Here is a 53,077-nt window from a genome sequence, read left to right as displayed (position 1 = left end):
AAATGGAAGCATCGTCATTCGTAATCAGGATGCTCAGATGGCCCGTCGAATTCCTATCTGGAATGAAGAGCAAATGAGGGCTCTTATTAGGTTGGCCACCAATAGATTAATTCATGACCCAAGTGAGGAGTATAAAACCAAGCGTTTCGCTTATTTATTCTCTCCATTAAGTCAGGTATATAAATACTTGGGAAATAACGAGCTTTCCGTTTATTCGCTGCGCAAAGCCTATTTTGATGATGAATTCTATCGAAATGCAGACGTTTCCATGTCTCTTTCGGATATTTCAGCGCACGCGCATATGACTTCGCATTTATTGGGGCATCCGTACTGCTTCGATGAATCTCTGCTAATAAAGCCGTTGGATGAGCGTAAGATTGCTAGCGCTCAAGCTATTTTGGAGAAGCATCCAAAACAGCTATCTTTGCCTGATCCAATCCACGATTACATTCAAAATTACTACGACCAAAAGTCCAAGAACGAAAACGATAGTTGACGCCCTGATTGGATCGAGGGTCTTGGTCTTTTGTTGCGCTAATTTGGCCTTCTGTTCGGAGGCCTGTGGTGTCCTTCACCAATGGGACGCGCTTCAGCGATGATGCTGTCCAAAACAGCAGCATAGGAAATACACGAAAAATATGCGGAATTGCGATAGTGCATTTTTCGTATAAATATCACGCCCTTTGACAGTCGGGCCTCTTTGAGGTCCGCATGCAGAAATCCCTTTATTCGAGAGACAACGACGAACTACTTCGCCTTCTTGTGAAGATTCGCAATGATCGAGGGATCACCCAGGTGGAGCTTGCGGAGCGTCTTGGCGAAGTGCAGCCTTGGATAAGTCGTGTCGAGCGAGGTGTAAGGCGCTTAGACCTCGTAGAACTGATGCAGTGGTGTGATGCCCTAGGCATACCGCTTCCTGAATTCGTGGCAAGGTACTATGAAGAGGTGCGACCAGGGCCCCGGCCTGGCCCTGAGTGATCCTTGAGGAAGCTCGCAATTTCAGGTGGTATTCTGGAAGGCCTGTTATGAGATTTCTTGAGATCAGGAAATTTAACTCGCATGCAACAGCGTCACGTCGCATTTGACGACCTACAACCTCTTGATTCCGTCCCTCTGCCCGTCGTCAAGCGCCGTGGGCGTCCCCGTGGCAGCAAGGTGCGAACCCTAGTTGGCACCGGTCAATCTTTCACTACAGCGGACTTCGCCTTCTTGCGGGCGCATTTGCTAGGTATGGATCAACGGCGAGCTGCCGTCCGCTATCTGCTGCACTTGGACATCTCCACAGCGCGAGAGGCCTCTGCTTACTTCGAGGCGCTGCTGGCGCGTATGGAGTCACTTACACGTGCTGATGCCAGTATCAAAGAGGATGCCAGGCCTACTGTAGAGGCTGCGGTGCGTCTCATTCTGCAGTGGCGCGCGGACGTACTGCAGTTCAAGGCCTTGGCGTCAACCCCAGCCACGATTGCCTCCTCTACCCCCAAACCAGCGCCAGCAGAACGTCTTCCCACCCTGGATGAGTTCATGCGGGAAGTGAACATGGACGGCTTCAGTGAAGCCGAAGTCCTTGAGGCCTATGAAGACCGCTACGGGGATCAACTTGCACAGGCCAAAGCCACGCCGGCAGTTGAATCCGCCCCCGAAGTTGCTCAGCCGTTGAACGACCCCTACACCTCGAAACGGCTTGGTCAAGTTGCTGATGCAATCGGCCAGCTCTACGGCTTGGTTTCCGTTGCACCGGTCGGGAGCGATACGGTCTCTGCGTGGCTGGCCCCAGCTCTTGCCGAAAAAGTGCGCCCATTTGGAGTGCTGACCCTGGCGGATCTGTGCAATTGGATAAACATCACGGGACGTAGCTGGCCAACTAAGGTCAAGGCCGTTGGCAAAGCCAAAGCGCACCGCCTCATGATGTGGCTGATCGACAATGAAAAGTCCATCGGCGTGGAGCTCAACTCGTTGATCAAGGAGTCTCTGCCTTTAGAGGATGGTGACGTGTCCAGCGTGTCCAGCGTGGCCAGCACAGCAAGCGCAGCGGGAAACGTAGTCGAGTGGCAAGCGTTGGAGTTTGGCATCGTCCCCATCGAGCACCTCGACTGGCCGTTGCGCCTACGTATTGATGGCACGTTCCGAAGCCGAGATAACAACACGATGGGAGCCACTGACGACGCTGATGCCATCAGACGCTGGTTGGCGGAGTATCACGACTCACCGCGCACGCTTGATGCGTATTCTCGTGCCATCGAGTGTTTGGTTCTTTGGGCTGTCGTGGAGAAAGGCAAGGGAATCTCTTCCCTTGTACGTACGGATCTCCTGGAATTCAAAAACTTTCTCCGCAACCCTCCACCGCACTGGGTTCAGACAGCGCGTGTGACCAAGGCCTCGAAGCATTGGCGTCCGTTGCGTGGCCCTCTTTCGCCGGCCTCTGTAGAGCACACGATGCGTGCCGTATCTGCCCTCTTCTCCGCGCTGTTCAAAGCCCGCTATCTGAATGCCAATGCAGCTGAGGGATTGGTCCGTACCAAGCGCACGGAAATTACGATGGATACGACGCGAAGCCTATCGAATCAAGACATCGCCGTGGTGGGTGAGACCCTAGCCAGCATGGATGACACTCCACAAAAGCGTCGCTATCGTGCATTGCTCTTGCTTCTTCAGTCCACGGGTCTGCGTAAGTCCGAGGTTGCTCCTCTGGTGTGGGGAGACATTAAACGAGCACGCATGGACAACAACGAGTGCGATGTCTGGCAGGTCACCTTCGTGGGCAAGGGGAGCAAGGAGCGGGTGGTACCGATAACGCAGAAAACTTATCAAGCCTTGGTCGATCATCGGGAGGATCGCAAAAACCTCGCCAAAACGCGCAAACTGGCCTTGCTGGCCAGTTTGAAGGATGAGGAATGGCCGTTGATTGGAATCATTGACGAAGCACAAGCTCAGGGGCGTGATGCGAGACCCGGCGACTACATCTTCGATGCACCCCGTGTGGCCAACACAACCGGTGCACTTTCCTCCGCACGCATTCACTCGATCATCAAGACGTTCTTCAAGGCCTGTGCCCTGAAGGCCCACGAGCTCAACCGTGATCCAACGAATTTTGAGCGCGCCTCCATGCATTGGATGCGTCACACTTTCGCGCACCAGGTGCTCGCTGCCAGCGGTAACGATCTAGCAGTCGTAAAAGAATTGATGGGGCATTCGAGCATTGCTGTGACCGGCATCTACGTGAAAGCGAACATGACCCAACGCATCAATGCAGTTCAAAAGGTCTCGTACACCTACTAGCCTATGACCGTATTAGTTGCTTACGCTCTACATGATGCGGTGGTGCTGGTTGCTGATGGACGAGTCTCCTATCCCGGCGAAGTCATAACTGAAGACGCAGTCAAATGGGACGTGCTGAACCCTTCGTTAACTCTGGGGTTGTCTGGTGTCGTGGACGCCTCTTCGTACGCGAGACAAGTTCTCAGCTCTTGCAATGCCCAGTCTGCCGATGAATGGCGCGACCAGATCCATGCAACCGTCATCGCTGCAGGCAATTTGCTTCCGCGAGTAGATGACCCTGTCGCGATGGAACGGCTCAAAGTGGGCATAGCAGGTGCTGGCTATGACGATGAGGGATTTTTCGTGGCAGCTACGTTGTTTGGCCCGGCCATGCAGGCTGCGCATTCGCAATTCATACGGGGATGCGTTGGGACAGTCAAATTTGTCGTAGTTGGTGGTGCCGATGGCCTTGACTTGCAAGGTCATCTAACGTCTCAGATACGAAAGTTGAAAATCCCGTCCTCGACTGAACCCACTGCAAAAGTCTTTCATCGGCAGCTGGCTGCTGCTGCGACCACAAGCATCCGTTATGCAGCCAGATCAGACTTCTCTGTTGGCTCTAAGGTGCGATACACGATCAAGCGTCGTGACCTGCCGGACTTTTCGGGCTGGCATGTCTAAACAGCGCGCGCTTTTAAGTTCCACATCTGTACAAAAAAAAGGCCTCTGGGGATACCCAGAGGCCTTTTTTGATGTCAGTGTCAGGCGAACTGCCAGACACCCCGCTCAGTAGACGTGAAACGCCCTGTTGAGTTGAGGACCTGTCGGCACTTCGCTTTCCACGAGGGGTTCTCAGCGATCTTTTCTGGAGCAGCCCTCGCCACTTCATCGTAGATCGATTTCAGGTCAGCTTTGCCACCAAGGCGCTGCAGCACGAGATTGATCACAGCCTTCCAAGTCGCCTTGACCCGTGCGGCTTGTTCCCTGGCCAGATTGCCCAAGAGAATCAGCACTGGCTGCGACTTCTTTTGCCACAGAATCGCATCTCATGAACTATGCGAGGGAGCTTCAAATTCGCGTAAGAACGCGAGTCTGATGTGCAGTTGTGTTGGGCTTTGATGATCACGGCCGCGAGCTCGTCGCTAGGCATGCGTGCGATCATTTCAGCTTGATAAGACACATATCGCCCGTTCTGGCGGTAATCGCCGATGAGCGTGCCGTAGAACATGCCAGGCTTGGTGGCATCGCGCTGGTTGAGCAAGACCGCCTGCATCTTCTCGTGGAACTCAGCATCGCTGCTGCATTGCGAGAGATCGGCTGCCATTTGCGCTTCCGTAGCCCCGCTCCACACATGCCCCGCGTAACGAATCATCGAGCCGTAGGGAGGGTGCGAGAAAACGAGATCACTCTGGTAACCCACTGCATTCAGGATGGAGTCGTTCACGGCATTGAAGCCCTGATGTAGATCCAGGCCTACACCGAGGATGCCCATTTCATTGGCCACTTGCACGGATGTACCAGAGCCGACCATGCAATCAACGAACGTCTGTGGCTTCAACTGCAGGAACAAGTCCCGCATAACGTGGCCACTCATGTTGCCTCGCCATTTAGCGTCACCCCAGGGGCCGCGATCAGGATAGGAGATGATGGAATTCATATGGTTGCCTCATAGAGAATCATGGAGCAACCATCCAGCAGGATGTGCCCCACTGGGTTGATGTGAAAGATGCCGCGAGGGCACAACTGCGAACAGTGTCGCGATGGTATTTCTTGCTGCTTAGCTTGGCAAGTCACCTAGCCAAAGAAAAAGACCCCGATTGCGCATGTGCGCGCTCGGGGTCTCTTTATTGTGGGCTATCGCTCGTCAGGTCCATAGGCCTTCACGAGGTGCCAGTAGCGAGGCCAGTCAGCACCCTCCTTGGCATGAGCCTTGGAGTGTTCGTACATAGCCTGCGCCAGCTCTGCTTGAGTCTTTCCAATCATGTCGCCAACCCCTTTCAGGGTGATGACTGCCGTTGGGCTGACCATTAGGAGGCTAGTGCCTGGCAGCCACTCCCTTGCCGTGGCAATTGCGTTACGCACTTTGCGAATCCATTGCTGAGGCTTCAGGTAACCAGAGGTGCCGTTGTTCTTCCAGGCAGACATGCCACCCTCAAAGTAGTAGCCGTGTTGAATCGCGCCAGCGATGAGCTCGTCGGCAGATCCAAAGGAATGTACATGCCACTTCCTTACTCGCTGATCCTTCCAGTTGTACGTTCTGGAGTCACCATCGAGCGTCAATTGCAGGAACTGATCTTCGGATGCACCGAAAAATTCAGCGGGCACGCGGACCACAGCATGTTCGTAGTAGATCTGACTAGACATTCTTTTTCTCCTTAAAACAGCGAGAGCGTTTCGGTGTAGCGCGGCAGTGCATCGACCAGTGGTGCTGGTGTTGCCTGTTCTAGACCTTCGCGTCCCAGCAGGAGGCGAATCTCTTTGCCACGGCAGTAGCTGTTCAGGAAATAAAAAATCTGCTTAGCAGATGTCAATGGCACTTCGGCTTTCACTTGCTCGCAGCCTTCGACTTCATAGGTCACAGCGCTTGCAAATTCAATGCCTTGGGCGCTCTTGCGCTCCATCTCTTCCTGGAGACTATCAAACATCATCCAGGCCTGCAGCCCATAGCTTGGGAGCTGGGAAATGCAAACACTGGGCAGTGCGTCGTAGTAGTCCAGGTAACGCTCGGCGTTAATGCGCTTGCCGTGATAGAGACGTGCTCCGCTTTCGATCTCGTAAACGGGACCGGCGCGGTACCTCATCATAGAACCGATGGAGAGCCAGTTGATGTTGGAACGGATCAGTTCCCAGGATGCCTCTTCGCCACGCTGGACCTTTGCAAAGGTCAAGTAGGAGCGTTGGAGCTCTTCGATTTGCCGTTCGGCTTCGGGGCCAGCTTCAATGCCTGCAGCGAATGAAGAGAACCCGATCTTCAGATGTTGAATTTCATTCATGTTGATGCCTTATGGAATCAGGCACCAACTCCTAACGGGGTTGATGCCCGTTGGGGTGGGAGTAAAGGTGTGCCAAGCACACGACTGCGCCAAAGCGAAGTGGGAGCAGTTTAACTGGTGCTCAGCAGCGCCACAAGAAAGTCCTAAAAGAAGTTGTAGCAGGCAAGGAAGCCAAGGGCGAACATCATCAATGCCACCTTGAATTGCCCTGTGCTTTGCCGGGGATGAGCCGTCTCACTGGCCGGCGTGGTGGCGCTCACGCGCTTCGCCAAAGCATTGCGGATCTGCAGCGCGTTTTCGGCGCTCAGTCGTCGGACAATGTGCTCTGCCTCTTCATGGTCCTGTAGTGCATGTACTGCGCGAAAGAAGTTGATGGCGTTGCCGTGCATCGCACCCAGCGCCATGCAGCCGTGCAAGTCACCGTTGTTGGCAATGTGACTGAACACCTCTTCGCGCTCCGCTTCCGTGCTGGGCAAGAGCACAGTCACTGTTAAAACATCAAAATCTGATACCAAATCGGTCACTATATTCGTCCTCCTCCATTCAAGATACAGGGTTCGTCCTGCAGTGCAAGTGCGGCGCCGGATTTACCTTTTCACTTCCACCAAAGGAGTTGTCATGACCAATTTGCTGAAACTAACCTCGCTGCCCGCGTTCAAGTGCAAGGACCCGATTCAGCTGAACCTCAGCTATACCCAAGCAATTTTGATCGGCGTTGCCCTGGGCCTCGGCGGGCTTGCTCTGCGAGTCTTAGCGCTCACGGGAGCCTTCTGCGGAGCGTAATGGCCTACAGATCAAAAAAAGGCCTCAGCTACCCTTTGTGGGAAGCTGAGGCCTTTCTCATTGTTGGATCAGTAGTCCGAGGGTAGCTCGATGGATGTATGCGAGCGATGCCCATTCGTGAAAACGTTGAACGTCTGATTCAGCGCGCTGTACTTGCTAAATAGCCGGTCGCCCGATTGAAGGGCTTCCTCGTTCATGTCTTTATCGTACTCGCAGAGGTCACCCCAGTCTCCTGTGCTGTGACGCCGCAAGATGTCATAGATGACGTCTTCATGGTCCAGAAGCACTGCTGCAGCGGCTGCAGACATTGTCACTCGGCCCAGCGGAAATCGCGGCAGAAGGCGACGGGCTGGAGAGCTGGTGGGGGTCGGAGTTCCGGTGGAAAGCATGTCCCCTCCTTCAGCTGGCAGCACGCACGAATGCGTAGCAGTCAGAGATGAAGTCGCCAGATCCTACACGGGGCAGATTGTTGGCGGTAGGGGATGCGCGGAAAGCAGCTGAGGCCGCTTTAGCGATGGGTTTTTTTGCCATGGTTGTTGTCCTATTGGAAGTAGCAAGCCATGGCCCCGTGGGCATCATGGCCCACATGGGTTGAGATAAAGAATTCGCTAGGAATCACAAGCTGGTGACAGCGAGTCCTGGCATCCTAGCGGACCAAACTTAGTTTTGCAAATCCGCCTTGCATGCAGCGAGGAAGCCTTCGTGCTTGTTGAGCACATATGAGCCACGGTGCACACCAATGGCTTGCACGAGTTTTTCCAGCCATTCAATGTCCTTTGCATGGACCTTTTGGCTGGCCAACTGCGCTGGTTCACCATAGGCCACGCCTGACCCACCATAGAGCTTGCTGTACATGAAGATATCGCGCGATGCCAGGAATGTTGATTCCGCATCCGGCACAGCCAAGCGAACCAGGTTGTTGTCCCGCGCAAAGGAACGGGCCTGTTGCCATGCTTCCGGCTTGTCCTCGCCAGTCTGGTTGTACGCGAATGTGGCCAATACCCGGTGCTGAATGACCACCACGCACGATTGCTGCGCATGGTCAACGAGCGACCAGCTATTGACTTGCTCCTTGCTGAGCGCGGCCCACACACGTGTGTTGATGGTCGGAGTTTCGAAAACTTCCATCTGATGCTGTCCTTAAGAAGGCAGGCATCACCACGTGGGTGATGCCCACATGGGTTTAAGTAAGGTTGCCACAAGGGCACATGCGTAATGCGAATGCCATTCTACCTGCTTTGTAGCCACTGTCGATGGGCGCTTTATTAATGTGTATTAATAAGAGTCGATGGCAGAGATTGAGAAAATTGCAACAGTGCAATGATTCCAATAGATAAGTCTTGTGCATAATCGACTGTCGTTTTTTTCGAAGGACTTTTGTGCAGAATTTTGAGTTTTCCTGGAAAATTCTTGGTAGTTTGGCCCTTAATTCGAGTCACGATATGCCATACATTCAAGCGTGCTTAGATCATATCGATAAAGCCGCTTTAAATTCAGCGCAGTTCATTCTGTGCGTCAAAGATGGCAAGTTGCCAATCAATTCGAGCACCCGGGGGCAATTGGAAGGCGCGCGAGCAAGTTTAATTTTCTTACGCGAGGGGCTTTCGAAGCTTTGTGATGAGACGCATGGAAAATCCCGTGTCCACCAAATCTATGAGATGGCCATGAAAAAACACTCTTCTCACTTTGCTACTGAACAGGTAGCGCTGAACTTACTTAGGTCCTTGTACGCGGGCTATGTCTAAGTTGGCGGTGCACACCTGTTGATGCGTAGAGTACACTAGCACTGTATATAAATACAGTGTCATCATGCAGCCGATCCAACTAGCCATGTCCCCCTGCTGGGTGCTGTCCTGCGACGGCACTCTGCGAGCTGGCTTCCCATCCCCCGCTGAGGACCATGCATGTGCGGCCTTGAACCTCACCAAGCGTCTTGTGAGAAACGAGCTCAGTACATACTACTTCCGAGTCGCCGGAGACTCTATGCGCGATGCTGGCATCTATGATGGCAGCTGTGTCCTTGTAGACCGCGCTGAGCAGCCGGTCCATGGGCGCGTAGTGGTAGCGTCTGTGAATCAGTCGGACTTCACTTTGAAGTTCTTGTATCGAAAAAATGGCCAAGTTCGACTAGAAGCGGCCAACCCAGCATATCTTCCCATCATCCCAAAAGAAGGTACAACAATCTCTATTTGGGGTGTGGCTAGCCACACCATACTGGCGCTTCCAGGCTTTTCTATATGAGCAGGCGTTTGTATGTATTGCTTGTTAGATGCAACCGATTTTTACGCTAATTGCCATGCTATTTTTGAGCCGCGCCTGGCTGATATGGCATATGTGGTATTGAGTTCAAATGATGGATGCGTAATTTCTCGAAGTGCCAAGGCAAGATCCATTGGTGTGAAAATGGGTGTGCCTTGGTTTCAGATTAAGCATCTGCAGGATTCGCATAATCTATTTTCCCTCAGTGCGAATTTCTCACTATATGGTTCTATCTCCTCAAGAATCCACGGAATAATCTCTGGACTTTCCGCAGAAGTGGAGGTGTTCAGCATTGATGAAGCGTTTGCGTTGCTAACAGGTTACCCGGGAGATCCTGCTGTCCGCGTTCAACGAGTGCGTGACCGAATCTTGCAGTGGACTGGCATGCCTACAGGAGCTGGGATCGGAGCCACCAAAACGCTGGCGAAGCTTGCCTCACATATCTCCAAAGCAACATGGCGTAAGCCTGGGTCTTACCCTGCACACATGGCCGGGCTCTGTAACCTGTGTGCTTCGCCCCCTGATGAACTCACCGACTGTATGTCGCGTACACCAGTTGAAGATGTCTGGGGCGTTGGATCTCGGTATGCAAAGCGGTTGGAGGAACTCGGGGTGCTGTCTGCTCTCGACCTTGCACGCATGGACCCGACCTTCGCTCGCCAGCAGTTTGGCGTGGTGCTGGAGCGGACAATTCGGGAGTTGAATGGTGTCGCCTGTATACCGCTTGAGTGCCAGCCTCAACCACGAAAGCAGATGGCGTGCACGCGTTCTCTAGGTAAGCCTGTGCGCTTGCGTGAGCCTCTGGTGGATATTGCTGGATCTTTTGCCGAGCACGTGGCCATCAAGATGCGACGGCGCGGGAGCGTAACGCGACAGGTGCTGGTGTTCGCTATGACCTCTCCTTTCAAACCAGGGCCGCGCTTTTACCGCACGACCGTTGTTGAGCTGGGGGCGTTCACAAGCGACACGCGCGAGATCGTAAGTGCGGCCAGGCACGGGCTGAGAACTATATTTGAGCCTGGATACAACATCGTTAGGGTTGGTGTGATGCTTCTCGATCTGGTACCAGAGACGGCCGCAGCGAAGCAAGAGGCGTTCGACTTTGAGAAACCCATCTCTGAAAGGGCTGCGCGCCTAATGTCGGCTATGGACACTATCAATGACCGCTTTGGAAAGCACACGATTCACGTGGCTTCGACACAGCCGACAGCACAGGTTCAGCGCCAGCAAAACAAGTGCCCTGACTACATGACGAACTGGGCGCAGCTGCCGATGGTCGTTGCCTGAAATGCGCGAACAATCGCAGGTTTATGACCCATGGTATCCGCTGTGCTTCGGTACTCTGAAGGGCATGGACTTCTATCAAGATAAAACCTACGCGCAGGCCGTGGAAGCCGTTTTAGCTGACCGCAGCACCAGTCACTATCTTCGTGAGCGCTTGGAGCATGACAAGCTCCGCGATCCTGTGGACGCAATGAGGGATGCCGAAATTCTCCTGATCTTGGCAGTGAAGCGCGAGCAAGAGGTCTTTGATGAGGCCAACATGATGCTGGCGCTGGCCGCAGCCGAAAAGCGCGATATTCAGTAGTCATGACGAACACTGGCGTACCCACACATGTCCTCAAGGCGAAGACGATGTGGGCCACCTCTCTGCACACCACGCAGGTCTTTGGAGGCGGTAGCACCCTCTGCTGATTTGAAGCCCCCTGCCGGCCCGCACGCTCCAAAAGAAAAGCCCTGAGATCCATCGCGGACTCAGGGCTATTTTGTTGATGTGAACCACCTTCAATGCGGTTCGAAAGTGCGTTCACCTTGAGGGGCGAATTACTTCAGGCGTTTACCTTGCAGGCCTGCAACGAACATGGCTCCCAGAGGGTCACCAGGCTGGATGCGGGTTGCCCGGACATTACCGCTTTCGCGGATGATGTAGATGGGGTCACCGACCTTGAGCACTTCGCCGTTCAGATTCGGCTGAGTGATAGATATTGTCTGGCGATCACCGTTGAGCACGATGAGAGCTTGGCCTTCGGTCATGCCAACAGCTTTCGCTGCGACGTTACCGGCCATGCCTCCAACGGCTCCACCAATCGACATGGCGGTAGCGCGAGTGCCCCACGACTTGTCTTTGGCAATAACGCCGCCCAAAGCAGTTCCCAGAATGCCACCGAGTGCAGCTATCCCGGCCTCTTGGCCGTGAGATGCAACGGACGCTTTCTGGGCTTGCAGGACAACTCCAAACTCAACAGCGCCGGAACCGGCTTGCTGGTGTTGATTGATAGCGCATCCGGTAGCAGTGATTGCCAGTGCTGCGATAGCGATCAGTTTGGAAAAAGAACGGAACATAGCTTTACCTCATTATCAAGGGAAATGGCAAAGCACCGGCCTGGTAAGGCAGCAAGTGCCCTACCGGGTGGGATTGAATCATTACGCGCGCAGCATTAATCGCAAGGAGGCAAAAACTCGGGTTGAGTCCTCGTCTCCTTTGCAATCAAAAGTGATGTCTCACGCGTAAAGTGGAAATAGCAGATTCGTGCTGCTGAAGAAGTTTCTTTAGGCTGAAGTTGGCCGGTGACGATGTCAACGGCTTGTTCACCTGCGAGAAACACAACGGGGACACCACGTTCGACTTGTTCAGTTCGAACGATCTCCAGAGACTTTTCGCTCAAGCAGTGCTCGAAAGAAGGTTGAATCAGGAAGTGTGCAATATCCGGCGAGATATCCATGCTGACTCCAAATGGAAGGGGTCAGCACGCCCCTGCTGGGTCATGATGACCCATAGGGTGGTAGAAGTTCTCTTGCGAGAGAATTGATAGCGCGAGGCTACGAAATTGCCAAAGGCAAAGTCATTTAATCGTAGCCGTTTTTTTGCGCTCGTCAAGGACTTTGTTCTTATCTTGGGCCTGAGTTTCCTGCGTAGCCATCTCCTTCAGAACTACGTCATAACGAGCTTTGAAATCAGTGGACGTTACGAAATAGGCCCCAGCGCCAGCAACGAGGAAAATTCCAAGGCAGATGAAGAGAAAGACTTTGGTAATACGCCAGAAGATTTTCTTTAGAGACTCCATAAAGCTGATTTTTAGTGAAATTTCACAAATTTAGTTGGACGAAAGGTCTGTTTCTATCGCTATATTTATTCCACCATTCACTGTGAAAGCGCGTATGGGCTACAGCGGCAATTCCGTGCCAGAGATTCAACAAACACGCAACGTAGGTAGATTGGATGGAGGGCTATCTCTAGCAGGAGCAACACAATCCTGTACCCTGTGCGGTAAGCACCGAATGATGGCCATGCTTAAAAAGCAACGGCTTTTCGGTAGCATCCATGCTGTCTGCAAGGAAGGATGTCGTCCACCAAAGGACCAATGAAAAAGGAGCCTCAGGCTCCTTTATTCATGATGCTGAGCGAAAGCTTCAGTCTTCGGGGTGGTGCTGGGCGTCAGGATCGCGCACTCGCTTCGTAGAAACCGTTGCTTTCTTAGCAGGCGCTGCCTTGGCTGCTGGCTTTTTTGCAGTCGATTTCTTCGACACACTGCTGGCAGGTTCTTGTGGCGGTGTATCAGCCGCACTACCATCCGCTACTCCTCCGTCAGGAGCTTGGCCAGGGTTCTTTGTTGCAGCTTGGGCTTTACCCTTTCGCGGGGTCTTTTCGGCCTGTTCCTCAAGACGCTTCTGCTGCCTGGCTTCACGCTCAGCCTTCTTGGCTGCTTGTTTCTCGGCCTTGGCCTTGGCAATGTCCTCTGGCTTGCGCTCCGCCATCTTCTTGATTTCTTCCAGGATCGAATCCAGAGTCTGACGATCCTCGTCGTCCATGAGCGCAAACACACCCTCATTGCTCTTGAGCTTCACCAGGAAGCTCTGCATCTGGGGGCCGAAAGCACGAGCGGCTTTCGTAGCCTGCTGTTCGGGCAGGAACTTCGTCGTGCCGGTTTTTTTTCCGGCTGCCTTTGCCGCTTGCGCAGTCTGCTCCAGAGTGGCGACAGCCGTTGCGGGATCGGCATTGAGTGCGGCCAGGGCAGCGCCAAACGAAACGGCGCCCTCTTTGATCATCGTGCGAACTTTGTTCGGAGCCTTGGCGATCTTGAGCAGCTGGGTTACATAGGCTACGGAGACTTTCAGGATATTGGCAATTTCCTTGGGCTCCCGTCCCCATTTCGCAAAGCGCTGAGCCAGAATGGCTTGCTCAAGGGGGGAGAATGGCTTGCCAGTGTTAGAGGTGGCCAATTGCACGGTCATCTCTTCGACACTCATGCCTTCGGCTGCCAGAGTGACAGGGATTGCCGAAATCTGAGCCCCACGCTTGTTCGCACGTGCTACCGCGTGGAAACGTGACTCACCACTGATGATCCCGTACACAGGTCGGTTTGTGCGCGGATCGGTTGTGGCGAAGACGAGCAGAGGGCAATCGTCACGAAACCCTTCACTGATCATCTGATCAGCCAGCCAATTGATGTGTTGCTCCCACTCTTCGGTGTCGAGACGTGGATTCATGCCAGGAACGATGTACAGGTCGTTCAGGCTGACGGAGAGTGGAGCTTTCAGGCGCGTGGAGCGCATGATGACTGGAACTTCATTGTGGCCTAACACGCGGATAGTGCTGTCATCAAAGTCCAGCATCTTCTGCGCCTTATCCGACTCCAGCTGGTCTACCTCTGATGTTGAGACAGCTACCACATCTGTCAGATCTGGCTGCAAAACCAGTTGTACCTGCTCATCACCGGCTGGGGAATCCACGTCACTCACGCTCATGTCTACTGCATCCTTTAAAAGTGTGTCTTAATTTTTTAGCACAAGACGAATTCTGTGCAACTGCGCCGCCGCTCACTCGCTCCCGAAGGGACGGATTGGAAGATCGACAGGTGCCGATTGAATTGGCAAACTTAGTTTTAGCTCAGCTTGATCATCGAACTCGCGCAACAGTTCTCTGTGCAAAGTCATGTTGCCTCGTAAAGAGCCTGGGTAGGCGGGCAAAGACAGAGGTGGTGGCATTGGAGCCCAGCCTTTGACCAGCAAAGCGTTGGGATTCCAACTTGGATCGACAACCAAGCCTGTGTTCAAGCTAGCTCTTAGTTCCGCATTGTATTTTTTGACTATTCCTAGAAGGTAGGTGGTTGCGAAAAAACTGATGAAACTAACTTTAATACAAAAAACCAAGATGCCTAAGAAGAGCGGTCGTCGCATGTGCTGTCGGTTGATCTTTTGTCGCCAAGGCAAACATATAGTGTCGCTCCCACAAAGCAGCCACAGTGGCGAGAAAAGTGGGCGATCACTACGTCAATATCCGCTTTGTATGCGTCGTAACGCTTGCGCGCTCGGAAATTGGCTTTCATGGAGCTTACGGATTCTTTGCTGAAACTAAGTTTTTGCTCGGTTGGAAAAACAACCAAGAAGGTTTAAAAGCAGATGAACTGTAGCCGAAAACTAAATTCGTTACAGAATGTGATTAAAACCCCTTAGTCGTCATGGAACATGAGTTCAACCCGTGACACATTGCTCGGCACGCTCTCATTGAGCTGGCCGACGCACCACAGCCCCAGCATCTCTTGGCAAACCGAAGCTAGTTTCTGGCGCTGCTCTTCGGTTGGCTGGCGCTGAGCGGGTAGACCACCTGGCTGGTAGAGACCGCAGGCGAGAACTATGGGGACGCCAACAATGTCCTTTCCGTCTGCAGCAGGCCCAGTGACGAATAACCGTAGCTCTACGCCAGGTTCCTCCTGTCGGGCCGCGCGCTGGATCTCACGATGGTGAAGGTGCAAAGCAGCTCCCTCCATCGTGAGTGTCGAATGCATTCTGGCTAACCGCTTCTGGTTGGCCCGCTCCATCATGACGTGCGATCCAAGGTAGTTCGATGTGATGGCCAATCGGGAGTGCCCCAGTGCTTCTGTGACCTGGCTGCGCGCTTTTCGATCCTGTTCTTTGCTGACGCGCTTGCCATGATTGACAGGCGAGGCTTCACCCGTCACTTGGGTGTAGATGTCATTGGCGTACTCGTGGCGCAGGCCGTGAGCTGAGACCCCCGCTTCTGCCTTGTTGACACCAGCTTTTTCCAGGATGTAGTAAAAGCGTCGATAGGCTTGCTTCTGCGTGAACCGATTCGTTCTTAGGAAGCCGTTGTGCTTGCCGGCGTACTGTTTCGCCTTATCCAAGACTTCGCGCTGGTATTGGCTCGTGATCGGCACTTGTCGCCCTCGCCCACCCTTTGCGCCGTACGTGATGGCGAGGTGATTGCCTCGGTCGCATTCAATCGGACGCATGGCGCATGCCTCCATGACACGGAGGCCAAAAGCTGCAACCATTTCTGCTTGCAATGCAACCAGGGGGTCAAGCTCATGGATCTTGACCAACTCTGACTGAAAATCCACGCCCTTCGCACTCCATGCGAGAGAGGTGGTGGCAGACATGGCCCGCTTGCCCCGATTCGGGTCCACCAGGGTCTCGTGCACGCTTTCATAGGGGAGCTTCACACGAAGCCAGCCGAAAAAGCGCTTCAGGCATGAAAAGTAAGTTGCCAGGGAGGACGATGCCATTCCCTCTGCCTCCCAATGCCGCATTACCGTCAGCAGGTGCCGACTTGTAAGGTCATTGACACCGTGAAGCTTGACGCCCTTCGCTTTCAAGGCGTCTATCAGCATGTGGGTAGCCAAGACGTACTTTGTAAGTGTCTTAGCGGAGACTACTCGGGCTCGGCCCTGGGCAGCGGGCACAGGGTAGTGCTTGTAGAAGTATGAAACTTGTTTATGCACATCCCCTTTGTGTTCTTGGATGGCATGGTCCAAGATGCCACGAGGGTCCAGGCGGATCTGTGTCGCGCTGTCTGCGCTCTTGCGCGCGTTGTATCGGGTCGTTTTGGAGTTGGCCTTTGTCGAACTGCTTGGCATGGCAGGCATGTTAAAAACCAAGCAGGACTTGGTGCAGTAGTTTTGAGAAGCATTTGAAGTGCTTTAGCTCATTCCAGCGCCAGCCCAGCTCTTGGCGAAAGCCGTGAGAACTTGCTTTACGCGGCCACTGCCGGGATGCTCCAGCGTTCAGCAAGCATCTCCATTTGACGATTCACGTTGACAGTGTGCCCCAGGTGTCCCAGCCAAAAGGTCAGAGGGTTGCCCTGGACATCAAGGAAATCCCACAGCGCATGTGCCATGTCGAGCTCCTGCTGATCCATCTGTAGAAACAGGCTGTCGCTCATTCGATACTTAAGCGGCTCATGCAAGGCCAGCAGAAAGTGTGCAATCGGCTCCGCAGCCGGTGTGAGGTCGTTCGCCTTCGCCCAGAAGGATTTGAGTGTCTGCAGGGGGTGAAAGGGGCTGCTGTCGCCATTGAACATCATCAGCCATGCGACGGCAGTGATGGGACTCCTGGCAGCCATATGTGTTTGTGCCACTGCGCGGCCTTCGTCTGTGGAGTGTCGAGTAATGAACCACAGCCCAAGCTTGTGCAAGTATGAGAGCGTGAACTGGCCTTCCATGGTTCTATCCTTGGATTATTTCCAGAATGGCAATGCGTGCGGCCATCGTTTTCTTGTCTTCCATGAGCTTGGCCAGGGTTGACCACTTCTGACAAAGCTGCGCCCACTGTGTGCTGGCAGATGGCATATGCAAATGAAATTTGGCTTGGAGCTCAGGCACTTCGTTGAGCAGCTCCAAGCATTGGCGAAGATCGTCGGTGCTCACCGGGTGGTAGGGGAAGCCTTTGGCCCAGGACCCTTTGAGCACTTGAATGCCAGTGAGGTGCTGGAAAATACTGTCCGCTGCCGGACCGCGCTCACCACGGCTCAGCCACGAATTTGCGTGATCGCTAAGTTCGGGTGTTGATCGTTTCTGAACCTCAAGCGCATGAGGGGCTAGCAGCTGACGAAGCCGCGCCAACGCCTCAGGTGTTCCAGCTGCAACACGCGCACCCGCCATGCGCGCAGTATTGGAGCAGTAGACTGCCTGATTCCCCAGCCGCAAACACTCGTTGCTCAGAGCCTGAGCTGATTGCGGTCCAAACGAAAGAAACACATTCCCGTTAACAGTAGAAGTCATAAAGAATCGGTCCAGGGGGCGATATCGGTTCTCTTTTGCGCATCAACGTATGCATCGCCACGGGGTCGAAAGTCATTTGGGTGTGGAGAGAAGCGAGTTAGCATCGCTATCAGGGTTTTACTGCTCAGTTGTCCATTTCCAGTGGCTTAAATACTGGAATTTCAGAAACAAACTTGCTCAGTTCTTCTGCTTCGGTCATCTTGCTTTCAATGTCAAAGCCAGAACTACCGTAATGCTCAAGTGCCCACTTCGCGGCCTTTCTGAAGCGCACCGGTTCGCTGGGACTTTCCGCGATCACCTTCCAAGCATCAAGCTGCTTGGCCAGGGCCACCAGAAAGATAAGCCGCTTAGTTGCATATGGTGCCGGCCCTTGGTCCAGCCAGTAGTGGCATGGCGCGCACCCCCAGACGCCGAACATATCCTGGGCCTTGCGCCCTCCCCCTTTTTCCATATCTGACCAATTAGCGTGGCAGAAAACGGTGGTGGCGGGATCATGGGATGGGTAGCCTGGGGCGCGTAGTAGGCAATCGCGCCCTTCGGCCATCTCCAGCAAAGCTGAGTTCCGCAACTTGGGAGTCTTGGGCTTCGCTATTACTTCCGATGACACATGGGTAGGCAAACGAAAAAGACTGGGGTCAGGAATCGTCACCACGCTTTTCACTCGCTCTGATTGAGGCTGGTGTTGCGGAAGCGCACGGGTGGACTTCAGTGGCCGTGTCCAGCCGTCCTCGTCGGTGATCTCTTTCGGACTGAAAGCGAGTTTTTTGAAACCACTTCCTGGCTTCATTGCGGAACGCTTGAGGGTCGAGGTTCCGCGTTTGAGGGGTGTTGATCTTGAGAGCATGTCTCAATCCAAAATACGGAAAACCGCATTCAGTGCAACTGCCGCCGCCTCTTGATGAATTTTCAGAAAATCGTGGCCTTTGTTAAGGCTTTAGATTTTTCGGTACACAGCGATTGGAATCTAAATTCCACTAGGAAAGCTCAAGAGCACCTTTCCTATTTGCAAGCAACGTCGCGTGATCCAGGCACGCTGTGTCGCTTAATACCATGTTCAGGCTTGCACGCCGTGGATCAACCCTTGAAAGCCTCAAGCGACTGGCCAGTCAAGATCTCAAACAACCAGTTTGAAGCTGCGAACTGGTCGGGGGTCTGCTTGGATCGGGTCATGTAGCTGACAGCGCTGGCGCTGGCATGCGTGAATACGCCGTGGGGAACACCTGGCTTGTCGCCCATCCACATGCGAGCTCGGAGGTCCACAATCTCGCTGCTGGAGAGCTCAATCCAACAGTGGATGATCGGTTTCCGCCCCTGGGCGCTCAGCTCCCCAAAGTGCACCAAGTGCTCAATCTTCGCATCTGCAAGCAAGGCAGAGATGCACCGTGTCATGCCATCACATTCAAGCGGTAATGCATCCAACTTCGGTATCCAGTTGCTAATGAGGCAAATGGGATCGTCGGTCATAGGCGTGTTTGCCTGCGTCATGTCAACAGTAGCACCTTGATACCGCCGCGCGAGACCTTGCGGCATAGGTTCCAGTCCTTCTGAAATTCGTCCTTTGCAATGCTTGTGGTGCTTAGTTCAATTTCCAGCCGAACCTTTCCGACCTGATCATTGTTATCCAGGCCTGGGATGCCTACCAAGGTATCGCCGTCCACATGGCCCTCAGCCTTTTTCGCTTCGAGACGCTTGATCAGTTCGTCTACGCTTACTGTCAGCATTGCTGCGCCCCTCTTGGTCGTGGCCGCTCGTTCGCCCAGAACAACAGGAATTTGTTTTTCTCTATCACACCCCAGTCAGTCACCACATACTGACCGCTTCCCCCACGCTTGCCAGGTTCCCGCATGAACTCAATGTGCATACCGAAATCACTGCGCAGGATACCTAGCTGCCGCTTGAGCGTGGACAGAGGGATGTCTGTTGTCCGCTGCAGCAGCTGGATATCAGGTTTTGGCAAGGTGGCCAGCGCATAGATGAGGTCGTACTTTCGACGCAGATCCTTTGCGGGCCCTTGCCCATGCTCTTGACCTTGCGCCATCACACCAGTTCCATCTGATCAGGGTTAGTTTCAGGTGCTTCTTTTGCAGCCATTTCACTCTTGAGCTTCTGGAGCATTTCCATGTCCTCATTGCTGATCTCCAGCATGAAAGTGCCCTTCGTGGTTGGCTTCGCTTGTTCCAACCGAGTGGTGAGCGAAACAAAGCTGGAATGCAACTGAGTGACCACCTTGCGTGTCAGGCGCGGCGTGGATTCCATGCTCTTCTTCGTAACCTTCTTCGGCTTCTTGCTGTCGGCCGAGGAGCCAGACTCAGGCTTCTTGGCCAGCTCATCCTTGATCATCTGAGTAGCGTTGGTGCCATGCTCAGCGAAGAGCTCCATGGCGTATGTGGCCGATACCTCCTTACGCTGGATCATCTTCTTCAGCTCAAGGGGGAGCTCCATCATCTTGAGCAACTGGCGGACGTTCTCCTGCGTGACACCGGCACGGGTGGCGATCTCGCTAATTTTCCAACCGAAGGCCTTGTTCAAGCGATCAAACACGACAGCTCGCTCCAACACGGACAGGGGCGCGCCGTTGTTGCTGGTGACGATCAGCAGAGTTTGAGCGTCTTCGTCACCGGACTGCTCCTCTACACGGATGCGCTTAATATCCGCGCCCTCCGACTTGGCCAGCAGGATAGCGCGACGACGGCGGTGACCATCCCGGACAAGGACGCGGCCATCTTTTACCTTGACGATAATGGCGGGGACCATGTCACCACGCTTATAGGCATCTGCGAGCTTACGGATCTCGTCAACGACCTCGGGTTGCGAGAAATATTCTTCCTTGCCAATGAAGGCTCCACGGGTGTTGAAGTCCTCTTCTTCCTCCAAGAGCTCCGGGGCAATCGAAAAACCGCTTCCCTTGGTGATCATGGGATCTTCGTCGGTGATGCCCTTTTGTTTGGCGTCGTTGCCCATATGAACGTGCAGAGACTTGAGGGATTGGGGAATGGCCATAGTGTGTTTCTCCAGTTAGGGTTGATGTTTATCGCTGTCTCACTTTATGGTACAGCAATTCGCTATCAGTGCAAGTGCCCCTCTCAAGGCTCTACTTGTTGCGTTGCTGCGCCTGCTGGGTCAACTTCGCGAGGCTGATCGCTCATTGCTGTCTCAATTAATAGTACACAAAAGCCGCTTTAGTGCAACTGATCAAAGATGGCGAAATGTGCATCTTTTGATGCATGCACATGCGGGGCCAGGGCAAAAAAAAAAGGTGCTGTAGTAGCACCAGGGTTTGTTGGAGATAGTTGAGAAGAGACTAGCCTTGCGCCTTCATGGCAATCATTGCAGGCATTCTAGGTATTCACCAGTGCGAACAAACAGCCCAGCAATGGTTTTTATTGTTTGATAGCAAATGAAAACTGATTACGGTTGTCAAAGTAATACAGCAGCTCCCTGCAAAATTGCGCCAAAGGCAACCATCCACAGAAACTGAGGAAACCGCTTCTGTCGTTTGTGCATGGCTATACGCATCATTTTGCCAGCTTCTCCTTGCAGCTCTGGGTCAATAAGGGATACGCTACCATCAGGGCCAAAAGCAGTGGTAGGAGCCGACCGAGCCGCGCAAATACTGCCAACAGTGATAAGAGAGAGTCCGGCTAGGTTTAAGAAGTCAGCTGTCGTCAAAGTTTACTTTCTTAATTGCTACGCTGAGCTTTTACGCGAAGCGTTGGGTTCATTATGCCTGATTCTTTCCATCGCTTCTTTTAGTGGAATATAGGCCAATGCATTAATTTCATTGGTTGTGAGTTTTATGTTCCTTTCACCGGGTCTATTGCCCGTTAACTTTTTGATTGCACTGTTGAAATACCAGCGCCTTTTCAAAGACCTTAGTAAATTTAGAATTTTCTTGCTCATAAATTACCACGTCCTGTAAGACTTGTATCGTTTACTTTGACGAATCCACGCTCCAGTAGTAGATTAATCAGTCCTTGTGGAGTCATGTCTTCAGGTTGACGAAACTGATAGCAGGACAAAAATCGACTGGTGTAAGTCTCATGCTCCATGTTGCCAATAACCTGCATTGGCATTTCCGTAAAGAGCCCCTCTTCGCGAATCCACTTCACCACAGCCGACCATATGGTAGCGTCGCTTGTGCTTTTGGCACAGCAGGAAACGGTTGTCTCACCATCCTCATCTTGGCGTGAAAACTCCAACGCAGGGGAACAGTGTTCAATTTTTCTTCCAGCCATTGTTCACTTAATTCTCTTATGTCAATCAGTCGCCTTGCCTTTCAGCAGGCAACCAGAACCCAAGAAGAGCCAGATGAATCCTGGCAGCCAACGGGCGTACTTTGGCGAGAAGATGACTTGTGTCGTCGTGTGGTGAGCCCATGGGCTCAACGCTGAGGCCTGGCTTGTGCCGTTTAGCCCGCCTAATCCACGCCAACTAGCGAACAAAGGTGAGCACCCCAAGACTCGTGACGCCGAAGACTACAAGGCCACCAACGACAAGTACGCTAAGCCGCGAGAGAAAGGAATCTTGGTCTTCTAACGCTGAGAGGACGTAAGGCAAGCCCAAGATTCTGAAAAGAACTAAGAACACGCACAGCCAAGCAATTGCTATTGGGTTTTCGAGCACGTAACTTCCCAGTTGAGCAACGGTTGCCAGGAATCCTATCTCAGCGACTTCCTTTTGAATCCAACCCATCAGCGACATCACAAGGTATATCGCAGCAGTGGCACATCCCACAATCAAGCCACTCTCTAGGTATCTACGAATGCTCTCTTTGGCCATATTCCTCCACATAGTTAATAACTGCACTGCAATGCACTACTGCGTTGTACTGGAGCCTAGGCCAGCCCTGTTGGGGCCGGTTGCATACCTATTTGTTTGTGCCTTGGCCCTGCTGGGGACAAAGCTGCTTGCATCCGTGCCGCTGGCAGCGCTTGCTGTGCGCAACTTCAGTGGCATCAATTGCCACCTCGTTTTGCAGCACCATCGGGGCACCGCACGCTGGTGTGACTCCATCACACGAAACAACATGCTAGCGCTTCCCGCCCGTTGTTGAGGGGCGTCTATGCCATGTCGCATCACGTTGAGCTTTCTGGGTCAACTCTGGACGAGAGCTCTACGCTGTCTATGCGGCACAAAATGGGCTATCCGAGACGTAATTGATGGCCAGTAAACAAACGATTTAATTCCTATCTGTTTAGCTTCCTTGTTGATCGTGGTTGTCGAGCCCATGCCATACAAATGAAGCTCTGTTGCCCCTGCATCAGCGGCCATCGCAAGCGCTGCACGGCAGGCTGCGATTTTGGTGGTGTATGCCGGCCCGCTGGGCCTGGTCACGGTTTTTGGATCGGCTTCCCTCTCCGATGGCACAAACCAATAGCCATCAGCATCTTCAAAGATGGTGAAGGAGGCCCGATGTTCTGTTGGGATCATGTCTGCTTTCCTAGATCAATCAGTGCCCACGGAACCAGCCGCTGAATCTGGCACGATGGGAACGTATGTGGAATCGCCACCATTAGCTGCTTTGCTACGGCCACCACGCGAGCAACGAGTTGTAACCCAGATCGGTATCAGCAGAGCCACAAGCAGCAGTGGAAAGCCAATAAAAATTGCCATGTGCTCGGACACCCATGTAGCCAGTTCCATGTGCTACTCCGAGCCGATTTTTTGCTCTATTGCTTGGGTATTGTGTGTGAACCACCCCGGAGCGATGGTGCGAAAGTGCGGCTCGATCTTCTCGGCTTGTGCCTTACCGTCAGCCACGTTCTTCACATGCCCACCTGCTTGGCCGTGTTCCCAATATTGCTTTGCATAAGCAACCATCGCATCAACGTCTTGGCCACGGGCACCTAATTCCAGCGCTCTCATGGCAGCTCCAACATGATCGCCAGCGCCTGGGATGCGCGAATCAGCCAGCGCTTGACAGTACCCGTGCCCAGTGGCCTGGTTCGCTTCAGTGAAGCTTGAGAAGACCCGCATGATCGCTGTGGCGAGCACTAATGGATGGCCTGGGTACACAGGCCATTGCCCCGTCAATTCCTTGATGATGATCGCACCCTGCTCCATATGATTTCCTTTGGATTAAACGACGCGAACTTCGCAGCGTGCAGTTTCGAATTGCAGAAGGTTCTCGGCTTGGATGCCACTCGGATAGCGCCAAGATCCATCAGGTGCCTTCCACCGGACTTCCAAGCCCGATTCTCGGTCCTCTTTCGTTGCTTGTCGCCAGCACGAAGCTGGGCTCCTTTTTTCAGTGCCTTGCATTGGTGATTCCCTAGTTTCTTTCAATCTGGGTCAGTCATCTGGCATTCTGGGACATGGTGTACCCATTCACCAGTGGGCTGTCGGTTTTGGTCCAGGACCTGAACGTTCGGCCACTCTGCGCACGCTTGGTCGTGGTCGTCGTCAAAGGTGCAATGCGGGCATCTGTCTCTACTTTCGGCCCCCAAACCATCAATTCGGGCGAAATATGGTGGGGTGCCGTCCTCATCATCGAGCACGACAACTTCGCCCACGTGTCTACGTTTGCTCATGCTTTGCTATGCAGGCATTCAAAGGCCAATAATGCGTTCAAGGTGCCGTGGAATCACAACGGCCTGGCCGGTGGAATCCTTGGGGCGCAGTGTCACGCGCTTGCCGCAGGAGGGGCAGTTCAGCATGTTGTGTTCATCCGGCACGCCAGCGCGGAGGTAGCGGGTGTATGGTTTCCCACTTGCTTCGCACCGCTGGCGACGAGAAAGGGGAATGGAAAAGCCGCTCATGCAGGGCTCACATCGAATTCGTCATCAAAGCGGATGCCGCGCCGGTTCGGATCGGTGTCCTCATCTTCGGGAATGCCGAATTTCGACAACGCTGCGCAGCGGGCCAGCTCTTCATTATCTTCACCCACTTGACCCAGGTTCACTGGGCCTTTTGCCGTGTGAACGCGGACGTTCCAAGTCTTGTGTGCCATCGTGGCTTTCCTATTTGTTTATGCCGTAGCTTCGCTAGGCACTCTGCGTGACCAGTTTGCGATAATGCCGGCCTGTGCCTGCTGCCGCGTTACTGCGTTGCAGATCTTTATTCGATTGGCTTCAGCCTTGGCTCGCTGTGCTGGTCTTTTGGCCTGTGCATCCCTATGCCTTCTGGATGAATGAAACGCAACCGAAGTTCGGTGCTGTTAAAAGATATGCCTGATAGCCAGATGCATCCAATCCAACCGCTTTCACGCCAGCAAACTCCGGCTTGAACACAAGTCCACCCGCCTCACCATCCTCGGGGTCATAGTCTTCAACTTCGCTGGACACAGCATAAAAGTTTGGCACGTTGGTGCACCAACCCAAACCGTTCCTCCAACCAGCACTTCCTTTCTCGGACTTCTTCCAGAATTTGCACTCGGAGCACTTCATCACGGTCCCGTTTTTTTCTTGTGCTTGAGTTACTTCCAACGCTGACATGGGTTTGCCTTTCCTATTAAAGGATCTAATAATAGCAAAGTTACGCGCGTAACGCAAGCCGTTGTTGTATTTTTAGCTTCTCTACGGCCCTCTCAAGATCGACCTTGGTATTATTTTTTTTCGGCGCATCTCATATCAAGCAGTTGGTCAGTACCTAGCCACAAGTGCATGTGATAACTATTGGCTACTTATGCCGTTTCATCTTTCCGTGGTCGGTCAGCCGCGCAAGGAACCGAAAAATCCGGCACGCATTAAAAAAGCCCAGTCACCGAAGTGCGCTGGGCTTTGAGTTGTGGCAATTAAAGGCCAGGGCTCGGCAAATAAACGTGATTCAGAACAAGATCATCGATCAGTTGTTCAATCATGTCATCCACCATCGCTGAGCTAGTGCCCAAGTTGTGATCCAGGTGCTCTTTACGAGATAGCCACAGGTCTGTAATCACGCCCTCAGACGACGCATTCAGATGCAGCTCAGCGGGTTCATCTTCACCAGGAACTGGCACGTCCTTGTAGATGATTCGCACACCGTTGGACGCAGGAAAATAAGTCTTGCCACCGTCGAGGCTCACGAGCATTACGGCCGATTCCTCAGCTGCTTCCCGCACCTTCCTTTGTTCAGAGATTTGGTCACCAAACTGAACCGATGTCTGGTTAGCAGGTGCCTGCTTAGCATTGATGCTTTGAATTTTCATATCCATCTCTTAGTGTGGAAGAGACGGACACCGGCCCCGCAGGGCAGCTAGTGCCCGTCAGGGGGGGGGTAAAAAGTAATGCTGGCCAAGGCCAGATCTTGCCGAAGCAAAAGTGAGTTGATTTTAGAAGAAGTAAGCCGCATCAAATGCGGCTTTTCAAGGCGAATTGTTGGTTACTTCATGACCAATGTGTCGGAGCGACAGACCGCCAGCGATTGCGAGCCTTCTTGAGCCAATACCATCATGTTCCTGCTGAAGTTCAGCCCGCGAGGATACTTGGTGCCGCCGTTCGCCGGCAGCGAACCACCCCCTTCAATCATCGAGACGATTCCAGGGGCAATGACGATCCCATACTTACCCACGGCTTGATTGAACGCCAGGGAGCCAGCTGTTTCGCCCAAGGGGTTGAGCTTGGCGTCGTACATGGCCTCGGTGTACGAACCATCGTCACGCAAGGTCAGAAACGAGCCACCCGTTGCATCGTGCTTCACGCACAAGTAGGACTTGACTGGGCTGGTCAACGTAAAGTTCTTAGCAGGTGCGGCGAATCCAGTCCCGTATACCACTTCACCCTTTGCATTTTGAACACGGTCCAGAATCAGGCTGTACTCAGCCCCATTGCGCGCCAGCAGCAAGTAGGCGAAGTTGATGCTCCTGCCGTCGATGTTCACCATAAGCCGCGCCATGCCCCCGAAGATCGAGGAGCCGTAGGAAGCGCTGTATTCGGTCCCGGAGCACACGTTGTTGGAGTAAAAGCCGTTGTCGCAGTAGGTCAACTGTCCGTTTTCGTTCTTAATGCCGAAGTCGGTCAGCTTCTTGGATGCGTGAGCGCTGGCCGCTTCAATCGACACCCCGTTGTAAGCACCCGAGATGGGCAGCTCGGATGTGCGGTTGATCTGCAGATTGGTGCCAATCACATTGGATTTCAGGTCTGCAATATCCACCTGGCCAACGATTTCGTCGCCGTTGGGGGAGGTGAAGATCTCGAACCAGGGTGAGCCGCTGGAGCGGTCTTCGTTCACTGAGGTATAGAGCGTGATGCCCAGTGCTGAATCGGTGATCTTGACGGGGATGTTCTGTGTCTCGGCCACGCCGAACAGCGTGTTCAGGGGGGAGATAGATGCGATGTTGTGTTGGCGGTCGAAGACGATGCGGAAGGTATCGCCGTCCACAGCAGTCATGATGAACGTGTCCTTACCCAGGTTCGAGACAGCGCCAGTCGCAGGTGGTGTTGGCTCGGGCTTGGCGGCCTCGTTTTCATCACCAGCACCGCCACACGCGGACATCAGGACAGAGCAGGCCAGCGCCAGGGCGCTGTACTTGATTTTGGTATTCATTTGAGATGCGAGAGGAACCCCACGATCTGAGGCTTTGCAAGCATAGAAGGTGACAATGAATATCAAGGCTCGTAAACATGTCGATTTCCGAACAATTAGGCCCTGCCCTGTTTTCGAGTGAATTTTACGAATCCTGTGCAAGATGGCTGTGAAGCCGATATAATCTTGCCCGCTAAGCGTTACCGTGCGTGCATGCAAACCCAATATGCTTAACTTGCCTGTTGCTCATATGCCAGGCGCGTGCACTGCCCTACTGCCTTAGTTCCCGCGCACCCCATTATTTTCAGCCCCTTGACGGCCGGTGATTCTCTGCGTGCGCGAATGAATTTGCTTGGCCAGCGGCCAGACCTACGAAAACAAGAATGGAGTCTTTTATGCAAAGCTTTATGCTCGCCACCTCTCAGCACGCGCGTCAAACCCCTCAATTCCTGCCGTCCAGCGGCAAGCCCATGCACCTGAAAAAGCAGGCGCTGGTAGCTAAGGTATCCCATGGACACGACATGCCCGATCTGGAGTTCGAGAAGGAGTCGCTTCGACTTCTCTCCGCCTTCCAACTACCGAGGCGCTCTAGATAAACCTTTCGGTATGAGACCCCCAACAGTAAAGGCCTGCGAGATGATCTCAGCAGGATGCAAGAACCGCAGCTGTGACCTCAGTGAGCGAATTCAGGGAGCACGTAATGGCCCCCATCGCGGTTGATCCTTGATGCCTAATTCGACGCCTAATATTATTATTGATTCCTGATCACAATATTTAGCGCCTGCGCATAGGTGATTTCAGTCGCTTCGTTCTGCAGCTCAGGAATAGGCGCTCCAAAGGTAAGCGCTTCAATCTTTGCTGCCTCTTCAGGGCTTACATTCACTGCAAAAAGGAACTCGTCTTCGTCGGATGGTTCTGTGTTTGCAAAAGGGTGAACCCGGTTCAGGCTGCAGATTGCATCTTCGACGGACGCGGCATGACCAATCCACAGTAGGCCATTGGTTGCAGCACTGAAGACAGCGAATAGGTTCATTGCAGCGTTGTTGATTGCACGTTGAGCAATGTTGTTGGCCAACTCGGATGAAAAGTGCGCAGACTTGGCCTTATCGGAGGTGTGTGCATATTCCGCACCAATTTCTTGTGCAGTGCTTGCTGCGACCACGGATTCCTCGGACTCACCAATCATGAGAGACATCGTGTTGCCTTGAGGAAAAGAGCAAGGTGCAATCACGGACTGAAGCCCCATTTTTTTCAAATCTTTCTGAACGGATTGCAGATAGCTCACAAGCTTTTCGTGTAGCTCTTTATTCATTATGTGTCAATTAATGCAATGAAGTTAAGTGGAGAGTCAATTATGCCTTGGAGCATGGTTTAGTCATTTCGGCCGCTAATTTTGCTAGGACGTGGCAGACCTCAATTGCAGGAATACCATGCAGGTGAAATTCCCAGGCTATCTCCTCAATGCTTTTCTTAAATGCTTCGGGTGAGTAATCACAAGCTTGTTTTTCTCGATGCTTGCCGGTAATTACATATTCCAGATCTAAGCCTAGCTTCGCCATCTTGGAAAGAGTGAAGGCATTCGGGGAATGAGCCCCCCTTCCCAGGTTGCGAACGTTCCTCTCGTTACGCCGCATTGTTCAGCGAGCTCGGCCTGGGAAAACCCTAGATAACATGTTGGATGCCCAACTTTCAAAAACAAACCCCCACCTACTTCGCAGCATGTGGGTGCGTATTGTGGATTGAGTTCGTGAACTGCAACCGCGCCTCAGGTCATTTATTTATCGGCCGATGAAACCAAGAATGTAGCAACGAGCGTGCCAGATCCAGCCCGGGAGCCCTTCAACCTCCTCTCCCAACCTCTCCGACACCTCCATGTCGCACGCTATCGAGTACATCCCACTATCGTGCCCCCAACGGGAGCGCGGACGTGAGACCGTAACAGGACACATACCAGTGAAGGGCGTTTCGGCATCAGGAGCAGTTTCAAAAGAGTTTTGTTCGAAGTCGTTCATGATTAGGTCGTTGGTTTCGTGAGCACCCACGAAATTTGGGGAAAGTGCCCATCCGGGTAGCTTCGAGCCATCTTCTGTGAGTATTCCCCACAAAATTTCAGCCTGAGATTCATTTCTTGGAGGCGATGCAACAGACGGGTTGCGATTCGCATGCGTTGAAACTTAGTTTCGACACGATTCATCTGGATTTGGCGAGCTCGCAGATACACCGTGTAGTCGATGAAACCGATGAGATCTCTGGCGTTTGATTTTTCATGGCCATCCCTGGAAAAGATGGGCTCGGCCCAAGGGCGCTGTGCCCATGGGGGCCACAACTGGGGCCGCGCATTTTTTTGCTTCTCTGTCAAAGTCGTCATGACTCAAGTTGAGCATGATTCATAGCGTGGAAATACGTTATTTGCAATGAAACTTCAACATTTCTCGCAATGTTGCAATAATTAGTCAAGACAAAGAATGCATCCAGGGGCGGGATGTGTGTGCGCGGTGCAAGGCTACGTGCCCGTGGCGACAAAAAAATGCCATAGGAGTTCAGTCCTATGGCATTTCTTTTTTGTTTCCCGCTTAAACCGGCTGAATCTGGCCGTCCAGCTCCTGCCGCCGTTTGAGCAGCACTGTTCGGAGCTCAGTCCTATAGTAGCCGTCGTTCGGGAAGGCCGTGATAGCGCGCTCCAGTTCAGCGATTTCTAGCTTTGTGGCACTGTTGATGCGGGCGCAAATTTGCTTTGCGGGCATCTCCAGCAGTCCATCAAGTTGGCCGTGCAGATCCTGGATTTGCTGGACCACCTGATGTGCAGTAGTCAACGATTCACGGTGCCCCAGATACTGGAGGCTTAAGTCAAAACGCAGCTGCTGGACCTCAGCTTGAAGCGCGACCAGGTAGCCTTGCTTGTCTCTGATGTCGAATACTTCGCCGGTCTGAGTGTCCAGCAGCTTCGTCCCTTCAATGTGTTTCACCGGTTTGCGGCTCATGCACAGTGACAGGTCGGAGCGGCCCTGCCGAAGCAGTTCGCACTGATATCGTAAGCGGTCAATTTCCTGAAGCAGCCGGTAGGCATCTACGATGCCTTCTGGTGTCATGAAAATGTGTCCACCGAAATGGGTTACTGTCGTCGTCATCTTGATCCAATCTGGAAGTGACGGGTGCCCGAAACGGGCATGCCCGTTCAGGGTTGAGAGAAAAGGTTTAGACCGGTGAAATTGAGCTACGCCACATTGCTGTCCGTCGTGGCCAGCGAAGGGGGAATGCAGACATCGCTTCCATCGACTGTTGGTCGATGAGAGCTTTCGGTAAGGCAAAGGCCTGGGTAGACAGGAGGGAAAAGAGGCCGTTCGAATTGAACTCGACATCGAGCTCTTCGAGAGAACTGCTGATCACTTCACCAGTCCTGGCGAACGTTGTAGAAGAAGCTGTTCGTCGGTTGGTCGAACCCTTCGGTAACGTGAAGGGAGTTGCGGACCGGAGAGCTGGTGGTGAAGGGGTGTTGCGACATTGCCAAAATTCCTGACGAGGAAGGTGGACAACGTCACCCTGAGGGCATGTTGCCCACATGGGTTGAGTAAGTAGAGAGTGGTCTAAGCCACATCGACCCGAAGGAAGAAGACGCATTCTATCCAGAACTTCGGGTTGAGCTGCTTTTTAGCACTCCTGATCGGTACCCCTCGGTACGACTCCAAATGCCGCCCTTAGCACGTCAGTAGGAGCCTGATGCCTCATAACTTTCATTTGAAAGAGTTTTGTGAGATACTTTCATCCAAGGCCCGCGACGTTGAGGGCCTCCAAGGAGAAAATCATGGCAGCTCTACCCAAAACCAAACCCAGTGCAGATGTTGTCCTGAGCAAGGCAACTCTCAATGCGGCTGCACACTTGGGCCTGAACAATGCCGAGCTGGCCAAGGTTCTTGGCATCAGCGAACCATCTGTTTCCCGCCTGGCTGCCGGCAACCGCCTCATCGACCCGCAGAGCCGTGAAGGCCAAACAGCCCTGATCCTGATTCGGATCTTCCGAGCTCTAGATCTGATGGTTGGTGGAGACACCAGTGCTCGAAATGCCTGGATGACGAGTCACAACAGGGCCATCGGCGGGGTTCCGAAAGCGGCTATCCAGACAATGCACGGTCTTGTCCACACCGTTGACTATCTGGACGGCATGAAAGGTGCCGCATGACCGGATCGCAAGTGTGGGGAGATAGCTGGTTCCGCGACACGTCCGAGCACATGGAAATGCCTGGTGCGTGGCGCGGAATCCTGACCGAATATTTCACTGCTTCATTGAAGCTGGTGGCTGATGCGGATGAGCTAGAAGTCTTGGAGGAGTTACTCCAAGCATGCACTCCCACCCTGCACTCCTACCAAGAGGACAAGCATCCTCAGTTGCTCGCGCCATTCAACTTCCGGCCAAAGCATGCCTCAAGGTTCAGGGCTGCAGATCGTTCGGGGTTTTGGTATGGCGCATCGACGCTTGAGGCCGCGCAATCAGAGGTGGCCTACTGGCGTATGATGTATATCCGGGACAGCGTAGGGCTCACCAAATCAGAGGTGGTCACAGACCACAGCTTCTTTAGGATCGACGTGACCGGTCTCGGTATCAACTTGATGCGAGAACCCTGGGTCCAGCATCGTGAAATCTGGCGTCACCCCACTGACTACACGGCGACTCAAGCACTGGCCGCTGCAGCAGAGGCGGAGAACATCGAGTGGATGCAGTATGAGTCGGTACGCGCGCCTCATGCACCATTGGCGGTCGTATTCACGCCGAATGCGCTGCGCGGGACAACTCAGGAAGTAAACGCCACGCTGCAGGAGTGGACCTGCAAAACGAATCTTGACCGGGTTGTTTTCGTGAACAGGTCTTCAGGCGAAATGATGGCCTGGACCATCGACGGGGACTGATCGTCGTCTGGGCCCCCTGGCCAGAGATCAACTCAGCGAGCGTGCTGACTTTGGCCCTGGGGACTGGTGGCTTTCAGTCTAATGAGCGCTTTTGAGTGAATTCAGAAAGTCGGTTCCGGCCTGGGCGATGGTGTAACTTCGCCGTTCGCGGCGGATAAGCCTTTCTTCGCACATGCGGTTCAAGATCTTGGCCACAGAGAAGGCTGCTCCCTGAGGGGCTTTGAAATAGTAGCCCGGGTATGCCACGTAACCAAGTGCGGATGCCTGGGACGATCCACCTCTTGCAAGTGAGCGCAAGATCCTGAGCTTGACCTGGTCCTGGTCGGTGTGGAGCCCTAAGTTTTTCTTCATATTGGCTATCAGCTCGTACTGTGCTCAATGGCCGGCACGTCGATGACGGCATCAATGACGTTGGCCACCCACAAATTCTTTTCGATATGGGCGAGAGCCAGCTCAAGCGACACAAAGTCAATTACCTCACACTCCATGTTGAAGCTCAACTTGACCACCTGGGCGTTACCTCGCACCGGAGAGAAGCGTAGGTGCCATGCGTAGTCATCTTCACGGGAAAGTATCAAGAACCTTGCCCAGCCCCCCTTGATGCGCTTTATTGCGGGTGCAAAGTATCGAATTCCGTTGGCCAAGCGCTCAACAGCTCCAGCTTCGATTCTGCGCATGCCAAAGCTAAGACACAGCTGATTCGTATCGGCCCATGTGCTATAGATGCACAAACCGAAACGGTTTGCCAACAGGATTGCAGCTTCGTATAAAACGCTGGACTCGCGCGGATCAAGCAGGGTAGCGAGGTCGGGATTGTCACCCCATGCTTCAAGTCGAGCATAGGCAATCTGTGATTTCAGCTCTTTCACATTTTCCTCCGCGCGATCCGCTTTGCGTTTGGCTTTGCGAAGGTCAGCATTGGCCGCAGCATGGATTTGCTGAGCGGTATGAAGCTGTGATTCCAATTGTTCTATTCGGCTGATGATGCTCATGCTTTCGTCTCTGCAGCAGGACTATGTTCGGGGTATTGCAGCCCGAGGTATGCGGATATGGTTGGGCACGGTCCATCCCATCAAAGCAAACGTGAGCAGCTCATAGGCGGCCTGGGCGCGCTTTACGCTGGCATAGTGGAATGCCTGGACGTTGCTGGAGCGGATGTCCACCCACTTGCTGTGAGCAGCCATCATGGAGGAATGCCGTTTATCCCAGCCTCGACGCAGGCGGGCTTTCTCCACGGTTTTCTGTCGCAGACCTCTGGGATCGACCAGATAGGCCAAGGCCTCGCGCACAAAAACATTGCAATCCTCGGCAACTTGCAGAGCCAGTCTCGACGTTTCCTCAGTTTGCCGTTGTTCAATTTCGGCATAAAGGCCACGTCGGATAGAGTTGTCACCGCGCTGGTTTGATGCAGCACCCATGTGTCCCCTCCCTCACTTTCGGATCTATATGGAAGCGCGCAAGACAGCTTCTCGCAAGTTGCGTACACGCTGAAGCTCTTCTTGACTATGCACCGTGCCACCTCCGTTCAAATCCAGATATAACTCAAGCAGATCAGCGCGGCTATCGAACTCATATACAGCCATTTGAAGCCGCAGACGACCTAAGTCAAATGGCGAGCCCTTGAGGGATTGAGCGGTAAGTTTTGCTTCACCGAACACCGTAAATTCACCGGCCAAAAACATTCGCAGCGTGGTAAGTCTCTGCAGGCCGTCAATGCACTGAAATGTGTTGTCGGGAATATCACCCGTGCCGGCTGTACTGCGTGTCCAGCCTGGGCAGTTGAACATGATGCGATTAGGCGCTGTCTTGCGGATCATCGACTCAACGAACGCAACACGCTGCTTGAGCGTCCAGACATGACCGCGTTGGAAGTCGGGCTCTAGCTCGAAAGTGCCACCGCTCTCTTTGATGTCACGCTCCTGATTTGCCAGAATCCTTTCCAGGTCTGAAACTATCCAATCGACCGTATATACCGGTGTGGGCAAGGGGCGCACAATCCCATATAGCGCCTTGTGGTCAGTGCTCAGCTTGTCCCAGAAGGAGGGATTGAGATTTATGGGCTGCTGGGTCATGTTGGTGCCTGTCGTCTTTGATAAAGAGACTATAGCACCGTTACGCGCGTAACGCAAGTTAATCCAGTTGTTGGACTCCTAGGCTTTCTTTGTAGGTTTCACCTTAGGCTTAGGCTTCATCGCAGCACGAGCGTCAAGGACCGCTTTAATGATCACTTGAGTTTTGTTTTCCGCATACTCGTTGTCGATCAGTTCTCTGATAGCAGTAGCAACGTCAGCTGGCAAAATGCTGCCAGGCATTCGCATCCCGCCAGCTTTGAGGTTCCGTTCCTCGAAGGCGCGTACTCGTTCGGCGATTGTTTTTGGCGTAGTTTCTTCTTTCATGCCTTCAAGTGTACGCGCGTAACCCGGTTCGGATTTGTAGTCTGTGTTTGATCTTGGAAACCTGGATGGTTCGGGTCCACCACAATGCTGGACTCGTAGAGATCTTTCCCAACGTAGCAATGAGCCCATTTGCGCCGCTGCGACGGGGTTCTCAAAGCGCATGCTCGCTCGTGGCGGTACTTCCAACTGGTGGCCAGCCCTTGCATGTCGCGGTTCATGATCGTGAACAGCCGAAACTGCGCTCCACAATGGCAGCAGCATGCGAAGCCGGTGTTACTGGCGGCCATCTTCTCTCCCTCAACCTTGGGTCAGCATTCTCAGCGCTGTCTCAAGGCGAGGTGTTATCGGTAGATGGCGCAGCTCTTGTTCAGTTGCCAATCGGCAGGTTTCCCCTTCGAAGCACCAATAGAACGGAGCAATTGAATTGCTGCCATCTGCTTCGCAGACCTGTCCCGAGTCACCCAGGTTTTTCTCGATAAAGTAAATATCGCCGGCAAAGACGATGGCGTGTCCAGGCTGGAAATTGAACGCCAGATCCTGTTCAGCGATAGCTCGCTGCAGCTCTGCTAAGGCATCCCGGTAGAGATCCGTTTTCCAGCTACGCCCCACGTAGGCTTTTGAGCCCATGGTTGCACGCACAGAGCAAGAGCCAAGAGCGTAGCCCCTGGCTTTCTCGTTCACTCGCACTGAGCCCAAGATTCGGCCATCGCTAGCCAAAGCCTCAATCTCCGTTTCTTGGCCGTGTGCAGTCGCCTTCCAACCATTAGGCAGATCAAGAGGCAAAGTTCCTTTGTCCATCCGATTCATTCTGATGAGGGGTTACTGCACCGGAAAAGGGTTGTTGGCGTCGTTGCCTCCACGATTGATCGTAGTGGCTTCGGACACCTGCTTTTCGAATGGCTTACGGTCCTTGCCCTCGATCCAGCGGGGAGGTTTGCCACGGCCAGACCAAGTCGCACCCGTGGCCGGATCTGTGTATTTCACTTCAGCCTTCTTCCGGGAAGGGAGGAGAGGGAAAACCTGCTGTGTAGTGAAGCCGAAGTCACGGATGAGCTCTTGAACTTTCGCAAGAGCTTCCTTGGCCTCTGTTGCGCGTGCTTCAGCAATGCGCTTATCCAGCTCGGCCTTCTTTTGGATCAGTGTTTGGTAGTCTTGCATTGGTTCTCCATGACCGGTGGCCATCTTGGTAGTGCCTTGCCCTGGCTGATGCAAAGCGGGTTTAGAAATGTTCGCATAACGACTATACCACGTTACGCGCGTAACTGATGGGGGTTGCTGATCTTTCTCGAAATTTCTTAACCTTGCCCATCCAGTGCCGAGTAATTCGGTCGTTCCATTGTGATCACCTTGGTCATTGGGGAGATTGAGTTTTGTGTGCAGTCTCGGAGGACTTCCGCGCGGCTGATGTCTGCGGTGTCTTGATGATCACCACGTGTTGTAATCCCCCATTCCTCAGGACCATGCGTTGGCCACCATAGATGCCCTTGAAATCTTTGTGAGTGGACTTCCATTCAGCCATCGTCATCTGGAGCGGTTCTTCAGGCTCCGAGCGCGCTCTTTCGACATCCTTACGTTGTGTAGACAACAGCGCTTGGCGGGCTCGTTCATTCACAATTTGTGCAGTAGTTGCGCGAGAAACGTGAAATGCTTTTTGCTGCAGCGCGCTCATGCGGCTTTGCCCGTAATCGCCTAGGTTGTGCTGATGGATGATCGCGCGGGCACTGTCGATAAACCACTGCGCCTCAGTTGCGACGCCCCTTTCCAGACGGCGTTCCAACTCGTTCAGCTTGGCATCTACTTCAGCACGCGGTTTGGCGAATTCGTCGTAAGTGGCCAGGTAGGCATATCCCATGTCAATGCCGAAGGATCGACCCTTGACCTTGAATTTGCGCTTGGCCTGGGAGATGCCGCAAATCACGGCTTCTTGGTATGGCTTTTGCCCTATTGCGACTTTGATGGTGTCCCCGAGAGAGAAGGTCAAGGGCTCAACCTTCCCCGTTACTTCATTAAAGCGATGAACGGTGAAATGCTTACGGTCGTCAAGGGGCATCAACATCGTGAAGAGGTGCTGCAGAGTTGTTCTGCAATCATTATATCAAGTTACGCGCGTAACGGATCAAATTTAATCCAGCAGAAGACTATGGGGAGGACTTTTGCGGCGCGCATTGCGAGCCCTAGCCCGATACTTCTCGGTAAGGGTCGCTATCAAATCCATGTTGAGATCTTCTCTACCAATGACGAGCTTGGCGCTCTGATCAATATCGGCTTCAGTGATGATTCCAAAACCTACGCCTAATCGCCCCGCAACAGGCAGTTGTCCAATTTTCTGCATCAGCGCCAGGAAGCCTGCACAGGTCTGGCGCTGCTTGTCCAATGTCTTGTGGCACACGAATGGAACCATGTCATCAGCGAGCGAGGCGGCTACGATGGATTCGATGCGGCCGGGCTGCAGAGTGATGCCGTTTCCGTCATTCCGAAATGGACAGTTTCCGCAGGGACGCTTGGTTATGCACATGGTTGAAGTTGCTGGTTCAAATGGTGAAACTATAGCAGGTTACGCGCGTAACTAGATGGTGGACAAACATTCTGCTCTTAAATAGAAGCGAGCTTCCGAAGGCTATATGTTCGTCCAGCAAGGTCGAATGTTACTTCGAAGCGTTCCCCTGGGTTGACGCCTATCTCCTCGGCAACCTGCGATAAACCGCGAATCTGTTGATGGCTCATTACACTGATTTGGCGATGCTTCGCGCAACTGTGGCTGAACTTTCCCTCTACGAGTGTTTTCGCGTATGCAGGTAAATAAACAACTCTCCTGCCTGCGGAAACAATGGAATTAGATTGTGTGATCTCCAGTGTGATTGGCTTGGTCGGGTCAAGGTTAAGCGGAACAGCTTGGCCCCGAGCAGCCAATTGCTCAGCTTTTCTCCGCTCTTGCGCATCAGCATAGGCTTGAAGCGGAAATGGCCGTCCATTAACGCAGTATATAGAATGTTCAAGCTTGAAGACAATTGGAGATGAAGCCAATGTAATTGCTACAACGATGCTGGACTTCCCAACTTCATTTACCAGCGCATCCAATATTTCAGCCTTGGTAGCAACCCCCCCCTTTTCTTTCTAGGGTTTGAAGGATATGAAGCTCAGTCTCGTTCAGCAGTTCAATGTGAGAAATTGGTTTGCGTAGACGGTATTTATTGTGTTTGTCTCCCACAATCCAAGACCACGATGCAATGATTTTGCTTAAAACGTAGATTGGAGGAACACACAAGGCTCCTCCGTCGTTGCGTTCGATCCATCGGTCATCAGTAATCAGTGCATTTGCAATTACATCAATTCCTACAGGCCCCGTCGAAACGCTCATGAGCTTTCGAACCCGGTTAGCAGCTGTACTGTTTTCTGTTGGCCCCATAATAAACCAGCCGGAATCACCATCAATAGCACAGAATCCTGGCAATCCCTCAAACGCAGCTCTCAATGATTTAATATCGACAGCAATCCCCTGGGTAAGAGAAAGATGACCTGCAATGCGTAGATAGTTCGTAGCCCCTATGCAGCCGCATTCGTAGAGAACCTGTGACATAGCAGAGGTCATCCAATTAGGAGATTCTTTTGAATCCGACAGCACCATTTGAACTGGTGCGGGGCCAGTAAGTCGGCTCCTTTTTTTTAATGAGTTGGGCCTTGCCGTCCATCCCAACTTCCTTGGCGAAGGCCAAAGCTGCAACGACTCCGCCCCCATTGCCTAATAAGTGAGCAAGATGATTATTCATGAGCTGAGGAACCATTGGCGACAGTTCAGCAGCTGCAGCAAGTACCTTGGACAGTGCAGGCATTGCGACAGGATATTCAGTAAGCGCCGTAATTTGGGTATCACAAATTTGACGAATCCTCTCGCGCGTCATGCCCAGGGAGTCGCCTACTGACTTGAGTGTCTGGCCGTCAGTGCCTCCATAGCGCATTAAAAAAATATCCACCCAACGTTTAGCGTGCCCATTTGAGCCGGGTTTACGTGAACTCACCTGGATGGCAATTTCTGAGAGCGCCCGCAATTCCTCGCTCCATGTGGCTTTATCGGCAGCCACCAAGCGATTGCACAACTCAAAGCATTCATAGGAGATCTCAGGGCGCGATAGTTCGTTTGCCAAACAATCTTCTAATGTAAGGCCAGAAGGTCTTGGAAAGCGTAAATCCTGGCTGTCGAGGTCCTTGACCCATTGTTGCTGAAAGACGCGAAAAACCTGTGTTTTCCACTCTGGTGTCACTGAGACATCAATACCTGCCTCACGGCCAGTTATCCAGTACGAAGCTTCTATCTTCGCAAGAATGGCCAAGACCTTTACCAGTGGTAATCGCATTCCTTGCTTTATAACTTCGAGGCTCGTCACAGGGAAATTTTGTTCCCCTCCAATGTGTGTGAGAGCCATTTCCACACGGATAACGTCACTTGCGTCGATAGCATTCTTCCATCCGTCACGTAACTTGATTCCTGTGCTTTGACTCATCAAAGGCATAGGATTAACACGATTTCTCTTGACAAACTGATATCTGATCTCTTCAGTTGTTGTTTGAGTAGGCAATGGTCCGGACCAAGCTAACAAGGATTGCGGTTTTACGGTGCCTAGGCCGCAGCTGAAGTCTCGCTTGGCAAGTGCAACTGCAAAGCTGGGCAAAATCCTTGCATGTCTAGTTTCCATTTATTTGATTAATTAGGCTACGGAAGAAGTAAAAAACAGAAGATAGTACACAGTAGTGACCCTAGCCAAATGTCGGATCTAATACATCGACGCCATTTCCGTTTCTTTGCTGACTCAGTTTGTAATGGTGCTCTTCAGCGGCAATCAGCATTGGTGCCCATTTGAGGTACTGGGCGCGGGTTCGTCTGTCAGTGTAAAACCGGCGGAAGTCACCAAGTACATAGGCGTCCACATTAAAGAGTTCGCTGGCGGGCACGGTCAGGTTGCAAGCAACCGTCTCGCTTTGGATTTTGTATGGATCATGGCCAAGCCGTTTTCGCTCCCAGCGGAACGTGGCTTCGCCTTTAGCCTTGGACCATCGCTGTACCGGTGCGATATACCCAGGACCCGGATTCCCGAACGGGGTGTAGCGCGTCGGACGGTAACTTGATCTATTGCGATAGTCCTTATCCAGGCGCTCAGACTCCTTCTTGCCCTCTGCAAGTTCCCAGTAGTCTTCTTGGCCAATAGTCATTGAGCCAGCCTTCAGGGTTGCATTGCATCTTGCACGGTAAGCTTCAAAGTCGGGTGCCTCGCCGTTGTACAGAGTCTCCGCACCATCGTAGATGAGCTTGATAGCGCTGTCGAAACCATCTTGAGTCCATGACTTGACAGGTGGATGTGGGTGCAGGATCGGGGATCGATCAAAGAGCCCTTGTATGATCACGGCCACGCGATTGAACTTTTGAATCATCGACGCAATTTCAGCCTCCGCGTCATCAAAATAGACGCTGGATGGATCGACGGGGAACCACCTGTCGCGTGGATCGTCCAGCCCCCATGTGCGAAACGGATTGTGCATATCGGCGTTGGGCTTCCCCTTGTTAGCAGCAATCCATGCTTTAGATTTGGCTACTACATCGTCATACTCTGCGCAGTTCATTTCCCATTCTGAGCGGGATATGATCTTCTCCACCTTGTCGTAGCCATAGGAGATTTTTGCCATTTTCGGCTCGCCGGGGTCAAAGGCTGTTCGGTTCGGGAACAGGAACTCATCAAACTCCAGCTCCGTTTGTATGCACCACACCTGCTGACCATTCCGCACGTAAAGGAATGTCAGCTTGTCGGCCTGCTCAAGTTGGAAATTGATCAGCGCTTGGCGAAGGTCAACCGCATCTCGTTCCTTCCTCGTGCGACGTACGCGCAATGCAACCAGGGTGCGTGGGAATGGGAGAATTCTTTCCAAATTTTCTGGCTCGCAAAGCCATTTATCGAAGTCGTGGATGGAGCTGAATTCCAGGCCGCCGTGACGATAGTTGGCCAGGCACTCCTCATCTGCATAAATCATTGACTGCATGACGTGCAGGCGTTCAGTTGCTTGCGCCGGTTCACCGTCTTGGCAAAGCGTTGCATTTTCATGCAGGCCGGCATACAGGCTGATGCTGAAGATTCGACTATTGATCTCCGCTACAGTTGAATCTAGGTCACCCACTGTGGCCAGGGTGGGCAAGGTCTGGGCCTTCAGCAGTGCAGTAAGGTTTCCGTTGGAAATCTTCACGTGCTCATAGAGCGCCGGCAACTCAATGTCTTTGGCTGTGATCAGTGCCTTCTTGTACTCAGTTACATCAGGCATTGAGGAGAGCGTGACAAGCGCGCCACCTGTGGATTGTTGGGGGGAACTGCCGATGGCTGTTGGCTGCACCATCCCGAGTCGTGCGGTCAATGCGTTGATCTCCCCCACCAGGCGCGCGGTCTCCTGCTGTTGCTGCATGGCCCAGCGCTGCAAGATGTGCATCCCATTTGGCTCATGGCGCAGACAATCCCAGAAATTTTTCAGGTGGACGCGGATTACACGGGAGCTCGTGTACTGTGCATGAACAGGGGACTTGAGCTCCACGTAATTAGAGCCGATGGTCATGGCGCACATCAGGCGCTCGCCATCAACACGACCCTGCATTCCGAACAACGTTCGGCCATTTTCAATGGGGTCGCGCTCGTCGTTCACCTTAACCCAGTACCACTGCCCCAGGACAGGGCCCTCATTGGTTTGCAACCGAGAAATGCCTTCTGGGTCTTGGGGGTCTTCGAGGATCTGGATGGAGCTCATTGTTTGATTTAGAGGGGGTGTAGTCGTGGTGTCAGTTCTGGCCAGCTGCGCCAGCAGATGAAGGATTGTTTTCAATGAGGGTGTGCAGAATTTTGTGTAAACGGACAATCAACCGCCGGCGCAAGCCGGCCTGTCCGTAAGCACAATGAGCACCAAGAAACACGACGTACCCGAAGAACTGCTGTCTGGCCTGCTGGCCAACTACAAGAAGCCCGAAGACCTCATCGGCGAGAACGGCCTGCTCAAGCAGTTGACCAAGCTGCTGGTGGAGCGAGCCCTAGACGCCGAACTGACCGAGCATCTGGGCCACGAACGCAACGAAGCGGTAGCCAACACCACTGGCAACACCCGCAATGGCAAGAGCAAGAAGACCCTCAAGGGCGATTTCGGCGAGTTGCCCATCGAGGTGCCACGTGACCGCCATGGCAGCTTCGAGCCCCAGCTCATCCCCAAGCACCAGACCCGCTGGGCCGGCTTCGACGACAAAATCATCTCGCTGTACGCCCGCGGCATGACGGTGCGCGAGATACAGGCCCACCTGGAGGAGATGTACGGCACCGAGGTCTCGCCCAGCCTGATTTCCTCGGTGACCGACGCCGTGGCCGATGAGGTCAAGACCTGGCAAGCCCGCCCGCTCGATGCAATCTACCCCATCGTCTATCTGGACTGCATCCATGTGAAGGTGCGCGAGGGCGCTGTGCGGGTCAAGGCGGTGTACTTGGCCATCGGCATCACCATGACGGGTGACAAGGAGGTGCTGGGCCTGTGGCTGGCGCAAACCGAGGGTGCCAAGTTCTGGCTGCAGGTCGTCACCGAACTTCGCAACCGGGGCGTGCAGGACATCTTCATCGCCTGCGTCGACGGGCTTAAAGGCTTCCCTCAAAGATGACGGAGGCAGAAGCGATCGAGCACTGCAGGCTCAGTTACGAGCAGCTCGCGGCGATCCCCATCGTCAGCCGCGTCGATGACGATGGAAACGCCAAGCGCGGGCGGCCGCCCCTAGATTTGCGCTTGGGCTACGCCCTCCAGCTCATGTTTCTTGGACTGACTGGCAGGTTGGCCGGCGTGACGGACAGCTTTCCGGCCAACATGGTCAAGGTGCTGGCCAACCAATTGGGGACGGATGCCACGGCCATCGCGACCATCAAGTCGATCTACCGTGGCAAGGCCGGTCCACAGGCCGAAGGTTCCGTCGAACGCCGGTTGCGCGAGCAGCGTACATGGGCACGGCAGACGCTGGGGTTTGAGGTCTTTGCGCCTGAAATACAAAGGGAGCTGACCGCCACGCTCACCATGCGCGCACGAGACGCAGCGAGTCAGGCCGAGTTGGTGACCTTCGCCGAGGAATGGCTCTACGAGCGCAGGATCGTCCTGCCTGGCGTCTCGACGCTGGAGGACCAAGCCAATGCGGCCTTTCGCGCGATCGAAACCCTCGCGATGGAGGTCATCAACGGCGCGGTCAAGCCGGCCCGGCAGCGCGCAATCTTGAAGATTATGTTTGACCAAGGGCCGTCGGAGGACTCCACTGTCCTCGAATGGCTCAAAACCTCGGCGGGCAAGCATGGGGTCAAGAATCTGGAGGAAGTGTCCTCGCGCGTCGACTACCTGAAGACACTCGGCGTCGCTGATTGGAACCTCACATCGCTGTCCCAGACACGCATACAGGCCTTCGCGCAGCGTGTTGCGCACCGACCTCCATCCGAGACCTCCCGCCGCGTGCTGGAGACGCAGATCGTGGAGGTCATCTGCTTCCTGAAAGCCACGCTCTGGGAGTTGACAGACGAAGCCATTTTCCGGATGGGCCGGCGCACCGGCGATCTGGTGCGCATGGGTGCGAAGCGCGTGCAGTCCAAGCAGGCCAGCCGCAGTGGCATCTACCGCGAGTCAGTTCAGTCCATGCTGAACCTAGCGCAGGACGCGGACAAAACCGCAGAAGAGCGGATCGTGGAGATCGTCAGGGTTGCCAGGGAGGTGTTGAATATGCCAAGGGTCAGCCATGCCGACATCGTGCGCGAAACGCTCGTGGAGCAAGGCGAGCGGGTCGCGACCGTGCTGGACACAGTGGACTGCCTCAACATCGAGGGCGACGAGAGCAAGAAGGATCTGACCCTCGTCGAACAGCTCAAGAAAATTCGCACCGAAGGCCTGAAGGAACTGCCCAAGGACTGGGACGTGTCGGGCATCGAAGCCGCCTGGCGTCCGCTCGTCGACGACGCGGATCGTGTCAAGGCGCTGAAGGCATTCAAGGCCTGTGCTCTGCTACGAATCCGCAAAGGCTTGCAGGGCGGGCGACTGTGGGTGCCGCACAGCGCCAACTTCCGTAGCCGCACCGACAGCCTCATTCCCGAGGAAGAGTGGGAGCGCGATCGAGTGAAGTTCTGCACTGCTTTTGGCTTGGAGGTCGACCCGCAGGTCGCGATTGCGCGTCAGATGGCATTGCTCATGGACGGCCTGCGGCGCGTCAAAGAAGGGCTGGCCAACGGCCTGCTTGAAATCGACGAGCAAGCTTGCGTTCGTCTGCCCGCACTGAACGCGATGGCGGAAGAGCCTGAGCTCAAGAGAACGGCCCAGGCGGTGCAGCAGATGATTGGTCCCGTCCAGTTGCCCGACCTGATCCTGGAGATGGACGCTCAGACCCGCTTCAGCTCCAAGCTGCTAGGCCGCGATGCCAAAACGACCAGGGAGCTGATCGCCTTGTATGCCGCCCTGCTGGCCCACGGAACTGAGATCGATGCCAAGTCGGCTGCCGCCATGGTCAGCGGTGTCACCGTGGCCGAGGTAACTGCCGCCATGCGGCAGTTGGAAACCCCGGGCCGGTTGCGAGCTGCGAACAATGCCGTAGTCGCATACCAGCAGAGCATTCCCATCGTGAAACTCTGGAGCGATGGCACCAAGGCATCGGCCGACATGATGGCCATGGACACGACGAGGCACTTGGGCATCGCTCGCACCGATCCGCGGCGAAAAACCCCCGCTGCAGGTATCTACACCCATGTGCTCGGCAGCTACCCCGTCTTCTACGATCAGCCCATCGTGCTGCTCACGCGCCAGGGCGGCCCAGCGGTCGAAGGTGTCGAGCAGTACAACAGCTCCAGCGAGGAGCGCATCAAGATTCAACTGCTGGCGGTGGACACGCATGGCTACACGTACGGCGCGATGGCGCTGGCCAAGCATCTTCGGTTCGACCTCTGCCCGCAGCTCGCAGGACTGCCGGATTGCAAGCTCTGGGTGACACGCAAGACCGAGGTCCCCGAGGAGCTGGACGCGATCGCACTGACCAACGTGTCCGAGCGCGCCATCGTGCGCGGCTGGGACGTGATGCTGCGTTTGGTGGCGTCCATCCTGACTGGGCGGGTCAGCGTGGGCTGGGCGTTGGCACGCAATGGCAGCGCAGCCATTGGCGACAAACTCCATCGCGCCTTGGATCATTACGGTCGGATGCTGCGATCCGTGTACCTGTGCGACTACTTCACCAAAGAGCAGTTCCGCCGCGAGATCCATACCTTGTTGAATCGTGGCGAGTCGGTGCATCAGCTTCAGCGCGCCGTGTATTACGGTCGTATCGCCGCCGAGCGCGGCCGTCGCCGCGATGAGCTGCGAGCCATTTCGGGCTCGCACGTACTGCTCACAAACCTCATCATCGCGTGGAACACCAAGAAGCTTAACGAGGTGGTCGCCAAGCTGAGGTCCGCCGGTGGTGGTGTGAACGACGACATTGTGCGGCGGCTGGGTCCGGTGTTTTTCGGGAACATCAACTTCCGCGGCATCATGAGCTTTTCTATCGAGAAATACGCTGGCGTCCTGCTAAGCAAGATGGAGGAGGAAACGCCAGCCGAAGCGAGGCGCCGCAAGCTGCGCCGGTTGCCCCTGATGTCAAAGCCGTAGCTCGGAGCTGGTGCTAGCACTCGCGCTGGTCAAGCTGGTAGACCCAGTTCTTCGTGACGCCGGCAATGCTCTCGGCGTGGGTAGTGCGTCGGTCTTGCGTGTCCAGCGTGTGGACGTGGCTGCTCAAGGTGGTGGCGTTGAAGAGGGTACGCTGCTCTCAAGAGAGTGGTCATTTGCGGGGACTACCCCGCCAGGCTGCCTGTCTGCCCATCGCCTCAATCCCAGTGTGAATCGGTGGCGGGTTCGTGAAACGGGGTTTCCAGCAGGCACTGGTTGTCCTCGGCGATGCGGTACATGTCATCCAGCAGCGTGGCGATCATTTCGTCCACCAAGTCGCGGGACAGGTAGGGAATCGCCCACTCGTAAAGTGTGCCCTTAACGTTCAGGCGCTGCATGGCAAAGCGCTTAAAGCAGGTCTGCTCGATCAACCGGTGACCCAGGGCCAGGCCGCGCGGCTGCTTGTTGAAGCGGGCCAGCACCAGCGTGGCGCCCAAGACCGCCACAGGCGTCGTTCCTGCGACCGGCAGGCGGAGAACGTCGGTCGGCTGGGTCAACAGCTAAGGTGGCGGTGGCTGCGGAACTGCCGGCGCCAGGGCTGTCAGGCCCTGCTCGAAGCGGGCTTGCAGGCTGGAATCCGACGCATCGAGGTAGCGCATGGCCGACTTGACATCCTTCCAGCCGACGTATTCCATCAGCTCCTTGATATCCCAGCCGCTGGCGCGGGCCCAGCCGGCAAAGCCGCGGCGCATGGAGTGGCTGCTGTATTCCTCGGGTGACTCGACGCCGGCTTCGGAGAACAGGCTGCGCAGCAGGGGGATCAGGCTGTTGGCATGCAGGCTTTCGTTGCCGACATGCCCCCAGCGGTCGATCTTGCGGAACACCGGGCCCTCGGTTAAATCGGACAGGTCGATCCAGACATTGAAGGCGGTCACGGGACACAGGCGGGATAGGGCCGGGCATCTGAAAACGCGACCGTGCAGCTGCCTGTCGCCTTTGCTGCTGCCCAGGTAGCAGGCCATGCCCTGGCCGGGCGTGACCTCGGTGTTCTCAACGCGCAGGTTGACCAGTTCGTCGGATCGGAAGCCGCGCCAGAACCCCAGCAGCATCAGACTGCGGTTGCGCGTGTGGCGCAGCAAGGCCGAGCGGTCACCAGATTGCTGCGCGTTGCCGATGGCGGCACCGAGCCACTGATCGACTTGTTGGAGCACCGCCAGTTCCAAGGGACGCGCGCGCTTCTCTGGCGCGGCGTGAACCGAGCGAATGCCTTTGAGGACTTGCCGCACCAAGGCCGATTTTGTGGGATCGGGAAAGCCTTGATCGGTGTGCCACCGAGACAGCGCCGCCAGCCGTAGGCGCAGCGTGTTGATGGCCAGCGTGGCCGCCTGGTCGGCTAGGTAGCGGGAAATGGCGTCAGCTGTGGAAGGCAGCAAGCCTTTGCCCTCGGTCTCGAAATGGCGGATAGCGGAGGCGTAACTCCTGCGCGTGTTGTCACGCTCGGCAGCTTCAAGGTACTGTGCGATGCGGCTCATGTCGCTGTTGCGCGTGAGTGGTTACTCGTCCTCAGGCCGGACATCGAGCACCACAACTTCTCCAGAAGCTCCCCGACGTGGGATGTCGGCTTCACTGATCCCCTGCAGACCGTCACTGTGCTCGACGATGGAGGTCTGCGCCATCTGCAGCTCGACCACGCGCTCTTCGGCTTCCGCGCGCAGGATGTCTGCACCCTGACGGGAGCCAGTGGCCCCGTGCTTAGCGCCGCCCAAGCCAGCGCCATAGTCAGCGAAGGCGCCAAGCCGCTCAGCGGCAAGCGGCGGGAATTGTGTGAGTTCATCTTCATAAAGGGATCCTACGGAATGTAGCGGTCGGCAGTAGCCAGCGTGGCAACGACTTACTTGAAAAGATCCACCTGGCGCACACCAGCCAGCGCATCAAACCCACTGGTCTGCGCATAACCGAGTACGCGCGCCTTCTGCGGCGTGTCTTGATGATGCAGCTTCGTCTGAAATCAGATCAGTTTCTTGGCTCCGAAATTGGCTAGACACCGCAGCTTGAGTAGGGACCACGGCTTGCGCACGATGGGCGGTAGTCGCCCGAAGTCCAGTACCGCACAAGCTTTCAAGCGACTTCGGGCGAGAGTTCGTGTATGGCTTGGTAGTGGGTGAGAAACACCCGACCGCTTAGGCCGTGCAGGAATTCGGTGTCCTTCAGGCGGTCCATCACGGGCCCCTTGACCTCGGACAGGTGCAGGCGCAAGCCGGCACCACGCAAGCGCAGGTCGATCGCTTCCAGGCTTTCCAGGGCGCTGGCATCGATGTCGTTGATGGCCGAGCACTGCAGCGCCACATGCTCCAGCCCGGGCCGGTTGGCCACGGCGTTGTTGATGCGGTCTTCCAGGGCGCGCGAGTTGGCGAAGTACAGGCTCTCGTCGACCCGCAAGCTCAGCACCCGCGAGCTCACCACCACGGCATGGCGCTGCACGTTGCGGAAATGTTCGGTGCCCGCGACCAGGCCGACCTCGGCCATGTGGGGGCGGCTGGTGCGGTAGAGGTACAGCGCCAGCGACACCCCCACGCCCACGACCAGCCCGGTCTCCACGCCCACCGTGAGCGTGGCCACCAGCGTGGCCAGCACCGCGAGGAAGTCGGATTTTGCGTAATGCCATGTCTTGCGCAGGATGCTGAAATCCACCAGTGACAGCACGGCCACCACGATGGTGGCGGCCAGCGTGGCCTGCGGCAGGTAGAACAGCGCCGGCGTGAGGAACAGCGAGGCCAGCGTGATGCCGGCAGCGGTGAAGACGCCAGCCGCCGGGGTCTGGGCACCGGCGTCGAAATTGACCACCGAGCGCGCGAAGCCGCCGGTGACCGGGAAGCCGCCAGTGAACGCGGCCGAGAGATTGCTCGACCCGAGCGCCACCAGTTCCTGATCGGGTTCGATGCGCTGGCGCCGTTTCGCCGCCAGGGTCTGCCCGACCGACACCGACTCGACGAACCCGACCACACTGATGAGCAGCGCCGGCACCAGCAGTTGCTGCCACAGCCCGAGGTCCCACAGCGGCAGCGTGAACGGCGGGAGGCCCTGGGGCACGGCACCCACGATCTTCACGCCCTGCGCCTGCCAGTCCAGGCCCCAGGTGAGCAATGTGGTCACGGCGATCGCCGCGACCGGACCGGTCTTGGCGAGCACGTCGGCCACGCGGGGCGTCAGGCCGACACGCAGCAACAGCGGTTTGAGACCACTGCGCACCCAGAACAGGAAGGCAACCGTCACCGCCCCGATGGCCAGGGTGAGCGCGTGAACCTGGCCGAGCTGCGACAGCAGCGACAGGCTGAGATCGACGAAGTTGTGCCCATCGGCCTGCACGCCCATCAGCGTCTTGAGCTGGCTCGCCGCGATCAGGATGCCGGACGCCGAGATGAAGCCGGAGATGACCGGGTGGCTGAGGAAGTTGGCCAGGAAACCCAGGCGCAGCAGCCCCATGGCAAGCAGCAGCAGGCCCGAGAGGAACGCCAGTGTGATCGCCACCGCCCAGTACGCCGGTGTGCCCGCCACGGCGTGCTGGCCAATGGCCGCGGCCGTCATGAGCGAGACCACCGCCACCGGCCCGACGGCCAGCACGCGGCTGGTGCCGAAAACCGCGTAGAGCAGCAGCGGCGCCACGCTGGCATACAGGCCCACCTCGGGCGGCAAGCCCGCAAGCATGGCGTAGGCCAGGCTCTGGGGGATCAGCATGATGGTGACGATGAGCGCGGCCACGCCGTCGCTGACCAGGGTCTCGCGGTTGTAAGCGCGACCCCACTGCAGCACGGGCAAGGAAGGCAGCAGTTGGCGCCAGGTGGAGGAAGGGTTCATGCGGTGCGGGCTGCGTTCCGGCGGCGGGATTCAAAGGGGGGATGTCTTCGTGGGCGGCGCCACGCCGCTCAGGTTGAAACCGGCCTGCGCTGCACGCTGCACGAGCTCGGGCCACGGCTGGGAACCCGCTTGCGACAACGCCCACAGCGTTGCCGAGCGCATGCCACTGCGGCAGTACGCCAGCGTTGGGGTGGGCAAGCGGTTCAGCAAATCGGCAAAGGCCTGCCCGTCTTGCGGCGTCACCCGGCCCGATACCACCGGCAGGTACGCCATGGTCAGCCCGGCCTGGCTGGCCGCAGCGGCCAGGTCGCTGTGACTGAACTGGCCCGGGCTCTCGCCGTCGGGCCGGTTGCAGATGACGGACTTGAAGCCCGCACGCGCGATCTCCGGCAGGTCGGCGGGCGAGATCTGGCCCGCCACCGACAGGGCGTCCGACAGGGGGAGCACGTTCAAGGGCGACATCTCAGGCTCCCACGCGCTGGCGCAAGCCGATGCGCTCGGCCACCTCGTACAGCACCATGCCGGCCACCATGGCCGCCACGAACACCGCCGCCTTCACCTCACCCGAGGCCATGGACACGAGGCCCGGGCCCGGGCAGAAACCGGCCAGCCCCCAGCCCGCGCCGAAGGTCAGGCCACCCAGCACCAGGCGCTGGTCGATCCGGGTCGACTTGGGCAGGTGCAGGGGGCCACCGAGGAAGCTGGTGGTGCGCTTGCGGGCCAGCGCGAAAGCGAAGAAGCCGACTGCGATGGCGCCGCCCATGACGAAGGCGAGTGACGGGTCCCAGATGCCGAAGAGATCCAGGAAGCCCAGCACCTTGGCCGGGTCGGTCATGCCGGAGAGCAGCAGGCCCAGGCCGAACAACAGGCCCACGAAGAATTCGGTGATGCGGTGCATGTGTGTGCTCCTTACAGAACGTGACGAACCACGAAGACCATGACAAAGCCCGCGCCCATGAAGGCGAGCGTGGCCACCAATGAACGCGGCGACAGGCGCGAGAGCCCGCACACGCCGTGCCCACTGGTGCATCCCGAGCCATAACGGGTGCCCAGGCCGACGAGCAAGCCGGCCGCGACGATGGCGGCAAAACCCGCGTCGATGGTCGGCGCTTTCACGAAGCCGGCGGGCGCCAGCCAGCCGACAAGCAGCGGCGCGCTGAACAGGCCCAGCAGGAAGGCGATGCGCCAGCCCGCGTCGCCGGTCTTGGGGCTGAGCAGTCCGCCGAGGATGCCGCTGACGCCCAGCACACGGCCATTGACCAGGATGAAGAGTGCCGAAGCCACGCCCAGCAGGATGCCGCCGGACAACGAGGCCCAGGGGGTGAAGTTCGCCCAATCGATGTTCATGACTTACTCCTTTTCAGAGACACAGAATTGTTCGTACAGCACCTGCATCACGGCCAGCGCCTTCGGGCTGGTCAGCGCGTAATGGATGTTCTTGCCTTCCCGGCGCGTGCTCACCAGTTCCTCGTCGCGGAGCACGGTGAGCTGCTGCGACAAGGTGGGCTGCACGATGCCCAGCAGCTCCTCGAGTTCGCCCACGCGACGCTCTCCCTGCGAGAGCTGGCACAAGATCAGCAGCCGGTCCGGGTTGGCCAGCACCTTCATGAGGCGGCAGGCACGGCCTGCCGCCGACTGCATATCTTCCAAGTCCATCAAGACGTTTTTCATCGCGGTTCCTTCCGGTCCGTTGAGGCAGCACAGCGCTGCGTCGCTACAGGCCAAGAATATATTGACAAACAATATATTTGTCAATATATTATCTACAGATTATTTAAAGGAGCCCACCATGACATCACTTTCGACAACCACCCAACCCCAAGTCCATGGCATGTTCGATCCCACTACCTGGACGGTGACCTATGTCGTGCACAACGGCCCGGGCAGTGAGTGCGCGATCATCGATTCGGTGTTGGACTTCGACCCAAAATCGGGCCGCACGCAGTACGCGTCGGCCGACAAGGTGATCGACTACGTGCGCACCCACGACCTGAAGATGCAATGGATCCTGGAGACGCACGCCCACGCCGACCACCTCTCGGCCGCGCCCTACCTGCGAGCCCAACTCGGGGGAAAGATTGGCATTGGCGGTCACATCACAGACGTGCAAAAAGTCTTCAAGGGCATCTTCAACCTGGAGCCCGGCTTCAAGCAAGACGGCTCGCAGTTCGACCGCCTGTTCCAGGAGGGTGAGACCTTCCCGCTGGGTGCACTGTCCGGTGAAGTGATGTTCGTGCCCGGCCACACACCGGCCTGCGCGGCCTACCGCTTCGGCGACGCGGTGTTTGTGGGCGACACGCTGTTCATGCCCGACGTGGGCACGGCGCGCTGCGACTTCCCGGGCGGGGACGCCCGCGCGCTTTACGCCTCCACCCGCAAGCTGCTGAGCCTGCCGCCCGAGACTCGCCTTTTCATGTGCCACGACTATCCGCCCACCGACCGACCGGTGGCCTTCGAGACCACGGTGGCCGAGCAACGCGCGAAGAACATACACGTGCACGACGGCGTGAGCGAAGACGAGTTTGTGGCCATGCGCACGAAGCGCGACGCCACGCTGGACATGCCCACGCTGCTCCTGCCCTCGGTGCAGGTCAACATTCGCGCGGGCGAGCTGCCGCCCAAGGAGGACAACGGCGTGGCCTACCTGAAGATCCCGCTGAACGCGCTCTAACGAGTGCCCCGCTGGTTGCAAATCAATCCATCACTTTTGGAGAATCACCATGACCAAGAACGTCGGCGGCATTGACCGCACCCTGCGCATCGTCATCGGGCTGGCCCTCATCGCGGGTGCGGCCACCAGCACCATCGGACTGTGGGGCTACCTGGGGGTCGTTCCCTTGCTCACCGGCCTGATCGGCCGGTGTCCACCCTATGCCATCTTCGGCTTCAACACTTGCTCCCTGAAGAAGTAGTTGCGAGGCGTGGTATCCACTCAGCCAGGCAAGGTGGGTACAACACGGGCGAACCTTCGCCCAAACTCACCTGAGACATCTGCATGACCACCGTATCCGTTTCGCTCCGGCAGCAAGCCGACCACCGCTTCGAAATCCGCTTCGGCGACAACATCCCCTGCTTGATTGCCGACGAGCCAGCGCCGCTGGGCAAGTGGGAGGGCCCCTCCCCCGCGCAGCTGCTGTGTGCTGCGGTGGGCAACTGCCTTAGCGACCCACTCCTGTTTGCACTGCGCAAGTTCAAGCAGGCGCCAGAGCCCCTGCGCTGCGAGGTGCAGGCCGAGGTGGGGCGCAACCTGGAGGGCCGCCTGCGCATCTTGGGCATGCACGCCACCATCATCCTGGGTGTGGCGGCGAGTGCCCTGGAGCACCTGGACCGGTCACTGGCGCAGTTCGAGGAGTTCTGTACGGTCACGCAAAGCGTGCGAGAAGCCGTACGGATGCGGGTCACCGTCGTTGATTCCGACGGTCAAACCTTGCACGATCAGACCTGAGGCAACCGCCCCCATGCAACCCAAAGCCCTCCTGATCGAAAGCTTCCGCTCGGGGACCATCGCCTCCCTGGCGATAATTCCGCTGAGTCCCCTGTTCAATGCTGCGGGCCTGCGCATTGGCCACTACGGCCCGAAGTTCGCGGGACTGTTTTTCAACGACCCCCAACCCTGGCTGCTGTTCGTGCAGCACATCGTGATCGGCTGGGTCTCGGCGCTACCCTTGCTGCTCATCCTGCTGCGAACCGGCGCTCGCCGGCAGCCCATGCTGGCCGGCGCGCTCTACGGAACAGCCTACTACATAGCCATCAATTCGCTTGCCTTGCCGATGTACTTCAACGATCCCCTGCCTTGGCAGCTGGGCGCTGCCACCGTGCTGCCCAGCCTGATCGGCCATGTCATTTTCGGCGCGGTGATTGGCTGGACGTCCAGACGCTTCGTGGCACATTCGAGTTGACCCGGTTCCAAGGACACATCAAGCTTTGTGTTCAACACCCCTTGACTTCTCCCCTATATCCGGACACTTTCAAACTGGAGTTGGGCTGCTTTCCAGCTGTTGATCTGACCTCTTTCTGACGAACTCACTCGTTGTCAGGTGGCCGAGCGAACCATGCGGGCGGTGATGGTTTAGTCATGCTGCCATGCCTTCAATTTATCACGCGCATCCTGCATCGTAGTGAATTCATTGACGTTCAGGAACCCGTCGCGCAGCCGACAGTTGAATGACTCGATCAGCCCGTTGTCTGTGGGCTTTCCTGCCCGTGTGTAGTCGAGCTTCACGCCACCGCGCAACGCCCATTCGGCGAGCGCCTTGGACGTGAATTCCGTGAAGTTGTCCACCGTGATCGCCTTGGTCCATCATCGCTCCAGCGCGGCGGCCTCGTCCAGGACCTGATGCGCACGGTCAAGTCGGCATCACCGCTGGCAGCGTCGCTAGTGGCCTTTGTCATCGTGTACTTCGCTGGTCGTGAAGGCTCACGATGCAGGGTTGGCACACAACGTTTTTGGGGATGCGTGGGCTCCCCCGCGATATCAGCGACTTCGAGATGAAGGCATTTTTCACCTTCGATGGTG

69 protein-coding genes and 1 pseudogene (1 of these 70 cut by a window edge) are annotated in these 53,077 nt (G+C 55.4%); 19 read left to right on the top strand and 51 right to left on the bottom strand.

Annotated features, from left to right (window positions below; genetic code table 11):
• The 4 genes from V8Z74_RS14780 to V8Z74_RS14765 all read left to right on the top strand — a co-directional run.
• Positions 1 to 496: the end of a hypothetical protein gene (locus V8Z74_RS14780; RefSeq protein ID WP_349709837.1), read on the top strand. Its footprint begins 578 nt before the window's first position; 496 of the gene's 1,074 nt are visible here — the last part of the coding sequence; the start codon falls outside the window, past its left edge; it ends in the stop codon at positions 494 to 496.
• 215 nt (positions 497 to 711) lie between these two features.
• Positions 712 to 978: a helix-turn-helix domain-containing protein gene (locus tag V8Z74_RS14775; protein WP_349709835.1), complete on the top strand. Its 267-nt coding sequence runs from the start codon at positions 712 to 714 to the stop codon at positions 976 to 978.
• Positions 979 to 1,059: 81 nt separating this feature from the next.
• Entirely contained in the window at positions 1,060 to 3,276 is a 2,217-nt protein-coding gene (locus V8Z74_RS14770; RefSeq protein ID WP_349709833.1) for a site-specific integrase, read from the top strand.
• Positions 3,277 to 3,279: 3 nt separating this feature from the next.
• The gene (locus tag V8Z74_RS14765) at positions 3,280 to 3,936 is read left to right on the top strand and encodes a hypothetical protein (RefSeq protein WP_349709831.1); all 657 of its coding nucleotides are present in this window, start codon (positions 3,280 to 3,282) and stop codon (positions 3,934 to 3,936) included.
• An 80-nt stretch (positions 3,937 to 4,016) separates the two neighbouring features.
• Here the strand turns inward: V8Z74_RS14765 and V8Z74_RS14760 are convergent, their stop codons facing one another.
• From V8Z74_RS14760 to V8Z74_RS14740, 5 genes are all read right to left on the bottom strand, one after another.
• Positions 4,017 to 4,268, bottom strand: coding sequence for a hypothetical protein (locus V8Z74_RS14760; RefSeq protein WP_349709829.1), 252 nt, complete (start codon positions 4,266 to 4,268; stop codon positions 4,017 to 4,019).
• Positions 4,262 to 4,912 (bottom strand): TRM11 family methyltransferase, encoded by a 651-nt coding sequence (locus tag V8Z74_RS14755; protein ID WP_349709828.1) that lies wholly within the window; start codon positions 4,910 to 4,912, stop codon positions 4,262 to 4,264. The genes V8Z74_RS14760 and V8Z74_RS14755 overlap by 7 nt, the downstream gene beginning before the upstream one ends.
• Positions 4,913 to 5,109: 197 nt before the next feature.
• A complete protein-coding gene (locus V8Z74_RS14750) occupies positions 5,110 to 5,619 on the bottom strand; it encodes a hypothetical protein (RefSeq protein WP_349709827.1) in 510 nt (169 codons plus the stop codon).
• Between the two features lie 11 nt (positions 5,620 to 5,630).
• Entirely contained in the window at positions 5,631 to 6,248 is a 618-nt protein-coding gene (locus tag V8Z74_RS14745) for a hypothetical protein (RefSeq protein ID WP_349709826.1), read from the bottom strand.
• Positions 6,249 to 6,391: 143 nt separating this feature from the next.
• Entirely contained in the window at positions 6,392 to 6,772 is a 381-nt protein-coding gene (locus V8Z74_RS14740; RefSeq protein WP_349709825.1) for a hypothetical protein, read from the bottom strand.
• 94 nt (positions 6,773 to 6,866) lie between these two features.
• Between V8Z74_RS14740 and V8Z74_RS14735 the strand changes: the two genes are divergently transcribed.
• On the top strand, positions 6,867 to 7,031 hold the full coding sequence (locus V8Z74_RS14735) for a hypothetical protein (protein WP_349709824.1): 165 nt from the start codon (positions 6,867 to 6,869) through the stop codon (positions 7,029 to 7,031).
• 68 nt (positions 7,032 to 7,099) lie between these two features.
• On the opposite strand, the gene V8Z74_RS14730 is transcribed toward V8Z74_RS14735, so the two are convergent.
• Both V8Z74_RS14730 and V8Z74_RS14725 read right to left on the bottom strand, forming a co-directional pair.
• On the bottom strand, positions 7,100 to 7,420 hold the full coding sequence (locus tag V8Z74_RS14730) for a hypothetical protein (protein WP_349709823.1): 321 nt from the start codon (positions 7,418 to 7,420) through the stop codon (positions 7,100 to 7,102).
• A gap of 271 nt (positions 7,421 to 7,691) precedes the next feature.
• Entirely contained in the window at positions 7,692 to 8,159 is a 468-nt protein-coding gene (locus tag V8Z74_RS14725; RefSeq protein WP_349709822.1) for a hypothetical protein, read from the bottom strand.
• A gap of 314 nt (positions 8,160 to 8,473) precedes the next feature.
• On the opposite strand from V8Z74_RS14725, the gene V8Z74_RS14720 reads away from it, so the two are divergent.
• From V8Z74_RS14720 to V8Z74_RS14705, 4 genes are all read left to right on the top strand, one after another.
• Entirely contained in the window at positions 8,474 to 8,776 is a 303-nt protein-coding gene (locus tag V8Z74_RS14720) for a hypothetical protein (protein ID WP_349709820.1), read from the top strand.
• 64 nt (positions 8,777 to 8,840) lie between these two features.
• Positions 8,841 to 9,272, top strand: coding sequence for a LexA family protein (locus V8Z74_RS14715; RefSeq protein WP_349709819.1), 432 nt, complete (start codon positions 8,841 to 8,843; stop codon positions 9,270 to 9,272).
• 12 nt (positions 9,273 to 9,284) lie between these two features.
• The gene (locus V8Z74_RS14710; protein WP_349709818.1) at positions 9,285 to 10,577 is read left to right on the top strand and encodes a Y-family DNA polymerase; all 1,293 of its coding nucleotides are present in this window, start codon (positions 9,285 to 9,287) and stop codon (positions 10,575 to 10,577) included.
• Position 10,578: 1 nt separating this feature from the next.
• On the top strand, positions 10,579 to 10,878 hold the full coding sequence (locus V8Z74_RS14705; protein ID WP_349709817.1) for a hypothetical protein: 300 nt from the start codon (positions 10,579 to 10,581) through the stop codon (positions 10,876 to 10,878).
• A 236-nt stretch (positions 10,879 to 11,114) separates the two neighbouring features.
• On the opposite strand, the gene V8Z74_RS14700 is transcribed toward V8Z74_RS14705, so the two are convergent.
• The 5 genes from V8Z74_RS14700 to V8Z74_RS14680 all read right to left on the bottom strand — a co-directional run bounded on the left by V8Z74_RS14700 (position 11,115) and on the right by V8Z74_RS14680 (position 14,468).
• Complete coding sequence (locus V8Z74_RS14700) at positions 11,115 to 11,633, bottom strand: hypothetical protein (RefSeq protein ID WP_349709816.1); 519 nt, start codon at positions 11,631 to 11,633, stop codon at positions 11,115 to 11,117.
• A 95-nt stretch (positions 11,634 to 11,728) separates the two neighbouring features.
• Positions 11,729 to 12,013 (bottom strand): hypothetical protein, encoded by a 285-nt coding sequence (locus V8Z74_RS14695; protein ID WP_349709815.1) that lies wholly within the window; start codon positions 12,011 to 12,013, stop codon positions 11,729 to 11,731.
• Positions 12,014 to 12,133: 120 nt separating this feature from the next.
• Positions 12,134 to 12,355: a hypothetical protein gene (locus V8Z74_RS14690; RefSeq protein WP_349709813.1), complete on the bottom strand. Its 222-nt coding sequence runs from the start codon at positions 12,353 to 12,355 to the stop codon at positions 12,134 to 12,136.
• A gap of 346 nt (positions 12,356 to 12,701) precedes the next feature.
• A complete protein-coding gene (locus V8Z74_RS14685; RefSeq protein WP_349709812.1) occupies positions 12,702 to 14,036 on the bottom strand; it encodes a ParB/RepB/Spo0J family partition protein in 1,335 nt (444 codons plus the stop codon).
• A 72-nt stretch (positions 14,037 to 14,108) separates the two neighbouring features.
• The gene (locus V8Z74_RS14680; protein ID WP_349709811.1) at positions 14,109 to 14,468 is read right to left on the bottom strand and encodes a hypothetical protein; all 360 of its coding nucleotides are present in this window, start codon (positions 14,466 to 14,468) and stop codon (positions 14,109 to 14,111) included.
• Between the two features lie 77 nt (positions 14,469 to 14,545).
• On the opposite strand from V8Z74_RS14680, the gene V8Z74_RS14675 reads away from it, so the two are divergent.
• Entirely contained in the window at positions 14,546 to 14,701 is a 156-nt protein-coding gene (locus V8Z74_RS14675) for a hypothetical protein (protein WP_349709810.1), read from the top strand.
• Positions 14,702 to 14,740: 39 nt separating this feature from the next.
• On the opposite strand, the gene V8Z74_RS14670 is transcribed toward V8Z74_RS14675, so the two are convergent.
• The 19 genes from V8Z74_RS14670 to V8Z74_RS14580 form a co-directional block, all read right to left on the bottom strand.
• Positions 14,741 to 16,165, bottom strand: a complete 1,425-nt coding sequence (locus V8Z74_RS14670) for a site-specific integrase (protein ID WP_349709952.1) — start codon at positions 16,163 to 16,165, stop codon at positions 14,741 to 14,743.
• A 116-nt stretch (positions 16,166 to 16,281) separates the two neighbouring features.
• Positions 16,282 to 16,749 carry a hypothetical protein gene (locus tag V8Z74_RS14665; protein WP_349709809.1) on the bottom strand — a complete coding sequence of 156 codons (468 nt, stop codon included), beginning with the start codon at positions 16,747 to 16,749 and terminating at the stop codon, positions 16,282 to 16,284.
• 4 nt (positions 16,750 to 16,753) lie between these two features.
• Complete coding sequence (locus V8Z74_RS14660) at positions 16,754 to 17,308, bottom strand: hypothetical protein (protein ID WP_349709808.1); 555 nt, start codon at positions 17,306 to 17,308, stop codon at positions 16,754 to 16,756.
• A gap of 124 nt (positions 17,309 to 17,432) precedes the next feature.
• Positions 17,433 to 18,152 carry a nuclease domain-containing protein gene (locus V8Z74_RS14655; RefSeq protein WP_349709806.1) on the bottom strand — a complete coding sequence of 240 codons (720 nt, stop codon included), beginning with the start codon at positions 18,150 to 18,152 and terminating at the stop codon, positions 17,433 to 17,435.
• Positions 18,153 to 18,382: 230 nt separating this feature from the next.
• Positions 18,383 to 18,772: a hypothetical protein gene (locus V8Z74_RS14650; RefSeq protein ID WP_349709805.1), complete on the bottom strand. Its 390-nt coding sequence runs from the start codon at positions 18,770 to 18,772 to the stop codon at positions 18,383 to 18,385.
• Between the two features lie 17 nt (positions 18,773 to 18,789).
• On the bottom strand, positions 18,790 to 19,029 hold the full coding sequence (locus V8Z74_RS14645; RefSeq protein ID WP_349709804.1) for a hypothetical protein: 240 nt from the start codon (positions 19,027 to 19,029) through the stop codon (positions 18,790 to 18,792).
• Positions 19,023 to 19,346 (bottom strand): hypothetical protein, encoded by a 324-nt coding sequence (locus tag V8Z74_RS14640; protein ID WP_349709802.1) that lies wholly within the window; start codon positions 19,344 to 19,346, stop codon positions 19,023 to 19,025. Before V8Z74_RS14640 ends, V8Z74_RS14645 begins: the two co-directional genes overlap by 7 nt.
• Positions 19,346 to 20,308 (bottom strand): ParB/RepB/Spo0J family partition protein, encoded by a 963-nt coding sequence (locus tag V8Z74_RS14635; protein ID WP_349709801.1) that lies wholly within the window; start codon positions 20,306 to 20,308, stop codon positions 19,346 to 19,348. Before V8Z74_RS14635 ends, V8Z74_RS14640 begins: the two co-directional genes overlap by 1 nt.
• Before the next feature lie 896 nt (positions 20,309 to 21,204).
• Positions 21,205 to 21,543 (bottom strand): hypothetical protein, encoded by a 339-nt coding sequence (locus tag V8Z74_RS14630; RefSeq protein ID WP_349709799.1) that lies wholly within the window; start codon positions 21,541 to 21,543, stop codon positions 21,205 to 21,207.
• A gap of 196 nt (positions 21,544 to 21,739) precedes the next feature.
• A complete protein-coding gene (locus V8Z74_RS14625; RefSeq protein ID WP_349709798.1) occupies positions 21,740 to 22,087 on the bottom strand; it encodes a hypothetical protein in 348 nt (115 codons plus the stop codon).
• 315 nt (positions 22,088 to 22,402) lie between these two features.
• Positions 22,403 to 22,738 (bottom strand): hypothetical protein, encoded by a 336-nt coding sequence (locus V8Z74_RS14620; RefSeq protein WP_349709797.1) that lies wholly within the window; start codon positions 22,736 to 22,738, stop codon positions 22,403 to 22,405.
• A gap of 216 nt (positions 22,739 to 22,954) precedes the next feature.
• On the bottom strand, positions 22,955 to 23,371 hold the full coding sequence (locus V8Z74_RS14615) for a hypothetical protein (RefSeq protein ID WP_349709796.1): 417 nt from the start codon (positions 23,369 to 23,371) through the stop codon (positions 22,955 to 22,957).
• A gap of 485 nt (positions 23,372 to 23,856) precedes the next feature.
• Complete coding sequence (locus V8Z74_RS14610; RefSeq protein WP_349709795.1) at positions 23,857 to 24,066, bottom strand: hypothetical protein; 210 nt, start codon at positions 24,064 to 24,066, stop codon at positions 23,857 to 23,859.
• Positions 24,063 to 24,257: a hypothetical protein gene (locus V8Z74_RS14605; protein ID WP_349709794.1), complete on the bottom strand. Its 195-nt coding sequence runs from the start codon at positions 24,255 to 24,257 to the stop codon at positions 24,063 to 24,065. The genes V8Z74_RS14610 and V8Z74_RS14605 overlap by 4 nt, the downstream gene beginning before the upstream one ends.
• 163 nt (positions 24,258 to 24,420) lie before the next feature.
• Entirely contained in the window at positions 24,421 to 24,741 is a 321-nt protein-coding gene (locus V8Z74_RS14600) for a hypothetical protein (protein ID WP_349709793.1), read from the bottom strand.
• A 299-nt stretch (positions 24,742 to 25,040) separates the two neighbouring features.
• Positions 25,041 to 25,433 (bottom strand): hypothetical protein, encoded by a 393-nt coding sequence (locus tag V8Z74_RS14595; protein ID WP_349709792.1) that lies wholly within the window; start codon positions 25,431 to 25,433, stop codon positions 25,041 to 25,043.
• Between the two features lie 173 nt (positions 25,434 to 25,606).
• On the bottom strand, positions 25,607 to 26,770 hold the full coding sequence (locus V8Z74_RS14590; RefSeq protein ID WP_349709791.1) for a hypothetical protein: 1,164 nt from the start codon (positions 26,768 to 26,770) through the stop codon (positions 25,607 to 25,609).
• A 730-nt stretch (positions 26,771 to 27,500) separates the two neighbouring features.
• The gene (locus tag V8Z74_RS14585; protein ID WP_349709789.1) at positions 27,501 to 28,061 is read right to left on the bottom strand and encodes a hypothetical protein; all 561 of its coding nucleotides are present in this window, start codon (positions 28,059 to 28,061) and stop codon (positions 27,501 to 27,503) included.
• A gap of 1,261 nt (positions 28,062 to 29,322) precedes the next feature.
• Positions 29,323 to 29,877, bottom strand: a complete 555-nt coding sequence (locus tag V8Z74_RS14580) for a hypothetical protein (protein WP_349709787.1) — start codon at positions 29,875 to 29,877, stop codon at positions 29,323 to 29,325.
• A 674-nt stretch (positions 29,878 to 30,551) separates the two neighbouring features.
• Between V8Z74_RS14580 and V8Z74_RS14575 the strand changes: the two genes are divergently transcribed.
• On the top strand, positions 30,552 to 30,926 hold the full coding sequence (locus V8Z74_RS14575) for an antitoxin Xre-like helix-turn-helix domain-containing protein (RefSeq protein ID WP_349709786.1): 375 nt from the start codon (positions 30,552 to 30,554) through the stop codon (positions 30,924 to 30,926).
• Positions 30,923 to 31,651 (top strand): RES domain-containing protein, encoded by a 729-nt coding sequence (locus V8Z74_RS14570; RefSeq protein ID WP_349709785.1) that lies wholly within the window; start codon positions 30,923 to 30,925, stop codon positions 31,649 to 31,651. The genes V8Z74_RS14575 and V8Z74_RS14570 overlap by 4 nt, the downstream gene beginning before the upstream one ends.
• 359 nt (positions 31,652 to 32,010) lie before the next feature.
• On the opposite strand, the gene V8Z74_RS14565 is transcribed toward V8Z74_RS14570, so the two are convergent.
• From V8Z74_RS14565 to V8Z74_RS14510, 12 genes are all read right to left on the bottom strand, one after another.
• Positions 32,011 to 32,643: a hypothetical protein gene (locus V8Z74_RS14565; RefSeq protein ID WP_349709784.1), complete on the bottom strand. Its 633-nt coding sequence runs from the start codon at positions 32,641 to 32,643 to the stop codon at positions 32,011 to 32,013.
• Between the two features lie 21 nt (positions 32,644 to 32,664).
• Positions 32,665 to 33,069: a hypothetical protein gene (locus V8Z74_RS14560; RefSeq protein ID WP_349709783.1), complete on the bottom strand. Its 405-nt coding sequence runs from the start codon at positions 33,067 to 33,069 to the stop codon at positions 32,665 to 32,667.
• Between the two features lie 24 nt (positions 33,070 to 33,093).
• Positions 33,094 to 33,723 carry a DUF262 domain-containing protein gene (locus V8Z74_RS14555; protein ID WP_349709782.1) on the bottom strand — a complete coding sequence of 210 codons (630 nt, stop codon included), beginning with the start codon at positions 33,721 to 33,723 and terminating at the stop codon, positions 33,094 to 33,096.
• 78 nt (positions 33,724 to 33,801) lie between these two features.
• Positions 33,802 to 34,047: a hypothetical protein gene (locus V8Z74_RS14550; protein ID WP_349709781.1), complete on the bottom strand. Its 246-nt coding sequence runs from the start codon at positions 34,045 to 34,047 to the stop codon at positions 33,802 to 33,804.
• Between the two features lie 297 nt (positions 34,048 to 34,344).
• Entirely contained in the window at positions 34,345 to 34,845 is a 501-nt protein-coding gene (locus V8Z74_RS14545) for a hypothetical protein (RefSeq protein ID WP_349709780.1), read from the bottom strand.
• A gap of 21 nt (positions 34,846 to 34,866) precedes the next feature.
• Positions 34,867 to 35,205 carry an H-NS histone family protein gene (locus V8Z74_RS14540; protein WP_349709779.1) on the bottom strand — a complete coding sequence of 113 codons (339 nt, stop codon included), beginning with the start codon at positions 35,203 to 35,205 and terminating at the stop codon, positions 34,867 to 34,869.
• 193 nt (positions 35,206 to 35,398) lie between these two features.
• Positions 35,399 to 36,097 (bottom strand): hypothetical protein, encoded by a 699-nt coding sequence (locus V8Z74_RS14535; RefSeq protein ID WP_349709778.1) that lies wholly within the window; start codon positions 36,095 to 36,097, stop codon positions 35,399 to 35,401.
• A 72-nt stretch (positions 36,098 to 36,169) separates the two neighbouring features.
• Complete coding sequence (locus V8Z74_RS14530) at positions 36,170 to 36,562, bottom strand: DUF6283 family protein (protein WP_349709777.1); 393 nt, start codon at positions 36,560 to 36,562, stop codon at positions 36,170 to 36,172.
• 77 nt (positions 36,563 to 36,639) lie between these two features.
• Positions 36,640 to 37,125: a hypothetical protein gene (locus tag V8Z74_RS14525; RefSeq protein WP_349709775.1), complete on the bottom strand. Its 486-nt coding sequence runs from the start codon at positions 37,123 to 37,125 to the stop codon at positions 36,640 to 36,642.
• Positions 37,126 to 37,129: 4 nt separating this feature from the next.
• Positions 37,130 to 37,672, bottom strand: a complete 543-nt coding sequence (locus V8Z74_RS14520; RefSeq protein WP_349709774.1) for a hypothetical protein — start codon at positions 37,670 to 37,672, stop codon at positions 37,130 to 37,132.
• Positions 37,641 to 38,738 (bottom strand): sigma factor-like helix-turn-helix DNA-binding protein, encoded by a 1,098-nt coding sequence (locus V8Z74_RS14515; RefSeq protein ID WP_349709773.1) that lies wholly within the window; start codon positions 38,736 to 38,738, stop codon positions 37,641 to 37,643. The genes V8Z74_RS14520 and V8Z74_RS14515 overlap by 32 nt, the downstream gene beginning before the upstream one ends.
• A 61-nt stretch (positions 38,739 to 38,799) precedes the next feature.
• Positions 38,800 to 40,824, bottom strand: coding sequence for a hypothetical protein (locus tag V8Z74_RS14510; RefSeq protein ID WP_349709772.1), 2,025 nt, complete (start codon positions 40,822 to 40,824; stop codon positions 38,800 to 38,802).
• A 145-nt stretch (positions 40,825 to 40,969) separates the two neighbouring features.
• Between V8Z74_RS14510 and V8Z74_RS14505 the strand changes: the two are divergent.
• Positions 40,970 to 41,707, top strand: a pseudogene (locus tag V8Z74_RS14505) (IS256 family transposase); the annotation flags it as partial.
• 2 nt (positions 41,708 to 41,709) lie between these two features.
• Entirely contained in the window at positions 41,710 to 44,709 is a 3,000-nt protein-coding gene (locus V8Z74_RS14500) for a Tn3 family transposase (protein WP_349709771.1), read from the top strand.
• Positions 44,710 to 44,924: 215 nt separating this feature from the next.
• Here the strand turns inward: V8Z74_RS14500 and V8Z74_RS14495 are convergent, their stop codons facing one another.
• The gene (locus tag V8Z74_RS14495) at positions 44,925 to 45,212 is read right to left on the bottom strand and encodes a hypothetical protein (protein ID WP_349709770.1); all 288 of its coding nucleotides are present in this window, start codon (positions 45,210 to 45,212) and stop codon (positions 44,925 to 44,927) included.
• Positions 45,213 to 45,266: 54 nt separating this feature from the next.
• Positions 45,267 to 46,238 carry a site-specific integrase gene (locus tag V8Z74_RS14490; RefSeq protein WP_349709768.1) on the bottom strand — a complete coding sequence of 324 codons (972 nt, stop codon included), beginning with the start codon at positions 46,236 to 46,238 and terminating at the stop codon, positions 45,267 to 45,269.
• 117 nt (positions 46,239 to 46,355) lie between these two features.
• Between V8Z74_RS14490 and V8Z74_RS14485 the strand changes: the two genes are divergently transcribed.
• Entirely contained in the window at positions 46,356 to 46,568 is a 213-nt protein-coding gene (locus tag V8Z74_RS14485) for a hypothetical protein (protein WP_349709767.1), read from the top strand.
• Positions 46,569 to 46,824: 256 nt separating this feature from the next.
• On the opposite strand, the gene V8Z74_RS14480 is transcribed toward V8Z74_RS14485, so the two are convergent.
• Genes V8Z74_RS14480 through V8Z74_RS14460 form a run of 5 tightly spaced genes read right to left on the bottom strand, consistent with a single transcriptional unit; the run spans position 46,825 to position 50,232 of the window.
• Entirely contained in the window at positions 46,825 to 48,561 is a 1,737-nt protein-coding gene (locus tag V8Z74_RS14480) for a SulP family inorganic anion transporter (RefSeq protein ID WP_349709766.1), read from the bottom strand.
• Between the two features lie 30 nt (positions 48,562 to 48,591).
• A complete protein-coding gene (locus tag V8Z74_RS14475; RefSeq protein ID WP_349709764.1) occupies positions 48,592 to 49,023 on the bottom strand; it encodes a protein tyrosine phosphatase family protein in 432 nt (143 codons plus the stop codon).
• Between the two features lies 1 nt (position 49,024).
• On the bottom strand, positions 49,025 to 49,459 hold the full coding sequence (locus tag V8Z74_RS14470) for a YeeE/YedE family protein (RefSeq protein WP_349709763.1): 435 nt from the start codon (positions 49,457 to 49,459) through the stop codon (positions 49,025 to 49,027).
• An 11-nt stretch (positions 49,460 to 49,470) separates the two neighbouring features.
• Positions 49,471 to 49,908, bottom strand: a complete 438-nt coding sequence (locus tag V8Z74_RS14465) for a YeeE/YedE family protein (RefSeq protein WP_349709762.1) — start codon at positions 49,906 to 49,908, stop codon at positions 49,471 to 49,473.
• A 3-nt stretch (positions 49,909 to 49,911) separates the two neighbouring features.
• Positions 49,912 to 50,232, bottom strand: coding sequence for an ArsR/SmtB family transcription factor (locus V8Z74_RS14460; protein ID WP_349709761.1), 321 nt, complete (start codon positions 50,230 to 50,232; stop codon positions 49,912 to 49,914).
• Between the two features lie 118 nt (positions 50,233 to 50,350).
• Between V8Z74_RS14460 and V8Z74_RS14455 the strand changes: the two genes are divergently transcribed.
• From V8Z74_RS14455 to V8Z74_RS14440, 4 genes are all read left to right on the top strand, one after another.
• Positions 50,351 to 51,232: an MBL fold metallo-hydrolase gene (locus tag V8Z74_RS14455; protein WP_349709759.1), complete on the top strand. Its 882-nt coding sequence runs from the start codon at positions 50,351 to 50,353 to the stop codon at positions 51,230 to 51,232.
• A 49-nt stretch (positions 51,233 to 51,281) separates the two neighbouring features.
• On the top strand, positions 51,282 to 51,473 hold the full coding sequence (locus V8Z74_RS14450; protein ID WP_349709757.1) for a YgaP family membrane protein: 192 nt from the start codon (positions 51,282 to 51,284) through the stop codon (positions 51,471 to 51,473).
• An 83-nt stretch (positions 51,474 to 51,556) separates the two neighbouring features.
• Complete coding sequence (locus tag V8Z74_RS14445; RefSeq protein WP_349709756.1) at positions 51,557 to 52,006, top strand: OsmC family protein; 450 nt, start codon at positions 51,557 to 51,559, stop codon at positions 52,004 to 52,006.
• 13 nt (positions 52,007 to 52,019) lie between these two features.
• Entirely contained in the window at positions 52,020 to 52,460 is a 441-nt protein-coding gene (locus tag V8Z74_RS14440; protein ID WP_349709755.1) for a hypothetical protein, read from the top strand.
• Positions 52,461 to 52,630: 170 nt separating this feature from the next.
• On the opposite strand, the gene V8Z74_RS14435 is transcribed toward V8Z74_RS14440, so the two are convergent.
• A complete protein-coding gene (locus tag V8Z74_RS14435; protein WP_349709753.1) occupies positions 52,631 to 52,843 on the bottom strand; it encodes an integrase core domain-containing protein in 213 nt (70 codons plus the stop codon).
• Positions 52,844 to 53,077 lie beyond the last annotated feature (234 nt).

Origin of the sequence: Comamonas sp. w2-DMI (assembly GCF_040187735.1) — a bacterium.
Classification (GTDB): domain Bacteria; phylum Pseudomonadota; class Gammaproteobacteria; order Burkholderiales; family Burkholderiaceae_C; genus Comamonas; species Comamonas terrae.
This window is presented reverse-complemented; position numbering and strand designations above follow the sequence as displayed.

Bases quoted from the DNA above. Each gene is read 5' to 3' on its own strand.
- V8Z74_RS14775 (WP_349709835.1), top strand. From the start codon at position 712: ATGCAGAAATCCCTTTATTCGAGAGACAACGACGAACTACTTCGCCTT.
- V8Z74_RS14770 (WP_349709833.1), top strand. From the start codon at position 1,060: ATGCAACAGCGTCACGTCGCATTTGACGACCTACAACCTCTTGATTCC.
- V8Z74_RS14765 (WP_349709831.1), top strand. From the start codon at position 3,280: ATGACCGTATTAGTTGCTTACGCTCTACATGATGCGGTGGTGCTGGTT.
- V8Z74_RS14755 (WP_349709828.1), bottom strand. From the start codon at position 4,912: ATGAATTCCATCATCTCCTATCCTGATCGCGGCCCCTGGGGTGACGCT.
- V8Z74_RS14750 (WP_349709827.1), bottom strand. From the start codon at position 5,619: ATGTCTAGTCAGATCTACTACGAACATGCTGTGGTCCGCGTGCCCGCT.
- V8Z74_RS14745 (WP_349709826.1), bottom strand. From the start codon at position 6,248: ATGAATGAAATTCAACATCTGAAGATCGGGTTCTCTTCATTCGCTGCA.
- V8Z74_RS14735 (WP_349709824.1), top strand. From the start codon at position 6,867: ATGACCAATTTGCTGAAACTAACCTCGCTGCCCGCGTTCAAGTGCAAG.
- V8Z74_RS14730 (WP_349709823.1), bottom strand. From the start codon at position 7,420: ATGCTTTCCACCGGAACTCCGACCCCCACCAGCTCTCCAGCCCGTCGC.
- V8Z74_RS14725 (WP_349709822.1), bottom strand. From the start codon at position 8,159: ATGGAAGTTTTCGAAACTCCGACCATCAACACACGTGTGTGGGCCGCG.
- V8Z74_RS14720 (WP_349709820.1), top strand. From the start codon at position 8,474: ATGCCATACATTCAAGCGTGCTTAGATCATATCGATAAAGCCGCTTTA.
- V8Z74_RS14715 (WP_349709819.1), top strand. From the start codon at position 8,841: ATGCAGCCGATCCAACTAGCCATGTCCCCCTGCTGGGTGCTGTCCTGC.
- V8Z74_RS14710 (WP_349709818.1), top strand. From the start codon at position 9,285: ATGTATTGCTTGTTAGATGCAACCGATTTTTACGCTAATTGCCATGCT.
- V8Z74_RS14705 (WP_349709817.1), top strand. From the start codon at position 10,579: ATGCGCGAACAATCGCAGGTTTATGACCCATGGTATCCGCTGTGCTTC.
- V8Z74_RS14700 (WP_349709816.1), bottom strand. From the start codon at position 11,633: ATGTTCCGTTCTTTTTCCAAACTGATCGCTATCGCAGCACTGGCAATC.
- V8Z74_RS14695 (WP_349709815.1), bottom strand. From the start codon at position 12,013: ATGGATATCTCGCCGGATATTGCACACTTCCTGATTCAACCTTCTTTC.
- V8Z74_RS14690 (WP_349709813.1), bottom strand. From the start codon at position 12,355: ATGGAGTCTCTAAAGAAAATCTTCTGGCGTATTACCAAAGTCTTTCTC.
- V8Z74_RS14685 (WP_349709812.1), bottom strand. From the start codon at position 14,036: ATGAGCGTGAGTGACGTGGATTCCCCAGCCGGTGATGAGCAGGTACAA.
- V8Z74_RS14680 (WP_349709811.1), bottom strand. From the start codon at position 14,468: ATGCGACGACCGCTCTTCTTAGGCATCTTGGTTTTTTGTATTAAAGTT.
- V8Z74_RS14670 (WP_349709952.1), bottom strand. From the start codon at position 16,165: ATGCCAAGCAGTTCGACAAAGGCCAACTCCAAAACGACCCGATACAAC.
- V8Z74_RS14665 (WP_349709809.1), bottom strand. From the start codon at position 16,749: ATGGAAGGCCAGTTCACGCTCTCATACTTGCACAAGCTTGGGCTGTGG.
- V8Z74_RS14660 (WP_349709808.1), bottom strand. From the start codon at position 17,308: ATGACTTCTACTGTTAACGGGAATGTGTTTCTTTCGTTTGGACCGCAA.
- V8Z74_RS14655 (WP_349709806.1), bottom strand. From the start codon at position 18,152: ATGCTCTCAAGATCAACACCCCTCAAACGCGGAACCTCGACCCTCAAG.
- V8Z74_RS14650 (WP_349709805.1), bottom strand. From the start codon at position 18,772: ATGACCGACGATCCCATTTGCCTCATTAGCAACTGGATACCGAAGTTG.
- V8Z74_RS14645 (WP_349709804.1), bottom strand. From the start codon at position 19,029: ATGCTGACAGTAAGCGTAGACGAACTGATCAAGCGTCTCGAAGCGAAA.
- V8Z74_RS14640 (WP_349709802.1), bottom strand. From the start codon at position 19,346: ATGGCGCAAGGTCAAGAGCATGGGCAAGGGCCCGCAAAGGATCTGCGT.
- V8Z74_RS14635 (WP_349709801.1), bottom strand. From the start codon at position 20,308: ATGGCCATTCCCCAATCCCTCAAGTCTCTGCACGTTCATATGGGCAAC.
- V8Z74_RS14630 (WP_349709799.1), bottom strand. From the start codon at position 21,543: ATGGCTGGAAGAAAAATTGAACACTGTTCCCCTGCGTTGGAGTTTTCA.
- V8Z74_RS14625 (WP_349709798.1), bottom strand. From the start codon at position 22,087: ATGGCCAAAGAGAGCATTCGTAGATACCTAGAGAGTGGCTTGATTGTG.
- V8Z74_RS14620 (WP_349709797.1), bottom strand. From the start codon at position 22,738: ATGATCCCAACAGAACATCGGGCCTCCTTCACCATCTTTGAAGATGCT.
- V8Z74_RS14615 (WP_349709796.1), bottom strand. From the start codon at position 23,371: ATGGAGCAGGGTGCGATCATCATCAAGGAATTGACGGGGCAATGGCCT.
- V8Z74_RS14610 (WP_349709795.1), bottom strand. From the start codon at position 24,066: ATGAGCGGCTTTTCCATTCCCCTTTCTCGTCGCCAGCGGTGCGAAGCA.
- V8Z74_RS14605 (WP_349709794.1), bottom strand. From the start codon at position 24,257: ATGGCACACAAGACTTGGAACGTCCGCGTTCACACGGCAAAAGGCCCA.
- V8Z74_RS14600 (WP_349709793.1), bottom strand. From the start codon at position 24,741: ATGTCAGCGTTGGAAGTAACTCAAGCACAAGAAAAAAACGGGACCGTG.
- V8Z74_RS14595 (WP_349709792.1), bottom strand. From the start codon at position 25,433: ATGAAAATTCAAAGCATCAATGCTAAGCAGGCACCTGCTAACCAGACA.
- V8Z74_RS14590 (WP_349709791.1), bottom strand. From the start codon at position 26,770: ATGAATACCAAAATCAAGTACAGCGCCCTGGCGCTGGCCTGCTCTGTC.
- V8Z74_RS14585 (WP_349709789.1), bottom strand. From the start codon at position 28,061: ATGAATAAAGAGCTACACGAAAAGCTTGTGAGCTATCTGCAATCCGTT.
- V8Z74_RS14580 (WP_349709787.1), bottom strand. From the start codon at position 29,877: ATGACGACGACAGTAACCCATTTCGGTGGACACATTTTCATGACACCA.
- V8Z74_RS14575 (WP_349709786.1), top strand. From the start codon at position 30,552: ATGGCAGCTCTACCCAAAACCAAACCCAGTGCAGATGTTGTCCTGAGC.
- V8Z74_RS14570 (WP_349709785.1), top strand. From the start codon at position 30,923: ATGACCGGATCGCAAGTGTGGGGAGATAGCTGGTTCCGCGACACGTCC.
- V8Z74_RS14565 (WP_349709784.1), bottom strand. From the start codon at position 32,643: ATGAGCATCATCAGCCGAATAGAACAATTGGAATCACAGCTTCATACC.
- V8Z74_RS14560 (WP_349709783.1), bottom strand. From the start codon at position 33,069: ATGGGTGCTGCATCAAACCAGCGCGGTGACAACTCTATCCGACGTGGC.
- V8Z74_RS14555 (WP_349709782.1), bottom strand. From the start codon at position 33,723: ATGACCCAGCAGCCCATAAATCTCAATCCCTCCTTCTGGGACAAGCTG.
- V8Z74_RS14550 (WP_349709781.1), bottom strand. From the start codon at position 34,047: ATGAAAGAAGAAACTACGCCAAAAACAATCGCCGAACGAGTACGCGCC.
- V8Z74_RS14545 (WP_349709780.1), bottom strand. From the start codon at position 34,845: ATGGACAAAGGAACTTTGCCTCTTGATCTGCCTAATGGTTGGAAGGCG.
- V8Z74_RS14540 (WP_349709779.1), bottom strand. From the start codon at position 35,205: ATGCAAGACTACCAAACACTGATCCAAAAGAAGGCCGAGCTGGATAAG.
- V8Z74_RS14535 (WP_349709778.1), bottom strand. From the start codon at position 36,097: ATGCCCCTTGACGACCGTAAGCATTTCACCGTTCATCGCTTTAATGAA.
- V8Z74_RS14530 (WP_349709777.1), bottom strand. From the start codon at position 36,562: ATGTGCATAACCAAGCGTCCCTGCGGAAACTGTCCATTTCGGAATGAC.
- V8Z74_RS14520 (WP_349709774.1), bottom strand. From the start codon at position 37,672: ATGGTGCTGTCGGATTCAAAAGAATCTCCTAATTGGATGACCTCTGCT.
- V8Z74_RS14515 (WP_349709773.1), bottom strand. From the start codon at position 38,738: ATGGAAACTAGACATGCAAGGATTTTGCCCAGCTTTGCAGTTGCACTT.
- V8Z74_RS14510 (WP_349709772.1), bottom strand. From the start codon at position 40,824: ATGAGCTCCATCCAGATCCTCGAAGACCCCCAAGACCCAGAAGGCATT.
- V8Z74_RS14500 (WP_349709771.1), top strand. From the start codon at position 41,710: ATGACGGAGGCAGAAGCGATCGAGCACTGCAGGCTCAGTTACGAGCAG.
- V8Z74_RS14490 (WP_349709768.1), bottom strand. From the start codon at position 46,238: ATGAGCCGCATCGCACAGTACCTTGAAGCTGCCGAGCGTGACAACACG.
- V8Z74_RS14480 (WP_349709766.1), bottom strand. From the start codon at position 48,561: ATGAACCCTTCCTCCACCTGGCGCCAACTGCTGCCTTCCTTGCCCGTG.
- V8Z74_RS14475 (WP_349709764.1), bottom strand. From the start codon at position 49,023: ATGTCGCCCTTGAACGTGCTCCCCCTGTCGGACGCCCTGTCGGTGGCG.
- V8Z74_RS14470 (WP_349709763.1), bottom strand. From the start codon at position 49,459: ATGCACCGCATCACCGAATTCTTCGTGGGCCTGTTGTTCGGCCTGGGC.
- V8Z74_RS14465 (WP_349709762.1), bottom strand. From the start codon at position 49,908: ATGAACATCGATTGGGCGAACTTCACCCCCTGGGCCTCGTTGTCCGGC.
- V8Z74_RS14460 (WP_349709761.1), bottom strand. From the start codon at position 50,232: ATGAAAAACGTCTTGATGGACTTGGAAGATATGCAGTCGGCGGCAGGC.
- V8Z74_RS14455 (WP_349709759.1), top strand. From the start codon at position 50,351: ATGACATCACTTTCGACAACCACCCAACCCCAAGTCCATGGCATGTTC.
- V8Z74_RS14450 (WP_349709757.1), top strand. From the start codon at position 51,282: ATGACCAAGAACGTCGGCGGCATTGACCGCACCCTGCGCATCGTCATC.
- V8Z74_RS14445 (WP_349709756.1), top strand. From the start codon at position 51,557: ATGACCACCGTATCCGTTTCGCTCCGGCAGCAAGCCGACCACCGCTTC.
- V8Z74_RS14440 (WP_349709755.1), top strand. From the start codon at position 52,020: ATGCAACCCAAAGCCCTCCTGATCGAAAGCTTCCGCTCGGGGACCATC.